Raw genomic sequence first — 53,585 nt, 5'->3', positions numbered from 1 at the left:
ACGCCCTGGCCTTCGCGGAACAGATCCGGCAGGTCGCCCTGGAACGTCACCGGGGCGGTGTCGGTCTTGTCGGAGATGACGAACTCGACCCGCCCGTCGGGATGCTTGACCACGCTGCCGGGCAGCACCAGGCCGCCGAGCTGCACGGCCCGGCCGGGCGCGACGTTGGCCGCCCGGGCCTGGGACGGGGTGTAGAACAGCGAGATCGAGTCCCGCAGGCCCCACAGCGTCAGGCCGGCGGCCAGGGCCAGCACCGGCGCCACGGCCAGCACGATGGTCAGCCGCCGCCGCGCGGTGCGGGATTTCGGCCAGAAGCTCATTGGGCGGCCTCGTCGAGCGCTTTGAGAATGTCGGGTTGGGTCTTGTAGAGGGCGCGCGCCCTCGCCAGGGCGGCGTCGCGGCGCTGGGTCTCGCCCAGCACGGACCAGGCGCGCACCAGCCGGACCCAGCCCTGCGGATCGTCGGCGTCGTCGCCGAGCCGCTTCTCCAGCCCCTCGACCATGCCGCGGATCTGCGCCGCGTCGGGCCGGGCGGGCGCGGCCTGGCGGGTCTCGGGCAGGCCGCCGGCCCTGGTGACGGCGGCGATCTCGCCGGCCAGGGCGGCGCGCGAGGGGTCATCGGCGGGCAGGCTGGCCAGCAGCGCGCGCCAGCCAGCGAGGCCCTGCTCGACCTTGCCGTCGGCGATGTCGGCCCGGGCCAGGAAATAGCGGGCGCTCAGCGAGCCCGGATCGATCTTCAGCGCCTCGTTGAAGGCGGCGCGCGCGTCGACGCCGACCTGGCCGTCGGCCTCGGCCATGAAGGTCTCGCCCAGCGCGGCCCACAGGTCGGCGCGGCGGGGGGCGATGGCCACGGCGCGACGCAGGGCGGTCGACGCGGCCATGGCGTCGCCGGACGCCAGTTCGGCCAGGGCCAGGTTCTTGAAGGCTTCGGGATCGGTCGGCCGCTCGACGACGATGGTCCGCATCAGCGCGGCCATGCGCGGGGGATCAAGCGTCGAGGGATCGCTGCGACGCCACTCGGCGAGCCGCTTGTGGAACGGCTGGTCGGCCGCGCCCGGGGCGCCGGTGACCCAGTACAGCCCGACGGCGATCAGCGGCAGGATCGCGGCCAGCACGACCACCAGCCGGCGGCCCGCGGCGGGATTGCCCACGGCGGGCTGGGCGTCAGCGGCGGCCAGAAGCCGGCGTCCGGCCTCGGCGCGGGCGGTGCGGACCTCGCCTTCGGGCAGCAGGCCGCGCGCGGCCAGATCATCGATCTCGGCCAGCTGGCGCCGATGCACGGCCAGGGCGGGGTCTTCGCCGACGGCGCGGAGCGATGCGACGCGCGCGCCGCGAAGCATCAGCCAGCCGACTGCTGCTGAAAGGGCCGCTGCGGCGATCCAGAATGCGAACATGAGGCGGGTGTTAGCGGATCGCGCGCCCCGGCGCGAGGGGCTGGATCAAAGCGCGATGTCTCAGGCTGCGGCAGCCCGCCGCCGGACGATGGCGGCGCTCCTGTCGTCACGCGCCAGCTGCAGGAGGTTGGCGGCCACGCCGAGGAACTCCCGCGCCCGCTCGTCGTCCTCGATGTCGCCCAGACGCAGCTGTTCGAGAACGTCCTCGACATATTGGTCGATGCGTTTGCCGAGCGTTTCCAGCACCTTGGCGCGCACGGACCCGAAGCCGCCGTCGGGCGCGCAGGGCCGCACCGCGTCGGCGAACGTCAGCAGGCCCATGGCCCAGGTCACGGACGGCTCGTCCGGCGGTTCGCTGAACGACGGCGCCGTGCGCGTCAGGCGCGCGCTGTAGCGCAGCTTCTGCGTCGGCAGCGCATGGGCCGCGGCCTCGTCGATTTCGCGCAGCCGCGCCTCGACCGTGGAGGCGACGCCCTGCTTGAGCTTCGTCAGGCGCTGTCCCCAGGCGGCGTCGCGCGACAGCTGGACCGATTCTTCCAGTTCGCCGGCCGCGTCGATGGCCCGCTGCACGGCCGCGCCGGCCTCCCGGCCGGCCTGTACGCCGGCGGCCGGCTTCATGGCGCGCAGACGATTCAGCTCGGCCTCGATCTCGTCCAGGGTGCGCTCGCCGAAGCGCGCCAGCTCGGACCCGGCCATGTACCGCTCGGTGGGATGATCCATCACGGCGGATATGATCCGCAGGATCATCGACGGCTGCTTCATGTGTGCGGCGAGCATCTCGAACATCAGCGGCCCCGCTCCGTCCGCCAGGGCGGTGGCGTCGCGATAGGCCAGCCGCGCGGTGGCCCGCCGCTCGCTGGTCATCCGCTGGATCCAGTCGCCCAGGCGCACGGCGATCGGCCGCACGATGGGCGCCATGTGCAGGCACAGCGCCGCCTCGGCGGCCCCGCCCGGCGTGACGCTGTCGCACAGCGACGCCGCCAGGGCGTACTCGGGCGTGTCGCGCGCCTCCAGCCCCTTCGCGGCCTGCAGGCACAGGACGTCGAACACCTCCGGCTGGGGATCATCGGGTTCGAGATAGTGAAGCGCGTCGGCGGCGTCCCGCACCAGCGCGGGCGACTCGGCGACGAGCGCCGCCCACAGCGCCTTGAGGGCCGCCCGCGGCCAGGCCGGCGCGCCCGGCGGTCCGGCGGAGCGGAACAACGGCGCGACCGGAATCAGCACGGCGAACCGCAGCGCCCGTTCGGCGGCCTCGGCCTCGACCATGGCGCCGATGGCGGCCAGCGGGCCGTTCACGCCGTCGAGGCTGATCGCGTGTTCGAGCGTGCGAACGAGCTCGTCCGGCGACGCCGACACGAGCGATTTGAGCATCGCGATCTTCTGTGGGGAGAGTTCGGGCATGAGCCTCTGCCGCCGAGGGCGGCTGAGCCCCCGCATCAGACTGGCCGAATTGGGTTAACGGTTCCCGAAATGCGTGTTTCAGGTTTCGGCGCGCGGAAGGCCCAGCTCGACCTTCAGGCCGCCCATCGCCGAGTCGCCCAGCACCAGCGATCCGCCATAGGCCCGCGCCAGCTCGTCGACGATCGCCAGCCCCAGGCCCGAGCCCGGCGCGCTCTCGTCCAGCCGCGCCCCGCGCTTGAGCACTTCCTCGCGCCGGTCGGCCGGCAGGCCGGGGCCGTCGTCCTCGACGGTGATGACGAGCCGCTCGGGCGAAACGGCCGAGGCGGTCACACGCACCCTCCCCTTCGACCAGATGCCGGCGTTTTCCATGATGTTGCCGGCCATCTCCTGCAGGTCCTGGCGCTCGCCGCGGAAGCAGAGGTCCTCCGGACAGCGCCAGTCGATCTCGACGCCCTTGTCCTGGAAGATCCGCTCCAGCGTCACCGCCAGCTCGTCGACCACAGGCTCCACAAGGCTTCGCTCGCCATGGCTCTGGCTGCGCGCGGCGGCGCGGGCGCGTCTCAGATGATGTTCGACATGGCCGCGCATGGCCTCGGCCTGCCGCGACACCACGTCCGCCAGCTGTCCGGGTTGCTGCACGGCCTCGGTCAGCATGACCGAGATCGGGGTCTTCAGGGCATGCGCCAGATTGCCGACATGGGTGCGCTGGCGCTCGACCACGTCCTGGTTATGGGCGACCAGCGCGTTCAGTTCGGTGGCCAGCGGCTCGAGCTCGGTCGGGTACTCGCCGACGATCCGCTCGATCTTGCCCTTGCGCACGTCGGCGACCTCGCCCCGCAGCCGGAACAGCGGCTGCAGCCCGACCCGCACCTGGATGAATACGGCCGCCAGGATGCCGGCCCCCATGATCACCAGCGCCCCGGCGGTCAGTGCGGCGAACCGTCGCGCCTCCCGGTCGACAGGCGACCTGTCTTCGGCGGCCATCAGGATCACCGGCGTCTTCCGGCCGGCCAGCTCGACCTGCATGGCGGTCGCCCGCAGCGGCTGGTCGAGCGGTCCCTCGGCCCCGTAGAACACCTGCACGGCCGGCCTGGCGGCGATCTCGGCCACCACGGTCGCCGGAATCTTCAGGTCCTGGTCGAACAGCGAGCGCGACTGGACGATGATCCTGATGCTGTTGTTCGGGCCTGGCTCGGCGATCTGCCAGTAACGGCCGGAATAGACCCTCAGGGCGCGGGTGTCGGTCAGGGCGGGGGCGACGACCCTGCCGTCCTCGACGCTGACCCCGGCGTTCAGGCCCTGGATCAGGTCGACCAGCCCCAGGTCGAACCGGCTCAGCGCCGCCTGCTGGAAGAAGGCCGTCAGCGACAGCCCCGTGACGATGAGCACCGCCAGGCTCCAGCCGGTGGCCAGCAGCACCAGCCGGCCGACCAGCGACCGGCGGCCCATCGCGGGAAGCTTCACTCGGTCGTCTCTCCGGGCAGCGGCGTCAGCCGGTAGCCCAGACCGCGGACGGTCTCGATGCGGTCGGGTCCGATCTTCTTGCGCACCCGGCCGATGAACACCTCGATGGTGTTGGAGTCGCGGTCGAAATCCTGGTCGTACAGGTGCTCGACCAGCTCGGTCCGGCTGATCACCCGGCCCTGGTGCATGATCATGTAGTGCAGCAGCCGGTATTCCAGCGACGTCAGGCGCAGCGGCTCGCCGTTGACGCTGGCGCGCGCCGACCGCGGGTCGAGCCGCAGCCCGCCGCAGGCCAGGTTCGGCGTGGCCACCCCGGCCGAGCGGCGCAGCAGCGCCCGCAACCGCGCCAGCAGCTCCTCGGTGTGGAACGGCTTGGTCAGATAGTCGTCGGCCCCGGCGTCGAACCCGGCGACCTTCTGGCTCCAGTTGTCGCGCGCGGTCAGGATCAGCACGGGCATGGCGATGTTGTCGCGACGCCAGCGCTCGAGCACGGACACGCCGTCGATCTTGGGCAGGCCCAGGTCGAGGATCACCGCGTCATACGGCTCGCCCTCGCCCAGATAGTGGGCTTCCTCGCCGTCGGCGGCGTGGTCGACGGCGTAGCCGGCGTCGCCGAGGGCCAGCTTCAGCTGGCGCGACAGGTCGGGATCATCCTCGACAAGCAGGATGCGCATACGGAGCCTCAGTTTCTGCCGATGATCGCGCCCGACCGGGCGTCGACGATGAAGTCGATTCGTTGTCCGTTCGCCGCCTGCCACCGCACGCGGTAGATCGGCCGGCCGCCCTGGTCTTCCAGGCCGGCGTCGAGCAGCCGTCCCGGCGTCGAGCGGGCGATGTTGCGGATCACGCTTTCCAGCGGCACCAGCCGGCCGCCGCGAACGCCTTCGCGGGCGTCGTCCTCGCGGGGGGCCCAGCCGTCGCCGAGCGAGTTGCCGCGTCCGCCGCCGGGATACCGATCACGGTCGCCCCCGCCCTGCCCGCCGATCTGGCGCGCCTCGCGGCAGGCCTTTCCGATCGGACCCTTGGTGCACTCCTGCGCCTGCGCCGCCGCCGGGAGGGCGGTGGACAGCATCAGGGCTGCGAGAAGGACGGTCAGGCGCTTCATGTCGTCGGGTCTAACGGGTCTCCGCTGAACGCGGGCTGAATGAGCACGTTATCCGGCCCACGCGGCGGAATGTCACGCCTAACGCCGTTTGGGCGAGTACGGCCGCTCCTTGCGCCAGGTCTGCGCGAAGGCTTCCAGCGCCGGGTCGACGGTCTCGGGCAGGGTCACCACCAGCCGCGCCAGCAGGTCGCCGCGCTGCCCCTTGGCGTTGACGAAGCCGCGTCCCTTGAGCCGCAGCTGCGCGCCGCTGTTGGAGCCCTTGGGCACGGTCAGCGTCACCGGCCCGTCCGGCGTCGGCGCGTCGACCTTGCCGCCCAGCACCGCATCGGGCACCGACACCGGCAGGTCCATGTGCAGCACCTCGCCCTCGCGGCGGTACAGCGGGTGCGGCTTGATGCCGATCTCGATCAGGGCGTCGCCGGGGCCGGCGCGGCCGGGCGAACCCTGGCCCTTGAGCCGCAGGGTCTGGCCCTCCAGCGCGCCCTTGGGGATGTTCACGTCGAGGGTGCGGCCGTCGGAGAAGGCGATGCGCTTCTTGCCGCCGCGGATGGCTTCCTCGATGTCGATATCGAGATGCGCCCGCAGGTCGGCGCCCTTGCCGCCGTTGCCGAAACCGAAGCCGGCGCGGCTGCCGCCGCCCGGACCACGCTGGCCGAACATGTCGCCGAGAATGTCGTTGATGTCGACGCCCTCGAACCCGGGGCTGCCCGGGCCGGCCCGATAGCGGCCGCCGGACGCGCCGCCGGGACCGAACGGACTGCCGCCGCCGAAGCCCGGATGCTGCTCGCGGCCATCGGCGTCGATCTCGCCCCGGTCGAACTTCCTGCGCTTGTCCTCGTCGCCCAGGATGTCGAAGGCCGACGAGACGCGCTTGAACTTCTCCTCGGCGGTCGGGTCGTTCTGGTTGGCGTCCGGATGGAACTGCTTGGCCAGCTTGCGGAAGGCCTTGCGGATCTCATCGGCGGACGCGCTGCGCGGTACGCCAAGTTCAAGATACGGATCGCGCGCCAAGGGCCCCTCGCCGGTGAAAGTCGTCGGCCCTCAGATAGAGCGTCTCGCCGCTCAGCGCCACAGGCTCCGCTGCGTCCAGGCGCCCCAGCCGAACACGGCCGAGCCCTGGGCCACGCGAACGGTCAGTGGATCGGGCGCGCCGCCCGGAAAATCGGCGGCCTGCTGGGCGCAGCTCCAGACAAACGCCGGCCCGTCGACCTCGGCCGTCCGAACGACGACATCGCCGTCGAGAATCTCGACCCGGTAGACCTCCCGCTCCTCCGACAGCGGCGGTTCGACCGCCCAGCCGTCGCCGCCCAGGCGCGCGCGCCGGATCCAGCGGACCACGAGATCGCCGCCCGCCCCGGCCTCCAGCGTCAGGTGCGCCGGGCTCCAGGGCCGGTCGGCCAGTCCGCGCCAGGTGAAGGCCGCCTCGGTCATCGCGGCGCCCCCGGCCGGTCCGCCCGCGGGCGCCGCGCGCCAGACCAGCGGCAGCCCCCGCTCGCCCAGCGCGACCTCGGCCCGCGCCAGCCCCTCGCCCAGCAGCACCACGTCCGCGCCCGCCGGGGTCAGGACGGCCATGGCCGGCTCGCTGCCCAGCTGCCCGCGCAACAGGCCCGACAGGGTCCAGCAGTCCGGGCCGATCAGTTCGGCGTCGAGGAACTGCACGATCTCCCAGTCCCCGCCGGCGCCGCGCACGGCCAGGGCGTTGGCTCCCGCCAGCACGGCGGCCAGCGGCCGGCTCTCCAGCGTGGCGCCCTCCAGCCGCACCCCCAGGCGACCGGCCTCGTGAAGCCGGTGCAGAGGTCCCGCCGGCAGGTCGGTCAGGGTCTCGCCGACGCCGGCCGGCTGGGTCAGCCGCGCCCGCGCGGTCAGGGCCTCGCCGGACACGCCGGCGTGCACGTCGAGGTCGCGCCAGGGCTCCAGCCCGGCGGCGACCAGCGGCCGGGCGTCCATCTCCGCCCCGGGCAGCGGCGGCAGGTCGAGCAGATACAGCCGCGGCGGCCCGGCGGGCACGGTCGGCGGCGGCGGCGTCCAGTCCGGCGACCCGCCGGCCGCAACCTCGGCCGGTTCGGCCGCCTCCAGCGCGACCCGCGGCCGCTCGTCGAGATCGAGGCCGGTCACGCGCCAGGTCCGGTCGTCCCCGGCCAGCGCCAGCCGGTCCCCGGCCTCGACCCGCAGGGCGGCCAGCGGCGACAGATGCGCGATCAGCCCGTCGCGGGCGGCCAGGTCACGCGCCAGCGCCCGCCGCCCGACCTGCTCGGCCAGGGCGGCGGCGCCGACGATCGGCAGGTCGATGACCCGCACGCCGCCGCCGTCCGCCGGATCGCGGCGCACGGTCAGCCCGCCAATGCGGTAGTCTGCGGTCTCGTCGATGAACCGCAGCCGCGCCGCGTCGGGCGGCGTTTCGAGCGTCCGGATCTGCGAACAGGCCTCCCGCGCCTCAGGCAGGGCCAGGTCGTCGTCGGTGAGCATCACCGCCGCCGGCCCGTCCCGCCGCACCAGCGTCGCGACCCCGTTCCGCTCGGCGGCGTCGAAGGCGAACGCCAGCGCCAGCGGCTCAAGCGCGTCGCGCAGCCGCATCGGCGCCTCGACGACGTAGCCGCTGACCACGCCGGTCACATCGCCCGCGTCCAGCGTCACGCCGGCGCGCCCGGCCAGCGCCCGCGCGAGATCGCCCAGCGGCGCGGCCCCGGCCCGGCCGTTCAGCCAGTGGCCGGTCGCCCAGTTGACCCCGTCGCGCCAGACACTCGTCCGACCGGGAAAATCGGGAAACGGCCGGGCGTCCCAGCACCAGGCGCTCATCGCCGTCACCATCGGCCCGCCGTAGACCGGCGAGACGGGGTTGTTCGCCGCCTCGGCGAAGTGGCCCAGCACCGCCTCCAGCGTCCGCCGCTGGCCCTCGTCGTCGCGCGCGCCGGTCGAGAACGGCGGCAGGGCGCTCTCGCTGCTCTTGGCGTCGAGGAACATGTTCGGCGTGTTGGCCCCCTTGTCGACGGCCGCGCAGCCGAACTCGATCAGCCGGATCGGCTTGGACCGTGGAATCCAGGCCGTCGGCGTCGCCGACCGCGCCCCGCCGGGCCGGTCATGGTGGGCGTTAGACCACCAGCCGATCAGGTCCTTGGGCCGGAACACCCATGGCTCGTCGCCGGCGCCGTCGGTGATCGGCGTGCGCACCCGCGCGGCGCGATCGGCGCCGGACGCGTAGAACCAGTCGAACCCCTCGCCGGACGCCACATCCCAGACGTCCTGCGCCTCGCCGTCCCGCCAGTCGGCGAGCGGCGGATAGAAGTCGACGCCGACGAAGTCGATCGCCTCGTCAGCCCACAGCGGATCGAGATGGAAGAACACATCGCCCGAGCCGTCGGCCGGCTGAACCCCGAAGTATTCGCTCCAGTCGGCGGCGTAGCCGATGGCCGTTCCGTCCCCGAGCATCGCCCGGCAGTCGGCCGCCAGCGCGCGCAGGGCCGTCACGGCCGGAAAACTGTCGCCGTCGCGGATGGTCGTGATCCCGCGCAGCTCCGAGCCGATCAGGAACCCGTCCACGCCCCCGGCCATCTGCGCCAGCATCGCGAGGTGCAGCACCATCCGCCGCAGCCCCCACCCGGCGGGCCCGGCATAGGACGCCGTCTGGCCGTCCGCGACGAAGTCCTCAGGCGAGGCGGCGCCGAAGAATGTTTCAATATCAGCGGCTTCGCCGGATATCCTGCCGCGCCACGGATAGCCCTCGCAGTCCATCAGGATGAACGGACAGAGGGTCACCGCCAGCCCGCGCGCCTTCAGCTCGGCGATGGCCTGCAGCACGGCCCGGTCGGCGGGCGTGCCGCCATAGACGGGGCCGCCGTCATGACGGGAGATCACGTGCGCGCCGGCCCGTCCGACCCCGCCGGCCCGCCAGGCCCAGGGCAGCGTGCCCTTGGCCGCCTGCTCGACGCCCGGCCGGATCTGGCAGGTCCCGGCGTCCAGGCTGGTCCCGAACCAGGCGACCACCAGCGTCACCCCGGTCAGGTTCGGCAGCTGCGCCTGCAGCTGGTCCAGCGACACCAGCAGGTCCGGCCGCCCGTCGCCGGTGTTGACGTTCTCGGCCGTCAGCCGGGTCAGGCCGTCGCGCCGGTGGATCACCTCGGTGGCCAGCACGAACTCCCCGGCTCCGGGGATCAGGCAGACGCTCGTCAGCCGGTCCTCCAGCCCCGCGCCGGAAGCCGGCCGGCGGAACACCTCGAACGACAGCTGCGGCGGCCGGTTGCCATAGGCCGCCAGCGGCAGGTCCTCGAACACCACATAGGCGCAGTCGCGATAGGCGGGGGCCGCGCCCTCGATCGCCTCGATCAGCGGGTCGGGCGTCTGGTCCGCGGTCCCGCGATGCAGCCGCATCGTCACGCCGGACAGATCCATCGGCTTGCCGTCGGCCCAGGCCCGCCCGATCCCGTCGATCGGTCCCTCACAGAGCGCCACCGCGAACGACAGGCTGTAGCGGTACTCGACCACCGTCGGCCCGCCCTTGCCGCCGCCGGCCTGGCGCTCGACGCGCTTCTCGCGCAGCCGCGCGGCCCAGATCACCTGCCCGGCCACCCGCGCGCGGCCGAACACGGCGGCCATCGGCGCGCCCTCGGCGGCGCTCATCAGCTGCAGCTCGCGCAGCCGCGGCCCCGCCTGCCGGGCGGGTTGCAGGCTGGCCAGCGCCGCCCGGTCGATTGCGTTGCCGACGGCGTTGCCGATCGCCTGCCCGACCGGACCGCCCAGCATCTGGCCGATGCTGCTGAGGATCACCTGGGCCATGTCAGTCGCTCACGTCGGGAAAGGAAAAGGCGTGCGCCAGTCGTCGGCGCCACCACGGGCCCAGCCAGCTCTCGACCACGGCCCGGCCCCAGTAGGCGTGGAGGATCCGCGGCTCCGGATCGCCGGGCCGGCCGTCGGCGACGATGGCGCAATGCTTCAGGCAGGCCTGCGGGCTGATCCGGAACAGCAGCACGTCGCCCGGCCGGAACGCCCCGACCGGGACCTCGACCAGATGTCGCCGCGCCGCCTCCAGCAGGGTCTCGCGCCCGCCGGTCTCGGCCCAGTCGGCGCGGTAGGCGGGCGGGATCTCCGGCTCTGCGCCGTACAGCGCGCGCCACACGCCGCGCACCAGCCCCAGGCAGTCGCACCCGGCGCCCTTGCACGACGCCTGGTGCCGATAGGGCGTGCCGATCCACGACCGCGCCTCGGCGACGATGGCCGCCCTACGCACGGCGAGACGTCCCGTCGTGACGCTCCCCTTTCGCCGGATAGACGGTCAGGAAGTCCTCGCCGGGGATGGTCGGAAAGCCTCGGAAGTTCAGCAGATTGGAGAATTTTCCGGAACAGGTGGACGAGCGCTTGTCGCAGCCGTCGCCAAAGACCGGGTGATCGCCCGGAACGCCGCAGCGCCCGTCGCCCAGGTTGGCGTCGCACAGCCGGCCGAAGGTCCGTCCGGCCACGCGGTCGAGCGCGGCCAGCGGCCCCTCGATCTCGGCGACGAACGCCGCGCCGTCCCGCTTCAGCCGCGTGATGGTCCCGGTCCACAGGCCGGCGAACAGGTCCGGCTCGGCCCAGTCGACGCGCCGGCAGTCGACCGCGCAACCGTCGTACACCCCGGCGACGATGTCCGCCTCGGCCAGCGCTTCACTGTCCAGGCCGCCGGCGGCCGAGGCCCCGCCGGGCGCGAACCCCAGCCGGCTGTCGGCGGCCCCGGCGGTCCAGCCGCTGTCGGCGCGGCACGTCACGCCGTCATGCGTCAGGTCCAGGTCATGGTCGGTGAAGCCCAGCCGCGTCCCGTCCCGCCGCGTCAACAGCCAGACATGCGCCAGCGTCGCCGCCCCGGACTCGATCCGGGCGGCCAGGGCCGAAGGGATGGCTTTCATGATTCAGATCCGCAGTTCGATCAGCGGCGCGGCGACCACCCGTCCGGCGTCGAAACTCTCCAGCGTCACGTCGATCCGGTCGGTGTCGAACCGCACGGGGGTGTCGAACTCGAACCCGGCGGTCAGCACCGCGCCGGACCCGGGCGCCGTCGCCAGCGTCACCAGTCCGGTCGTCAGGTCGACGGTGAAGTCGCCTGTCTCGGCCCCGTCCACGGCGACCCGCACGGTCCCGGCGACAGGCTTGGCGATCGGCCGGGCCAGGTCGGCATAGGCCTTGGTCAGGGCGAACACCGTCGCCGCGCCGTCCCCGACGCCCAGCGGCTGATCCGTCGGGCTCACGGCCCCGGACGGCGCGCAGGACTTGAAGTCGGCGAAGTCGCGAAAGCGGAATCCGTGCAGCCGTCCCCGTCGCCCCTCGAAGAACGCCACCAGCGCGGCGGCGTCGTCGAGCGAGCGCACACCCGCCCCGATCAGATAGCGCCGCCGGCCGTGCGCCCAGGGCGTCGACCGCCGCTCGAACCCGGACGCCAGGGTGACCACCTCGGTGCGCCGCTCGACGCCGCCGGTCGAGCCGAACGCCAGCCGCGCGGGCAGGCGGACCTCGTGAAAGGACATGACGAAATCCTCATGGAAGCGGACCTGTTCCTTGGCGGAACACCGGTCTACGGTTGACCGGAAACGGGGAGTCGGGAGCGATTCACATGGACTGGAAGACGCTGTTCTTTTCGCCGGACGGCCGCATCGGCCGGCAATCCTTCTGGATCGGCTGGCTGGTGCTGCTCGGCGTCAACGTCGTGCTGGGCTGGATCCCGCTGATCGGCTGGGCCCTGAGCCTGGTGACGATCTACTGCAACGTCTGCATCACGGCCAAACGCCTGCACGACATGGGCAAGAGCGGCTTCCTGCAGGTCATCCCGCTGGTCGCCTGTCCCACCCTGATCATCGGCGCGATTGTCGCGGTCGCCGGGCCGGCCATCATGGCCGGCGTCGCGGACGCCAACGAATCCCAGGTCACGGCCGCGGTCCTGGCCGGCGTCGGCGGCATGATGCTGTTCTTCCTCGCCGCCTTCGCGATCGGCCTGGGCTTCCTCATCTGGATCGGGGTGTCGAATACCGAGCCCGGCGAGAACCGCTACGGCCCCGAGCCGACGCTCAACGCGATCGCCTAGCTGTTGTGCGCCGCCACGCCGATGGCGGCCGCGAACAGCAGGATATAGACGGCCGTGATGACCAGCGAGACGCCGGCGCAGACCACGCCGCCGATCGCCAGGCCGCGGCCGTCCGGCCGCCTCAGCGCCAGAAGGCCCAGCACCAGGCCAATCAGCGCCATGAGGGTTCCGAGGATCCCCACGACCGGGATCCAGACGATCAGGACCGACACGATCCCGAGCACGAGCGAGGCGATGGCCATGCCGTTGGCGGACGCGGGCGCGCCTCTGTCGAAATCCGTCATGCTGTTCCCCGATGTGTCGCAGGGCACGCTAGAGACGCGGCGGGCCTTGTCAACGCGCGGTAACCCTACAGGCGGCGCGCGCCGAGCCCCACGGCCCGGGCCAGCGCCTGGGCGATCTGGGCGTCGGACCGCGCCAGGCCCTCGGCCCCGCCGCCCTGGACGGTGACCTGGATGGTCATCCCGCCGCCGCCGGCGGGATCGACGGTCCCGGCTCCGGCGGGCCGGAACACCTCCGGCCCGCGCTCGCCGACGAGGTAGGCGCCGCCCGCCGTCACCGGCCCGCCGCCGGCCCTCGCGCCGGAGAAGCCGCCCTTGAGCACGGCCGAGACCACGTCCGCCAGGCCGCCGCCGCCCTGCCCGGCCGCGGCGTTGACCGCCGCCAGCACGGCCTGCGCCAGTTCGGCCAGGCTGATCTTGCCGTCCGCCGCCGCCCGCGCCAGCGACCGGCTCAGGCTCTCGCCCGCCCGGGCGAACGCCGCGTCGATGCTGTCGGCCGCCCGTTGCGCGGGCTCGCGCAGCGCCTCCAGCGCGGCCCCGGCCTCGGCGGCCCTCCGCGGCAGGGCCTCGAGCCCGCCAGGATCGAAGTCGGTCATGGCAAATTCCCCCAATCGTCATGGCCCGGATAAGCCGGGCCATGACGGCGCTTTCTGGACTCAGTCCGGATGCTCACGGCGCAAGGCATCAAACCCCTTCCGCGTCAGCACCCCGACGCCGCCCTCCCCCGTCAGCGCCCGCCACTCCTTCAGCGACAGGCGCCAGAAGGCCTCGGGCGGGATGTTCAGCGTCACGGCCAGCCGCAGCATCGCCGGCCAGGGCGGGGTCATGATCCGGCCGCGGTGAAGGCCGCCGCGATGGCCCGCGCGGCCTCGTCCAGCGCCACGCCGGTGAGATCGCCCGGGTCCTCGCCGCCACCGCGCAGCAGGGCCGCCAGCACGGTGGTCAGGTGCTTCGCCGACAGTCCGCGCAGCCGCCCGGCCAGGTCCTCCCAGCCGTCCGCCGCGAACGCCGTCTCCAGCTCGGCCAGCGCCCCGAGCGTCAGGCACAGCCGGCGCGGCCGGCCGGCCAGCACCGCCTCGACCTCGCCGCGCGCGCCGTTGGCCGCCATGTCAAAGCGCCTCGAAGGCGATTTCCCCGGCCGAGGCCAGGGTGATCGCCCAGGTGGCCTCGCCGTCGTGCTCGCCGGCGTATTCCAGCGCCGCCACGAGGAACGGCCCCTCCAGCACGCCGAAGTCCGGCACGACCAGCCGCCAGGCCCGCGCCGCCTGGCTGAAGAACACCTCGCGGATCAGCGCGTCGGACGCAGCGTCGCGAAACACCCCGGCGCCGGAGACGCTGGCCTGCTTCACGCCGGCCCCGGCCAGCAGCTCGCGCCAGCGCCCGGCGCTGTCGCCATCGGTGGCGTCGATGGTCCGGGCGTTCAGCGAGATGGTCCGCGCCCGCAGCCCGGCGACGGTGACGAACGTCGGCGGCGCTTCGCCATCGCCGATCTTCAGCAGGATGTCCTTGCCGCGTTGCGCAGCCATGGCGGTCTCCGATGTCAGAAGGGAAGGGTCAGAGGCTCTCGGTCACGGCCCGCAGCCGCAGCACGCCGTGGATCGTCCGGCCGTCAGCGGCGCGGAACACGTCGCCGTAGGTCACGCGCAGATTGACCAGCCGCCAGCCGTCCAGCGTCAGGTCGGCGTTGTGCAGCCGCGCCCGCAGCGCCGCGACGATGGCTCTGGCCTCCTCGGCCCCGTCGAACCGCGACAGGCAGGTCAGGCTCAGGGCGTGTTCCAGCCCCTCGCCCTCCAGTCCGCCCCACGGCCGGGTTTCGGCCCGCCCGAACAGCACCATCGGCCAGACGGGCGTCGCCGGCGGCTGGTCATGCACGCGCGGCGGATCGCCGATCAGCGCGGCCAGGTCGGCGTCGGCCTTCAGATGGTCCAGCAAGGCCTTGTGCAGCGCCAGGTCCGGGCTCATGGCCAGCGCCTTTCGAGGCTCAGCACCATGCGGCCCCGCGCCGTCCGCGACGGCGTCACGGCGACCACGCGCCAGGCCTCGCCGCCGGCCTTCAGCCGCTGGCCGCGCGCGGCGGCCGCATGGGTCCGCGCCTCGGCCTCGGCCCGTTCGACCAGGCCGGGCTGCGTCCCGCCGTCGCCGGCCTCGCGATGCCCGAGCGGCTTCAGATCGACCCACAGGGCCGCGATCTGGCTCCAGGTCCGGTTCCGCCCGCCAAACACCGTCTCGGCCTCGGACAAGCCCTCGAGCACCGCGAGCGTGCGCAGAGACGCGATACTCACAGCCGCACCAGACGGTACGGCGCCAACCAGGGCTCGATCAGTCCGACCGGCGCCTCGCCGGCCTCGCGATGCTCGAAGCCGTGCGCCACCAGCATCAGCAGGCACAGCCGCAGCGGCGCCGGAGACGTGTCACTCAGGGTCAAACCGGTCGCCGCCGCGACCCGCCCCACGGCGGCGTCGATCAGCAGCTGGACGAGGCCGTCCTCCGCGTCGTCGCCGACACGCAGAAACGTCTTCGCCTCGGCGAGGGTGATGGGGGGCATGGGGGGATGTCCTTCTCGTCAGTCCTCCCCGCTTGCGGGGAGGGGGACCACGCGGAGCGTGGTGGAGGGGCCGGCGCCGGGCCGGCCGGAACGACCTGAATTCAGGACGGACCACTCGCCTACGCGCCGCCCCCTCCACCGCCTCCGGCGGTCCCCCTCCCCAGCTTTGCTGGGGAGGAGCGAAGCGGCGCCCTAGGAAGCCGCGAACTTCATCAGCTTGATCGCGTCGAAGTTCTGCACCCCGCCGCCGACCCGCTTGGTCGTGTAGAACAGCACATAGGGCTTGGCCGAATAGGGGTCGCGCAGCACCCGCACCCCGGCCCGGTCGACGATCAGGTAGCCCTTGGCGAAATCGCCGAACGCCAGGGCGAAGCTGTTAGCGGCCACGTCCGGCATGGTCTCGATCTCGGTCACCGGATAGCCCAGCAGCGTCGCGGGCGCGCCCGGCGCCGTGGCCGGCGACCAGATGTAGTTGCCGTCGGCGTCCTTGAACTTGCGGATCCTGGCCGCCGTGCGGCGGTTCAGCACGAACCGTCCGTGCGCGCGGTACTGGGCCTTCGGCGCATAGATCAGGTCGATGATCCGGTCGACGGGGTCGACGTCATCGAAGTCCCCCGCCGCGCCGGACGCCACATAGCCGATGTCGCCCCAGGCGTGGCTCGCGTCAGCCACCTTGCTGTAGCTGAGGAAGCCCTTGGGCTTGTTGACCCCGTCGCCGGTGACGAACGCCTGCGTCTCCTGGCCGGCGAACGCGTCCTCGCACTCGGCGGCCAGCCATTCGTCGAGATTGACGAAGGCGTCGTCGAGCAGGGCCTGGGTCGCGGCCGGGCTGGCGTAGAGATCGGCCGCCGGGAATTCCAGCAGCGCCAGCACGGGCGGATCGGTCTCCGGCCGCGCGTCGGTCTCGGCGACCCAGCCGCTCTCGATGCCGGCGGTGCTGACGGGCTTGCGGAACACCCCCGCCCCGATGGTCCGCACGGTGGCGATGTCGCGCATCGGCGAGGACATCTGCAGCCGGCGCTCGATCAGCCGCTCGGTCTCGGGCGGCGCCACATAGCCGCCGGCCGTCGGCACGCCCTCGCTGAGGCCCTTGGCCTCGAGCATCAGCAGCGAGGAGGAACCGGTCTTCAGATAGCCGTCCCAGGCCGCCTTGCGCTCGTCGGGCACGATGACCCGGCCCTCGCCGCCGGCCAGCGCCGGACGCCGCCCGTCGGCCAGGGCCCGGTCGAGCCGCCCCTGCGCCGCCTGCAGCGAGGCGTCGATGCGCGCGACCTTCTCCTCCAGCAGGGCGTCGGCGCGCTTGCTCTCCAGCGCCCCCAGCCGCTCGTCGTTGGCGGCCTTGAACGCCTCGAAGGCGGCCATGACCTCATGCATGGCGGCCCGCGCTGCGGGCTCCGCCGCCGCGTGTTTGGTCTCTTTCATGTGGGTAGGTCTCCAGTTGAATTCCTCCCTCCCCCTTGTGGGGAGGGACAGGCCGCGAAGCGGCCAGGGTGGGGAAGCGATGGGCCGTGCCGAACGCATGGGATTGGCGTCCTGCTTCCCCACCCGTCCGGGCTTCGCCCGGCCACCCTCCCCATGAAGGGGAGGGAAACGCGTCACGCGGCCTGCGCCGTCGTCCTGACCGTCTCGATCCGCGCCCCGGGCAGCATCGGGAACGTCACGACCGACACCTCCCACAGCTCGACCTCGGTCAGCACCCGCAACCGTCCGGTCCCGTCCGGCCGCGCCTTTGCCGCGCGAAAGCCGATCGACAGTCCGTCCATCGCCCCGGCCCGCACCAGGGCCGCGCACAGCCGGCCCTGCGGCGTCGCCTCAATTATCCGCCCACGGACGAACAGGCCTCGCCCGTCCTCGACGATCTCGTCCCAGACCCCGACGGGATGATCCCCGTCATGCTGGCACAGCATCCGCACGCCCTTCGCGCCGGTCCGCGCCAGCGATGTCCCGAACGCCCCGGCCGCGGCCACGTCGTCCTTGAGATCCCGCGTCCAGAACAGCGAGGCGTAGCCGCTGATTTCGGTGTCTCCGGCCATCACAGCTCCCCCGTCTCCAGCCGCCGTTCCAGCCGCTCCAGCGTGATCCGCGTGGCGGCGACCTGTTCCTCCAGCCGCGCCAGCCGCTCGGCGGTCTCGCCCTGGGCGTCGACGCGCCGTTGCAGGTCATCGATCCGCGCCGACGCCCGGCCGGCCCAGATCAGCCCTCCACCGGCCTGGATGGCCACGGTGACGATCACGGCCAGCGTCACCTGCCGGTCGATGCGAAAACGGGTGGGGGTCATTTGTGCAAACTTGGAAGAATGCTGACGTTCGTTACGATCAATTCTCTTGCGAGCTTGGCGCCCCCTTGAAGACCGTAAGTTGTCGTGACCGATCTCTGCGCGAAACCTTTGAACAAGCCCCGTGTCTCGGGGATGTCGTTGATCGACAGGACAAAGTGACCTTTGAGGCTATCGAGCACCGCACGTAAGCGGGCAAAATCGTTCCGCGAAAATAGCTCCGCGCCATAGTCGTCTTCACAACCCCAATAGGGTGGGTCGAAATACATCAGGGTGTCGGAACTATCGTAGATCGCCACGAACCGATCGAATGGCAGACACTCAATCACCACCCCGGCAAGTCGGTCGTGAAAGTCTTGCAGCAGACCTGCAAGACGCAAAAGGTTGAATCTGGCAGGTCGATGCAGACCCGTTCCGAATGTTCGACCTACAGCCTTGCCGCCATAGGCAGTCGTCTGACGGTAGAGAAATCGGGCCGCCCTTTCGAGATCGGTGAGACTGTCGGGATTGAGGGCATTGAGGCGCTCAAATTCGGCGCGGCAAGTTAACTGGTAGCGCAGAAGGTCGACGAAGGCAGCGTAGTGGCGCTGCATCACTCGATAGAAGGTCGCGACATCGCGCCCCAGATCGTTAATCACCTCCGCCTGCGGCTTCGAGCAGCGGCGGAGAAAAACGCCACCCATCCCGACAAAGGGTTCGGCATAGGTCCGGTGGGGTATCGCGTCGATCATCGCGACCAGCCGTCCCGCCAGGTTACGCTTGCCACCTCTGTAGGGCGCGACAGGGCGCGCAGGAGCGATCCTCAACATCTACCCCTCCAGCCCCGCCAGCCGCCGCCGCTCATCCGCCGTCAGGAAGCTCGCCGCCTCCAGCCGCGCCCACAGCGCGTCGCGCTCGGCCGACAGCGCCGGCACCGCGTCCAGGTCACAGGCGATCCGCGCGCCGGGGTGTTTCGCCCCCAGCCAGCCGGTCAGCGCCCGCGCGGCCCGCTCGGCCAGGGGCACGACGGTGTGCCGCCAGAACGCCCCGTTGGCCTCGCGGAAATTGGCGTACGTGTTGTCGCCGGGGATCCCCAGCAGCTGCGGCGGCACGCCGAACGCCAGGGCGATCTCCCGCGCCGCGGCGTGCTTGCCGGCGATGAAGTCCATGTCGTGCGGCGACAGCGACATCGGCCGCCAGTCCAGCCCGCCCTCCAGCAACAGCGGCCGCCCGGCCGCCGCCGGCCCTGTCCGCGCCGCCAGCTCGGCCTTCAGCGTCTCGAACTGCGCCTCGCTCAGCCGGTCGCCGGCCTCGGGATTGGCGTAGACCAGCGCCCCGCTCGGCCGCGCCGAGTTGTCCAGGAGCGCCTTGTTCCAGGCCCCCGACGCGTTGTGCACATCGATGGCGAAGGCCGCCGCTTCCAGCGGGCTGGCCCCGTAATAGTCGTCGGCCGGATTGAACAGCTTCAGATGCAGCACCGGCAGCCAGCCCTCGGCGTCGCGCCCGATCCGCACGCTGCGCCCGGCCACGCCGTACTCATAGGCCTGCGGCCAGCCCTGCCGCCCCGGCACGACCTTCATCCGATCGGGCCGCAGGGCGTACAGCTCTCCCGGCCCCTCGCCCGCCGCCTCCAGGTACCCGTTGCCGCTGACCTGCAGCGTGCCGAAGAACGCCTCCAGCAGGTCCGGCCCGCCCTGTTCGGGGTTCGGATGATCGAGCAACCGCCGCAGCGGATGGTCGTCCGCCCGCTTGCCGCCGGCGAACACCGCCAGCGGCACGGACGCCGCCGCCTCGGCGATCATCCGCACGCAGCGATAGGCCACCGGGTTCTTCGCGAACCCCTCCCGCGCCAGGCTCTCATAGTCCCGCGGCGTCCACACCGGCCGCCCGGCCGTGGTGACGGCGATGAGGCCGGCAGCCCGGGAGTCCTTGGTTTCAGGCGCGGCCGGTCGCCGCCGCGGGCGGGGAAAGAGGGGCATGACAATCCTTTCTCCTCTCCCGCGAGGGAGAGGGGGACCATGCGGAGCATGGTGGAGAGGGAAGCGCGGTGGTCGTCCGAGAAGCTCTGGGATCATCGTGGCGGACCGCGCCCTGATGTCTTGAAGGCCAGTTTGCTCCGGCGGGCGCCCTGCTCAAGGACCGCTTCGCGGCCGCGCAGCGGCGACCCCGAAGGGGTCGTCCTTGACCAGGGTGACCGCCCTGAGCGCATCATTCCATCAAGGCCAAAGGGCCCGTCTACATCCGGAGAGGCGCGGAAAAATCCAAGGGATCACAACACCCGCACCCGCGGCCGCCTCACCGCCCGCCCGAGCATCAGATCGGTCAACGCCCAGACCAGCGCATCGGCCCGGTCCGGGCTCGCTCCGCCCTCGTCGCAGCCGAGCGCCATCAGCTCCTCCTCCAGCGCCGGGAAGGCGCCGCAGTGGACCACCAGGCCGCGTTCGTAGAGGGCCGCCACGGGCTCGGCCCGCACCCGCTTGCTGAAGCGGGCGTGGACCAGCCGCACCGGGCACGGCGCCTCGGCCTGCGCGAGCAGCCCGCGAACCATCTCGCCGCCCTGGTTGGCCTCGGCGACGATCGCGGCCGCGCCATGATCGCGCGCCGTCTCGACTGCCCGCCGGGCCCAGCCCATCGGCGACAGCCCCTTCATCGTCCGGTCGGCCAGCACGAAGGCGCGCTCGCCCCGCCGTCCAGCCACGACGATGCCGCAGGCGTCGCCGGTCGCCGTCGCTGGCGGGTCGACGGCCACGACCACGCGGTCCAGGTCCGGCGGCCGCGCGCCCCGGCAGCGCGCCAGGTCCTCGGCCCGCCACAGGGCGCCCTCGCCCTCGACGATCAGGCCCTCCAGCTCCTGCGCCGCCAGCCGCGTGCCGCCATAGATGGCGTTCAGACTGTCGAGAAAGGCCGGCGCCAGGTTGTGCGCATTGGTCGCCGTCGGCAGCACGGTGTCGACCGTCGAGGCCTCCCCCCGCAGCATCCGCAACGCCCGGATCGGCCGGGGCGTGGTGGTCACCAGCAGCCGGGGATCCTCGCCCAGCCGCAGCCCGAACCGCAGCATGGCCAGCCCCTCGCCGGGCCGCCGCCAGGCGCAGAACTCGTCGGCCCAGGCCCCGTGAAACTGCGGCCCGCGCAGGCTGTCGGGGTCCTCGGCGGAAAAGATGTGCGCCTCGGCCCCGGTGTTCCACACCACCCGCCGACGCGACTTCTCATGGCGGAAACGCAGCGCCCTCGGGCTCTGCGCCCGCAGGCCCGACGGCCCCTCGATCATCACCTCCTGCACATCGTGCAGGCTCGGTCCGACCAGGGCGAACCGCCCACCCCGCCAGGCCTGTTCAACCAGCCAGCCGGCGCCCACCCAGGTCTTCCCCGAGCCCCGGCCGCCCAGCAGCAGCCAGGTGCGCCATGGATCCTCGGGAGGCAGCTGGATCTCGTTCGCCCGACGGCGCCAGTTGGCCAGCACGATGTCCTGATCCGCCGGCGGCACCGACGCCCGGAGCTGTTCCGGGGACAGGTCGACCAGCGAGTCGATCGACGAAGTTCTGAAGTTCCACATACTTCCGCTCGATGGCGTCGGCGTCGTCGGGTTGGTCATCCATGTCGGCCTCGTCCTGTTCGGAGGCGCCGGACCGGCGATCCTCCTGGTCCTGCAGTTTGTGGAGCCCCACGGCGGTGCGGGCGATCGCGGCCCGCACGCGGATGCGCTGGGCGAGCGTGACGTAGGTCTCGGGTCTCGGAATGTCGGTGATCATGGCGGCGTCCTCCAGCAACCCGCGGGCCTGCGCTTCGGCGAGGCCGGCGAGCAGCGCCGCCGCTCCGGTGGGTTCTCGGGTCATGCCCCAAAGGTACGGGACCAGCGGGCAAGGCCGGGAATTCAGGACGGGAAAGTCGCAAGCGGCTGACGCGGCTCGGGAAATTCCCGATACACCCGCGGGCTCGGACGGCTGAACACCCGCATTTTGCTCGCGGCGCGCCCCCCCCACCGTTGATCCCCGCGAAGGCGGGCAGCAACGAAGCGTGCGGGCGCGCTAGTAGGGAATCGGCTCGCCGCTCGGCAGCTGCGGCCGGGCCGGCTCGGCGGGAACGTCCGGCGCCTCCGGCTCGGGCGGCGGCTCCAGCGACTCCGCGACCCGGCCGAACTCGCTCGCCAGGTCGCTGTAGAACGGGTTGCGCGGGTCGGCCTCTTCCTCGGGGATCGGGTCGGGCATCAGCCAGTCGAAGTCCCGCGCGGGCAGGCCTTCATGGGCGATGATCATGAACCGCCGCCAGATCCCGGCCGGCAGGGTGCCGCCGGCGACGTGGTTCATCGGCTTGTCGTTGTCGTTGCCGATCCAGACGCCGGCGGTCATGTCCGGGGTGAAGCCGACGAACCAGGCGTCGCGCCAGTTCTGGCTGGTGCCGGTCTTGCCGGCGGCCGGACGACCGAAGGCGGCGCGGGTGCCGGTGCCGTGCTCGATGACGCCCTTCATCATGTTGACCATCATCGAGGCCTTGGCGATGTCATAGACGGGCGTTCCGGTCGCGCTCGGGGCGTGGTTGTACAGCGGCTCCCCGGCCACGGTGGTGATGCTCTCGATGATGTAGGGCGTGCGCTTCTGGCCGCCCTGCTGGAACACCTGGAAGGCGCTGACCAGCTGCAGCAGGCTGACCTCGTAGGAGCCCAGCGCCACCGACAGGTCGGGATTGGGCGGAATGGTGGTCAGGCCGAACCGGCGGGCCAGTTCGCCCATGGCGCCGCCGCCGACCTCCTGGCCCAGCTTGGCGGCCACGGTGTTGATCGACTTGGCCAGGGCGGTCGCCACGGTCACCGGACCGGAATAGCCGCCGCCGTAGTTCTCGGGCGCCCAGTCTCCGAACTTGACCGGCCCGTCGACCCGCTGGTCGGTCGGCAGCACCCCGTGCTCCAGCGCGGCGGCGTAGACGAACGGCTTGAACGTCGAACCGGGCTGGCGGCGCGCCTGGACGGCGCGGTTAAACGGCGAGGAGTCGAAGTCGGTGCCGCCGACCATGGCCCGGATGGCCCCGTCGTTGGCGATGGCGACCATGGCCGCCTGGGTCGCCCCGGCCTTGGCCCCGTCGGTGCGCATCACCTCGCGGACGATCTTGCCGGCCGCGGCCTGCAGCTTGGAATCGATGGTCAGCCGCACGACCAGGTCCGGCGCGGTCGCCCCGGCGATCTTGACCGCCTCGACGGTGGCGTAGTCCAGCACATAGCCGAGGTCGCCCTCGTCCTGCACGGCGCCCGCGGCCAGCCGCGGCGTGTCCAGCAGCGCCGCCTCGTACTGGGCGTCGGTGATCCACCGCTCCTTGCGCATGTTGGCCAGGATCAGCCGCTGGCGCTTCAGCGCCCCGGCCATGTTGCGGGTCAGCGCCAGGCGCGACGGCGCCTTGGGCAGGCTGGCCAGCAGCGCCGCCTCGGAGATGCTCATCTGCGCCGCCGGCTTGCCGAAATAGGCCCGCGAGGCGCCGTCGATGCCGTAGGTGTTGGCCCCGAAGAAGATGCGGTTCAGGTACAGCTCGAGGATCTCGTCGCGGCTAAGCACCTTGAACAGGCGGCGGGCCATGACCGCCTCCTGCAGCTTGCGCTTGGCGGTCTGGTCGGGCGTCAGGAACAGGCCCTTGGAGATCTGCTGGGTGATGGTCGAGCCGCCCTGCACGATCCGTCCGGCCCGCCAGTTGATCCAGGCGGCGCGGCCGATGCCCTGCAGGTCGAGCGCCCCGTGCTTGTAGAAGCGGCGGTCCTCGGCGGCGAGGAAGGCCCTGGGCACATAGTCGGGCAGCTGGTCCAGCGTGATCCGCTCGCCATAGCGCGGCCCGCGCACGGCGATCTGGGTCCCGCTGGCGTCCTGGAAGCGGATGCCCGGCGCCCGGTTGACGGCGAACAGCGCCTCGCGCGCGGGCAACGGCGGCACGTCGGTCAGGTACTTCTGCCAGATGTAGACCCCGATCCCCCCGGCGGCGATCGCCCCGGTAAGGAACAGCGTCAGCAGGGTGATCCACACCCAGCGCAGGCCTGGCGAGGCCAGCCAGTCAAAAATCGACGACAGGCTGAACCCGGCCCCGGACGACACCAGCGACCGCTTCGGCTTCGGCGCCCTGGGACGCTTCGCGGGGCGGGAAGGCTTTGACGCCTTTGGCTTTTTCGGTTTCGGCGGGGCGGCGGGCTCGGGTTCGGGCTCCGGACGCGGCTCGGGCGGCGGGTCAAAACTGTACGGCGGAATGGACCAGTCGTCGCTCAAGGGTGTGCCGTCGCGCTTGGGTTACTGCGTAGAGGGGTTTAGGACGCAAGCATTATGCCGCGCAAACCCTTCTGGGAGATCAAGTCTCTCGCCGAGATGAGTCCCGCCGAGTGGGAGAGCCTATGCGACGGCTGCGGACTTTGCTGCCTTGTTCGCTTCGAAGATGAAGACAGCGGCGAGGTGGTCCCGACACGGGTGCACTGCCGGCTGTTCGATTCCGAGCGCTGCACCTGCACCGACTACGAGAACCGCAAGCAGCACGTGCCGGACTGCATCAAGCTGACGCCGGCCAATATCGAGCAGCTGGCCTGGATGCCGGCCAGCTGCGCCTACCGCCGGCTGGACGAAGGCAAGCCCCTGCCCCGCTGGCATCCGCTGATCACCGGCGACCCGGAAAGCGTACACAAGGCGGGCGTCTCGATCCGCAACCAGACCCTCAACGAAGACCTGCTCAACGACCCCGAGGACGCCCTCGACTACGCCGCCTGGGACCTCAATCTCGACAAGAGCGACGAGCCCTACGAGGGCTAGGGCTTTCGCCCAGTCACCAGCCAGACGTCGGTGTGGATCTCGCTGCCGCCGTCGGCGTAGGTCGCCGCGTCGTAGCTGAACAGCTTGGTCGACTCGACGCTGATCTGGCCGTCGGCGAAGCCCTGGGCCAGCAGGACGCCGCGTGCCTGGGCGGCCTTGGCGGCGTTGGCGCAGACGTAGGACACGGTGGCGGTGGTCATGGCTGGGCTCCGGACCTCACGGCGTCGCAAGGGCGGCGTCGAGCCGCTTCACGACATCCAGGTTGTACTGCAGGCGCGCCTCGAGATCGGCGCGGGTGTGGGCGGCGCGCAGCACCCCGGCCATCTGGGGCGTGATCGCCGGCTGGGCCCGGGCGATCAGCCCGTCCAGCACGACCGGGTCCACGGTTCCGCCCGGCGCGGCGCGGTCGAGGATGCGGCCCAGCGCCTGCGAGGCGGTCGTGGCGTCGACCTGCCCGGCCGCGGTGGCGTCGGCGATCTGCTGCTCGGTCAGGGCCGAGGCCAGCGCGCCCCGGGCCGTGGCCTTGAACACCGCGGCGATGCGCGGGTCGGTCGCCAGCGCCTCGGCCGCCTGGCCGGTGGCGAAGTACTGCTCGCTGGTCAGGCCCGAATTGCCGCCGTTGCCGCCGGCGGTGCTGGTTGTGTCGATCGAGGCCAGCACCGAGGGATAGACGGCGGTGGCGTCGCCCTCCCCGCCGTCCCCGGCCACGCCCGGCGCCAGCGGGATGTAGGAGAACTCCTTGCGCTTGAAGCCGAAGGAGAAGGTCTCGGGTCCCTCGGCGCCGAAGCCGATCTTGAACCCCAGGTTGGTCGTCGTGCCGAAGAAGGCCTGCTTGCGCTCGGCCGCGTCGCCCGACAGCGTCGCCGGGCCGTCGGCGGCGTCGGGGTCGACGGTCTTCAGCGCCGCCGCGCCGGTGGCGTAGAGCTGCCGCACACGCGGGTTGAACAGGCCGTTGCCGGTCTTCAGCGACGCCACCACCTCGGGCATGCCGCCGTTGGCCGAGCGCGGCCCCGAATAGCCCTCGGTCCGGTCGTAGCCGACGCTGGCCGTGGGCGGCTTGCTGTCGACGTTGATTCCGATCGACGAGCTGGTCACGAAGACCACGGTGTCCTTGCTGGCGCAGCCGGTGACGACGACGGAGGCCGCGAGCAGGGCGAGGCCGGCGGAATGCTTCACGGGGCATCTCCTTGATGAGGGGTCTGGCCGGCGGCGGCGCAGACGCCGGGCCGGTTGAGATCGATGCAGCCGCCTTCGGGAACGGTGACCCGGGTGTCCTTGCTGTAGCCGAGGGCCACGCCGGGATTGCCGCCGCCGCTGCGGATGGCGAGGCCGAGCCCGGTGGTCGTCAGCGCGGTCGCCCTCGCCGGCGCCCCGGCCGGGGTTCCGTGGTCGACGACGATCACCACCAGGCCCACGACAGGCCGTCCGCCCGCGGCGTCCGCGTAGGTGACACAGCCGCCCAGCGGCAGGCTCGCCGCCAGCGCCGCCGCCACAACGCCCGTTCGTCTCAGCGCCGAACCCATGCCTGAACGCTCCCGCGCGTCCCGAACCGGGAGTCAGTCCCGGCCGCTCGCCCCGGTTGAACCATCGGCCCGAACCCTTCATGGGTCAAGGTCGCCGGCGCGGGCCGGCCCTGCCCACGGTCCCAAAGACCTTGCCCCCGGCCGCCGTTGGGGGGATAGACGCGCTCCGCCGAAACAGCCGTCCGAAACAGCCCCATGGCCGCCCCGATCCTCGCTCTCAAAGACGTGCGTCTCGCCGATGGCGCGACCATGCTGTTCGACGGCGTGGATCTGGCGCTCGAGCCGGGCGTCCGCGCCTCGCTGGTCGGGCGCAACGGGGCGGGCAAGTCGACCCTGCTGCGGATGCTGGCCGGCCAGATCCAGCCGGACGCCGGCGACCGCTTCGCCAGCCCCGGCGCGCGCATGGTGTTCGTGCCGCAGGAGCCGGTGATCACCGGCGAGACCCTGCTGGACTACGCCACCGCCGGCGGCGCGGCGCAGCATGAAGCCGAGGCCGAGCTGATGGCCTTCGGCCTCGACCCGGCCAAGGGGACGCAGGGCCTGTCGGGCGGCGAGATCCGCCGCGCGGCCCTCGCCCGGGGCTTCGCCGAGCAGCCCGACGTGCTGCTGCTCGACGAGCCGACCAATCACATGGACATCTTCGCCATCCAGACGCTGGAAGACCGGCTGTCCTCCATGCGTTGCGCGGCCCTGATCATCAGCCACGACCGCGCCTTCCTCGGCCGCGTCACCCGCCGCTGCTTCTGGCTGGAAAGCCGCAAGGTCCGCCGCCTCGACAAGGGCTTCGCGGCCTTCGACGAATGGTCCGAGCAGATCCTTCAGACCGAGGCCGACGAGTTCCGCCGCCTCAACAAGGCGCTGGAGCGCGAGCAACACTGGCTCGAGCGCGGCGTCACCGGCCGGCGCGCCCGCAACGAGGGCCGCCGCCGCCGCCTGATGGACATGCGCCAGCAGAAGGCCACCATCCTGCGGGAATCCCGCGGCCAGATGACCATGGGCCTCGCCGCCGGCGACACCTCCGGCAAGCGGGTGGCCGAGGCCAAGGGCCTGAGCAAGGCGTTCGGCGACCGGATCATCGTCAAGGACTTCTCGACCCGCATCCAGCGCGGCGACCGCGTGGCCATCGTCGGCCCCAACGGCGCGGGCAAGACCACCCTCGTCAAGCTGCTGCTCGGCGACCTGCCGGCCGACGCCGGCGAGATCAAGCTCGGGACCGGGCTGCAGATCGCCTACATCGACCAGGCGCGCGGCGAGCTGAAGGAGGGCCAGGCCCTCTGGGACGTGCTGACCGACGGCGGCGGCGACCAGATCCTGGTCCGCGGCGTTCCCCGTCACGTCGCCGGCTACGCCAAGGAATTCCTGTTCCAGGACAAGCAGCTGCGCCAGCCGGTCTCCAGCCTGTCGGGCGGCGAGCGCAACCGCCTGCTGCTGGCCAAGGCGCTGGCCAGGCCGGCCAACCTGCTGGTGCTCGACGAGCCGACCAACGACCTGGACATGGAGACGCTGGACCTGCTCGAGGACCTGCTGGCCGACTTCGACGGCACCCTGATCCTGGTCAGCCACGACCGCGACTTCATCGACCGCCTGGCCACCTCGACCATCGCCCTCAACGGCCGCGGCGAGGTCGTCGAGACGCCCGGCGGCTGGACCGATTTCCTCGAACAGAACCCCGGCTTCTTCGACAGCAAGGCGCTGTCGGCGGCGCCCAAGGGTCCGTCGGCCCGGGCCGAGGCCCGCAAGCCGGCGGCCAAGCTGTCCTACAAGGACCAGCGCCGGCTCGAGGAACTGAACGCCCTGATCCAGAAGCTGCCGGCCGAGATCGCGAAGCTGGAGGCCCAGCTGGCCGATCCGGACCTCTACAGCCGCGATCCGGCCGGCTTCGACCGCATCATGAAGGCCGGCCAGAAGGCCCGCGCCGACCTGGCCGCGGCCGAGGACGAATGGCTGCACCTCGAGGAAAAGCGCGAAGCGCTGGCAGGCTGAGTCAGCCCCCGGCGGCCTGGTTCAGCCAGACCGCGCAGACGACGACCAGCGCCGCGACGACCAGGGCGCTCCAGCGGCGTCGCAGCCCCCACAGGACCCAGCCCGCGACCGGCCCGACCGCCATCGCCGCGTAGAGCAGCAGGAAGGTCGTGGCCGACCGGCCGGCCGCCGTCACGCCGCCGACCACGGCCAGCGCCGTCGGCAGGAAGGTGTAGAGCATCGCGCCGGCCACCATCGTCATGGCGAACAGCACGGCCCCGCTCCAGTGCCCCCGATAGGCGGGCGTCGCGTACAGCGAATGGGCCGCGTACATCACACGCCGATGGGCTTCCTCGGCTTCCGGATTCGTCTGCATTGTGGCCCCCGCTATGCGGGCAGCGCACACTGAACTCGCCGTCAGCGCAAGGGGAACTTGCCCGCCGCGCGCCGTCTCAGCGCGAGCGCGGCGTCTTCGCCGGCTTCGGCGGGCCCGGCGGCCGCGTGCGCGGCACCAGCAGGCCGCCAATCAGGCCAAAGGACAGCATGGCGCGGTCCATCTTCGAAATCGTCATGTCGGCGTCTCCTTGAGCCGTGAGCCAAAAGAGACGCGGAGCGGCCTTCAGGGTGGGTCTTTGCGGGATGCCCTCGTGGTCGTCAGCGCGTCGACGATCAGGCTGCGCCCTTCGACTCGCGTGACGCAAGAGGATTAATCCGGGTTCGGAGCAATTCCGTGGACTGACGATCCTCTGTTATGGTGGTTTTACAACGGGATGTGCCGGAATATTTTCTTCACTGCTTTACGACTTTTGGCCCGATCAGCCACCAGATTCCCAGGGCCAGCAGCCAGACCTGCCAGCCGATGAAGGCGATCGGCGTCGCCTCCAGCACCGGGAAGCCCGGAATGACGGTCGCCAGCAGCTCGCCCTGTCCGAGGATCCACAGCGGAGCCAGCGCCAGGCCGGTCCAGCCGAACAGCGCCGGGGCCAGCCGGCCGCGCAGCAGCGCCACGGCCAGGGCGAAGGTCCAGGCCGCCAGCAGCGTCTGGCCCAGATGCTCGCCCAAGGCCACGCCGGCGAACTGGTTCAGCGTCTGGAACACCACCACCGCCGCGGCCCGGGCGGCGGGATCGCCGGCTGGATCCAGCGCCGTCGCCGCCAGGCCGGGCACGGCGAACGACCAGCGCAACAGGCCGATGGCCTGGACCAGCGCTGAGCCGGCGCCCGCCAGCGTCGCCCACAACGGCCAGCGGCCGCCCTGGGCCCTCACCGCCTCGGCCGTCCAGCCGGCCACCCACAGGAAGCCGGCCGCGCAGAGGGCGAAGGCCAGCCAGATCAGCACCAGGTCCGGCCCGCCCGCCTGGAAGGCCCTGAGCACCACCAGCGGCGGTTCGCGCAGGATGTCGTCGTAGCCGAACCGGTCGATCAGCAGGACGTAGGGAACCGTCGCCGCCAGCGGGAAGACGGCCATGGCGGCGCCGGCGAGGCGGCGGGCGGAAGTGGCGTTGATCGTGCTCATGGCGCTATGTCCCAGTTGTGTGACACCGCGATATGTCTCATGCGTGGGACATTGTCAAACCCCGTGAGTCGCGCATGAGCCGCCCGGAAGGATCCCCCGCCCCGCGCGACCGCGCCGCGACCGAGCGGGCCATTGTCGAGGCCGCCGCGCGGCTGCTGGCGGACAGGGGCTTCGCGGCGCTCAATGTGCTCAGCGTGGCCGAGGCGGCCGGCGTCGACCGCAAGCTGGTCTATCGCTACTTCGGCGGGGTCGAGGGCCTGGTCGAGCGGCTCGGCGCCGAGGTCCGCTGGACGCTCGGCGACGCCGCCCCGCCCGCTTCCGGCGACAGCTACGGCGCGGCCATCGCCCAGCTGGCCCGCGCCTATGGCGAAGCCCTGGCCGGGGACGCCGCCCTGCGCGGCCTGATCACCTGGGAGCTGGCCGAGGACTCGCCGCTGCTGCAACAGCTTGAGGCCGCCCGCTCGGCCGCCATGCAGGCCTGGATGGCGCAACGGATGGCGGGGCTGTCACGGCCCGAAGGGGTCGACGCCCCGGCTATCAACGCCGTCCTGATCGCCGCCATCCAGCATCTCGCCCTGCGGCGGGGTCAGGGGCGCCCGTTCGCGGGCCTGCCGCTCGACGACGCCGGCTGGACGCGGGTCGAGGCGGCGATCACGACGATCGCGGACGCCGTCTACAGCGCCTGAGCCAGATCCCGGGCGGCGTCGCGGTCGGTCAGCGACCCGGCGTTCCGCGTCCACAGGGCGACCTTGGCGACCAGGTCGGCCAGGTCGATCGGCTTGGCGATGTGGTCGTTCATGCCGGCCGCGCGGCAGGCGGCCAGCTGGTCGGCTAGCACGTTGGCGCTGAAGGCGACGATCGGGGTGTGCTGGTTGATCTCGGCCGTGGCGCGGATCGCGCGGGTCGCGGCGAGGCCGTCCATACCCGGCATCTGCACGTCCATCAGGATCAGGTCGAAGGCCGTGTGGTGCGCCGCCTCAATGGCCTCGAGGCCGCTGCCGGCCTCGGTGATCTCGTGGCCGAAGGACCCCAGGATCGTGCGCACCAGCTGGCGGTTGATCGCCACGTCATCGACCAGCAGCAGCCGCGCCGCCGGCATCATGGCCACGTCGGCCTCCTCCAGCGGCGCCTGAAGCGGCGCCTCGGCGGGCGGCGCGGCGATGGTGAACCAGAAGGTCGAGCCCTCGCCCTCGATGCTCTCGACGCCGACGTCGCCGCCCATCAGCTCCGCCAGCCCCAGGCAGATGGCCAGGCCAAGGCCCGACCCGCCGTGTTGGCGACTGATCGACCCGTCGACCTGGGAGAAGCGCTGGAACAGCCGGTCGAGCCGGTCAGCCGGAACGCCCGGCCCGGTATCGGCCACCGCGATCCGCAGCCGCCCGCCGGCATGGCCGACACTGACGTGCACGCCGCCGCTCCGGGTGAACTTCAGGGCGTTGCCGAGCAGGTTGAGCAGAATCTGGCGCAGGCGGCCGCTGTCGGCCGTGACGGTCGGCGGCAGGCCGGCCTCGACCTCCACGTCCAGGCGCAGGTTCTTGGCGGCGGCCTGGTCGGCCACCAGGTCGGCGGTCTCGCGGACGACCATGGCCGGGTCGAACGGCTGCGGATCCAGCTCCAGCTGCCCGGCCTCGAGCCGGGAGAAGTCCAGCACGTCGTTGACCACCGCCAGCAGGGCGTCGCCCGCCGTCGTGATCCGCTGCAGATGCCGGCGTGCTTCCTCGGGCAGGCCCTCCATCCGGCCCATCAGGCCCGAGAAGCCGAGGATCGCCGTCAGCGGCGTGCGGATCTCGTGGCTCATGTTGGCGAGGAAGTTCGACTTGGCCTCGGTGGCCGCCTCCGCCTCTCGCGTGCGTTCCCGCAGCTCGGCCTCGAGCGCCTTGCGGTCGGTGACGTCGCGGGCGACGTCCAGAGTCCCGGTCGGCTCGCCCGTCCGCGGATCGCGCAGCAGGCTGGTGCGGGTCTCGAACCACAGCCAGCGGCCGTCCTTGTGACGGGCGCGGTATTCGACGCGCGGCGCGTCGCCGACGATCTCTCCGGCGTACAGAAGGTCGCCGACGGCCTTCATGGCCGGCCAGTCTTCGGGATGGACGACATCGCGGATCAGGCGCCCGACGATGACCTCGGGGAGATAGCCGGTGACCCGCGCGACGGACGGCGAAATGTAGGTGATCTGGCCGTCCGCATCGCTGAGCATGATCAGGTCGGTGGCGTTGTCGGCGAACAGCCGGTGGCGGGCCTCGCTGGCGGCGAGCTGGGCCTCCGACTGCTTGCGCTCGATGGCGATGGCCGCCAGATGCGCCGCCGCCTCGATCGACCGGAAGTCGTCGTCGTCGGGCACGCTGATCTCGCGCTGGTACATGGCGAAGGTGCCGAGCACCCGGCCATCGCGGCCGCGGATCGGCTCCGACCAGCAGGCCGCCAGCCCGGCTTCCGCCGCCAGGCCCTTGAAGTCGCGCCACAGCGGGTCGGTCTGGATGTCCGAGACGATGGTGCTGCGGTTGTGCCACGCGGCCGTGCCGCAGGAGCCGACGTCGGGGCCGATCTCGATGCCGTCGATCGCTTCGCTGTAGAAGGCCGGCAGGCTCGGCCCGGCGCCGGAGACCAGGCGGCGGCCTGACTCATCCAGCAGAAGGATGCTGCACAGGATTCCTGGTTGCTCGGCCTCGATGCAGCGGGCGATGGCGTCGAGGATCACCGGCAGCGATCCGCCGCTGGCGATCAGGGTCATCGTGCCCGTCAGCGTCGTTGTGCGCGGCTCGCGTGGCGCGGTGGAATTCGGCGCCATTTCGGCAGGCTGATTGACCATCTGGACACGAAACCGCCGCGCCCCCGGAGTTTGGCGCGTGGTCATCTGATCGAACAGCGATTGCGGATTGGTGAATGGCCGACCCGTTTTCTGACGCCGGCGCCAAAACAGCGAAAAGGGCGGGCGTCTCGCGACACCCGCCCTTCCGTTGGTCAGCCGGGGCTGAAGCGGCCTAGGCCGCCTTGCCGAAGCTCAGGGTCTCGTAGCGGCGCAGGTGATGGTCGACCGAGCCGTACAGGCCCTCGATCATCGTCGCGCGCTTGAAGTAGTGGCCGATGGCCAGTTCATCGGTCATGCCCATGCCGCCGTGGATCTGGATGGCGTTCTGGCCGACGAACTTGCAGGCCTTGCCGATCTGCACCTTGGCGGCGCTGACGGCCTTGGCCCGCTCGGCGTCGTCGCTGAGCTTGATGGTGGCCATGTAGGTCATCGACACCGACTGCTCGACGTTCATGAACATGTCGACCATGCGGTGCTGCAGCACCTGGAAGCTGGCGATCGGCACGCCGAACTGCTTGCGCTGGCGGGCATACTCGAGGGTGCCCGTGTGCAGCTGGCGCATGGCGCCGACGGCTTCGGCGCAGCTGGCGGCGGTGGCCTCGTCGAGCACCTTGTTGACCAGCGGCAGGCCCGCGCCCTCGACGCCGATCAGGGCGTCGGCGCCGACCGAGACGTTCTCGAAGAACACTTCCGAGGCGCGCTGGCCGTCGACCGTGGGATAGTCACGGGTGACCACGCCCTTGGCGTTCTTGTCGACGATGAACACCGAGACGCCGGCTTCGTCGCGCTGGCCGCCGGCGGTGCGGGCGGTGACGATCAGATGGGTGGCCCAGGGCGCGCCGATGACGACCGCCTTGTGGCCGTTCAGCACGTAGCCGGAGCCGTCCTTCTTGGCCGTGGTCTTCAGGTCCGACCAGGTGTAGCGGCCCTGCGGCTCGGCGTAGGCGAAGGCGATGATCACCTTGCCCTCGATGATGCCGCCGATCAGGTCCGAGGCGCCGGCGTAGGCCGAGTGCTTCAGGAAGCCGCCGCCGATCACCACGGTGCCGAGGTAGGGCTCGACCACCAGGGCTTTGCCGAACTCTTCCATGACGATCATGTTCTCGATGGCGCCGCCGCCGAGGCCGCCCAGCTCTTCCGAGAACGGCGCGCCGAGGATGCCCAGCTCGTTGGCGAAGGCCTCCCAGATCGCGGGGTCACGGCCGGCTTCCGAGGCGACCATCTTGCGGCGCTTGTCGAAGTCGTACTTGTCCTGGAGGAAGCTGGCGACCGTGTCGCGCAGCATGGACTGTTCTTCGGTGAAATTGAAATCCATGGGGCGTCCCTGACGTGTTCTGATTGGGGGCGAGGCCTAGAGGCCCAGCACCATCTTGGCGATGATGTTGCGCTGGATCTCGTTGGATCCACCGTAGATCGAGGTCTTCCGGGTGTTGAAATAGGCGCCGGCGCGACCGACGGCGTAGTCGGGGCCGATCTTGCTGTTGCCGCCCAGGTCCCGCAGGTTCGGCGCGCCGTAGTGGCCGGAGGCCTCCAGGGCGAGCTCGGTCAGGCGCTGCTGGATTTCGGTGCCCTTGATCTTGAGCAGCGAGGATTCCGGTCCGGGGCCCTTGCCGGCGCTTTCGCTGGCCAGGGTGCGCAGTTCGGTGAACTCCAGCGCCGTCAGGTCGATCTCCAGTTCGGCCACCTTGCGCTTGAAGTCGGCGTCCTGGATCAGCGGCTTGCCGTCGTCGCCCAGTTCGGCCGAGGCCATCTCGCGGATCTTCTCGACGCCGCGCTTGGAGCGCGCCACGCCGGCGATGCCGGAGCGTTCATGGGCCAGCAGGAACTTGGCGCAGGTCCAGCCCTTGTTCTCTTCGTAGACGCGGTTCTCGACCGGAACCTTGACGTTTTCGAGCCAGACTTCGTTGACCTCGTGACCGCCTTCCAGTGTCGTGATGCGGCGCACCTCGATGCCGGGGGACTTCATATCGATCAGCAGGAAGCTGATGCCCGACTGGATCTTGGCCGTCGGGTCGGTGCGGACCAGGAAGAAGCCCCAGTCGGCGTGCTGGGCCAGGGTGGTCCAGGTCTTCTGGCCGTTGACCAGGTAGTATTCCTTGCCGTCGTCGCCGGTGATGCGCTCGGCCTTGGTCTTCAGCGAGGCCAGGTCGGAGCCCGCGCCGGGCTCGCTGTAGCCCTGGCACCACCATTCCTCGCCGTTGTAGATCTTCGGCAGGAAGCGTTCCTTCTGGGCCTGGGTGCCGAAGGTGTAGATCACCGGGGCGACCATCGCGACGCCGAACGGCAGGATGGCGATGGCGTCGGCCCGGGCGGTTTCCTCGGAGAAGATGTACTTCTGGGTCGAGGTCCAGTCGGTGCCGCCCCACTCCTTCGGCCACGACGGCGCGACCCAGCCCTTCTTGGCCAGCACCTTGTGCCAGGCGAGGAAGTCCTCCTTGGACAGCTCGTCCCCTTCGTCCTGCTTGCCGCGCAGACTCTCGGGATAGTTCTGCTCGATGAAGGTGCGGACCTCGTCACGGAAGGCGAGGTCTTCGGGGGAGAATTCGAGGTTCATAGGCGGCTCCGGAATCGGCCTCTCAAGGGGCCGTTGCGCGTCGCCCGTGGTTATAGGGCTCGAACACTTGTTTGGAAAGATGACGCTGGCGTCAACGTAAAGCAGTCGACGAAAAGAACGCCCCGTCCGCGAGGACGGGGCGTCAAGGCAATCCAGGGTGCTCGACTGGACGTCGGGATGTACCGCGGGGGGACGCGGCTCTCTTTGGAGGGAAGCGGGCGTCCCGCCGGGGGAGGCGGGACGCCCTCACGGGTGCTGACGCCCTGGGGCTTGCGGCGTCAGACCCCGAACCGGGAACAGTCGGACGACAGGGCCGCCTGGGCCGCGGCGGCGTCGGCGCGCGCCAGGCGCGCGGCGTCGGTGCGGGCGTCATAGGCCTTGTCGACGACGAAGTCGGCGCGGCCGCGCTTCTGGACCTTCAGCGCGGTGTCGAGCTTCGCGGCCAGGTCGCCCGAGGCCAGGCCCCGGCAGCGCGACAACTGGATGTACTGGCTGTCGCTCAGACGCGCGTCGGCGGCGAAGGCGCTGGCCGAACCGGCGGCGGTGGCGATCGCCACGGCGACGATGGTGAGAATACGCATGGGTCGCTCCGTCTCCCTGATTGGATACAGGCGAATGATGCTGCGACTCCTGTGTATTCGCAAATTAAATACACGACACATTCAGACCATTACATAACATTCATGAATTGCAGATCTGTAATCTATGTGGCCAAAACATGACAACTTCATGTCGGATATCGCCGCTTGAATCCGGAGACCGCGACGGCGATGCTTGGGCGATGATCCAGGAACCCGTTACCGGCAAGGCGCAGCTGCGTCTGGACGCCGCGGCGTTGAACGCCTTTCTCCAGCGCGCCTTCCCCGAGGCCGATCCCGAGCAGATGGCGCGGGTGACGTCCGTGGCCCCGGGCCGGGTCATGCTGACCCTGTCCACGGCCAGCCGGAACCTGCGCCCGGGCGGCGTGGTGTCGGGCCCCACCCTGATGAGCCTGGCGGACACGGCGGCCTACGCCCTGGTGCTGGCGCACATCGGCGAGGTGGCCATGGCGGTGACGACGTCCCTGACCATCCACTTCCTGCGGCCGTGCAAGCCGGGGGTGCTCTATGCCGAGGCCGACCTGTTGCGGCTCGGCCGGCGCATCGCCACCTGCGACGTCTCCCTGTGGACCGAAGGCCGCGACAGGCTCGCGGCCAGGGCCACGGTCGCCTACGCCCTCCCGGAGTCCACCGCCGCATGAGCCAGCCCGACGCGCCGCCCAGGGCCATCGCCACGCCGTGTGTGAAGGTCTGCATCGTCGATCCCGAGAGCAACCTCTGCCTCGGCTGCCATCGCACCCTGATGGAGATCGCCGGCTGGGCGCGGCTGGATGACGAGGCGCGTGACAGGCTGATGGTCGAGCTGCCCGGCCGCCGGTCGCTGATCCGGCCGGAGAAGCTGGGGCTGGCCTAGGGAGTAGGGCGTACTTCGACCGGCGCAAGCTGCCGGCGCCGCGCCAATCCCCTTGCTACTCCCGACGCCCACGCCCTACACCCTAACCCCTCCCCGCCTTCACGGATTGCAAACCCCCGCGCCGTAAGACTGCGCCAAGAAGGGGCGAGAACCGCCCCCGATCGAGCCATTATGGCGGGGTGTGTTTGATGATCAGGTTCGTCGCGATCGCCGCGATCGGCGCGCTGTCCGCGGTCGGCGCCGCGCGCGCCGTCGTCAGCATGGATCCCGCGCAGTTCAGCGCCGCCGCCCGCGCCGACCAGGCCGTGCAGACCTCCGTCGCCGCCGCCCCGGCCGGACAACCCGCCTCGATCCGCAAGTCCGCCGACGGCCACTACTGGGCCGAGGCGAAGGTCGACGGCAAGGCCGTGCGGTTCCTCGTCGACACCGGCGCCACGGCCGTGTCCCTGACGCTGGAGGACGCCCGGCGGCTGGGCATCGACACCGGCCGGCTGGACTATGCCTATGACGTGATCACCGCCGACGGAAAGACCCGCGCCGCCTCGGTCAGGCTGGCCGCCATCTCGATCGCCGGCGCCCGCGTCGAGAACGTCGACGCCCTGGTCATCGAGAAAGGCCTGAACGCCTCCCTGCTCGGCATGAGCTATCTCGGCCGCCTGAGCTCGTTCGAGGCCACCCAGACCGCGCTGATCCTCAAGCCGTAGGCGGGGACACGTACCTTCGGTACATGTCCCCTAGGCGGCTTTCCGCTCGATCGCCTCGCGCACCGCCGCCAGCGCCGCGTCGACGGCCCCGAGGCCCGCCCCGGCTTTCGAGCCCTCGACCGTCAGGATGCGGCGCCAGGCCCGGGCCCCAGGCATGCCGTGGAACAGGCCCAGCATGTGCCGCGTCATGCCGGCCAGGGGATAGCCCCGGGCCAGCCGCGCGGCGATGTAGGGCCGGTAGCGTTCAACGGCCTCGAACGGATCGACCGCCCCGCCCTCGCCGAAGATCCGCGCGTCCGCCGCGCCGAGGATGCCCGGCTCGTGATAGGCCGCGCGGCCGAGCATCACCCCGTCGACGTGCTCCAGATGCGCCACGGCCTCGTCCAGCGAGCCGATCCCGCCGTTGATGACGATGGTCAGGTCCGGCCGCGCCTGCTTGAGGCGGTAGACCAGCGGATAGTCGAGCGGCGGGATGTCGCGGTTCTCTTTCGGCGACAGCCCCTTGAGCCAGGCCTTGCGGGCATGGACCACGAAGGTCTCCACCCCGGCCTGCACCGACAGGTCGACGAGGCGGAACAGGGCCTCCTCCGGGTCCTGTTCATCGACGCCGATGCGGCACTTTACGGTCACCGGCACGGACACCGCAGCCTTCATCGCCGCCATGCAGTCGGCCACCAGCTCCGGCTCGCGCATCAGGCAGGCGCCGAAGCGGCCGCTCTGCACCCGGTCGGACGGGCAGCCGACATTGAGATTGATCTCGTCGTAGCCGAGGTCCTCGCCGATGCGGGCCGAGGCCGCCAGATCAACCGGATCGGACCCGCCCAGCTGCAGCGCCACCGGATGCTCGACCGGGTCGTAGCCCAGCAGCCGGTCGCGATCGCCGTGCAGCACCGCGCCGGTGGTGACCATCTCCGTATAGAGCAGGGTCCGGCGCGTCAGCGCGCGATGGAACGCCCGGCAGTTGCGGTCGGTCCAGTCCATCATCGGCGCGACGGAGAGGCGGTGGGCGGGGTGTTGGTTCACCCGGGCCTTCTAGCCCGGAACCGCCCGGTTTTCCAAAGGCCGGGTTTCACAGAGGGACGTCGCGGTCAGGCCGGCGGGGGCGGCGTCAGGGGGCCATCGCCGATCACCGCCAGATTGCCCGCGCCCGGGATGAACACCGCCTCGATGCGGATGCCGTCGGGATCCTCGAACAGCACTGAATAATAGCCCGGCGCCCAGGGCCCCTTCTCCGGCGCGCGGACGATGACCGCCTTCATGTCCAGCAGCACGTCGTGCAGGGTGTCGATATCGGCCTCGCTCCGCAGGCGGAAGCAGAAGTGGTGCAGCCCGACGCGCCACTGGTCGAAGGCGGTGTCGGCATGCTCCGGCGCGACCGGCCGGATGACGATCCCGGTGCGCCCGCCGATGCAGTAGAACACCTGTCCGGGCACGTCGTACTGGATCGTCATGCCGAACGTCTCATGCAGCAGGCGATGATAGAACGGCCGGCTGCGCGCGACGTCCCGCACCGACAGCTGGATATGGGCTATCCCGTTCGGATCGATCATCCCATCCCCTCCCCGCGGGGTCGGCGTCACCGCCGCGCGACCGGCGAAGAATACGGCTATAGGCGGACTCAACAAGACGGGGAGGACAGCATGCAGGATCTCGACGGACGGGTGGCGCTGGTCACCGGCGGGGCGCGCGGCATCGGCGCGGCGACGGCGAAGGCGCTGGCGGCGGCCGGGGCGAAGGTGGTCGTCAGCGACGTCAATGACGGGGCGGACACGGCCGGGGCCGTCCGCGGGGCCTATGTGAAGCATGACGTGACCGTCGAGGCCGACCGGGTCGCCGCCGTGGCCTTCGCCCGCGAGACCTTCGGGGGCCTGGACATCCTGGTGAACAACGCCGGGATCTTCTGGATGAAGCCGATCGTCGACACGGCGCTCGAGGACTTCCGCCGCATGCAGCAGGTCAATGTCGAGGGCGTATTCCTCGGCCTCAAGCACGCCATCCCGGCCATCGCCGAACGGGCGCAGCAGTGGGACGGCGGCGGCGCGATCATCAACCTGTCGTCAGTGGCGGGGCTGGTCGGCCAGGCCGGTGGCCTCGCGTACAACGCGTCCAAGGGCGCGGTGCGGCTGATGACCAAGGCGGCGGCGCTGGAATGCGCCCGGGGCGGCCTCAAGATCCGCGTCAACTCGGTGCATCCCGGGATCATCGACACGCCGATGATGGCCGGGGCGGCCGCGGCGATCGCCGCGCGGACCGGCGAGGGCTCCAACAGCATGATGGAGCGGTTCGCCCAGAGCCACCCGCTGGGCCGGCTGGGTCGCGACATCGACATCGCCAACGCCATCGTCTTCCTCGCGTCCGACGGGGCGGCCTTCATGACCGGCTCCGAGGTGGTGGTCGACGGCGGCATGACGGCGAACTGACGCCGACCATCAGATCCACCCTCAACCGGAACCGGCGACGCCGGCGGACCGGTTCCGTCACAGCTTCGGTGGCGGTCTATAAAGTCGTTCGCGAAACCCTTTCTGTTGAGTGGAACTAAAGACGCTTCCTGCGTCTTTAATTCCCACATCACGGAGAGCAATCATGAACAAATTTACTGCTGTCGTAGCCATCAGCGCGGCGACGGCCCTCCTCGTCGCCTGCGGCAAACCCGACGCCGATCACACCGACGGCCCGGCCGTCTCGACCGCGGAAGCGCCGGTCAACGCCGCCGTCGACGCCACCCCGACCACCGGTGAAACCACCCAGACCGCCGGCGCCAACTCGTTCACCGAAGCCCAGGCTCGCGGCGCGATCGAGAAGGCCGGTTACACCGCTGTCGGGCCGCTGACCCAGAACGAACAAGGCATCTGGACCGGCAAGGGCATGAAGGACGGCGTCGAGACGACCGTCTCGGTGGACTACAAGGGCGCCGTAAACCCGCAATAGTTCGCCCGCATCAGTATTCACGGAGTTTATATCATGACGAAGACCGTTACCCGACTGTTCGACAGCCACACCGAAGCCCTCGCCGCCGTTCGCGACCTGAAGGCCGCCGGCATCGACGAGGATCGCATCAGCCTGATCGCGAGCAACACCGACAACTGGCATGACCGCGCCGATGGCGACGGCGACGGCGAGAACGACACGGCCGAAGGCGCCGGCAAGGGCGCCGCCACCGGCGGCATGCTCGGCGCCGGCGCGGGCCTGCTGGCCGGCCTCGGCATGCTGGCCATCCCGGGCCTCGGCCCCGTGGTCGCGGCCGGCTGGCTCGCCTCCACCGCCGTGGGCGCCGCGATCGGCGCGGTCGCCGGCGGCGCGACGGGCGGACTGCTCGGCGCCCTCAAGGACGCCGGCCATACGGACGAGGAAGCCCACGTCTACGCCGAAGGCGTGCGTCGCGGCGGCTCGCTGGTCAGCGTGAAGGCCGACGACGCCGTCGCCCCTCGCATCGAAGCCCTGCTGCAGTCGCGCCGCGGCGTCGACGCGGCCTCGCGCGGCCAGGCCTATCGTCAGGCCGGCTGGCAGGCGTTCAACCAGGACGCCGCGCCGTACAGCCCGTCCGAAGCCGCCCGCGAGCGGTCCCTCTATGGCGAGGACCGGTCGTTCGCCGGCCACACCGGCGCGGAGCCGGCCACCGATGACGACGGTCGCCCCGCCGACATGGGCGGCGTTCGCGCCCCCGATCTGCGCCGCGACTACTGATACCCGGCTTCCAGGCCGCTCGGCCCCGGTCCGCGAGGACCGGGGCCGCTTCGCGTCGGCCCGGCGCCGCATTTAATCCATTGTCGCATTTAATCTGGCGCCGTAGGTATCGCGCATGACGCGAACTCCGGTCAGCCGCAAAGGCATTCCCAAGGGCGACAAGCGACAGAGGACCCGGGCGACCCTCGTCGAGGCCGCCGCGTCGGTGATCGCCGAGCGGGGCTTCGACCGCACCTCGATCGAGGCGGTCTGCAGCCGGGCCGGTCTCTCGCGCGGCTCGTTCTACGGCAACTTCAAGAGTCGCGAAGACCTGTTCCTCGCCGTGATGGACAGTCAGTGGACGCCGATCGAGGCCGACTTCCGCCCCGGCGCGCCGCTGAAGACGCAGCTGCGCATCCTCGGCGAGGCCGTGGCGACCGCCTCCCGCGCCCGCGCCCCGATGGCGGCCGGTGCGGCGGCCTTCCAGCTGTACATCCTGACCCACCCGCACATGCGCGCGCGGATGACCGAGCGGAACGCCGAGACCTATCGCGCCATGGCCGCCGGCTTCCTCAAGATAGCCCCGGCAGGGTCGCTGCCCATGCCCGCCGAGCGGTTCGCCCGGGTGATCGACGCCCTGATCACCGGGCTGGTGTTCACCCGCTTCCAGACCCCCGACCTGATCGGCGACGAGGACATCGTGGCGGCGTTCGAGGCGCTGGCCGGCGCCGAGGCGCCCGCCCCCAGTCCCTGGCCGATGGGCCGCCCGATGACACCGGGCCGCGGCTTCACGACGCGCTGATCGCAAGGACAGGCAGCCCTCTACTCAAATCGGGCACAACCCGTCGCAATCCGGGTAAATACTCCTGCGAGTAGAAAGGCCGCTATACTGTCGGCAACACCCTCTTAACCACGAAATCGTCCGTCCTGTTTCATAACTGTTAGGGCGTGTCGGATATCCAGGTCTTGCGATCAAACGACCGCGGACCCGTTCGACGATGCACCGAAAGATTCTCAAGGCCGACTTCTTCTGGCCGATCGCCGGGCTGGCGACCCTCAGCATCGTGCTGCTGGTCAGCGGCCTGCTCAGCCTGACCCGCCACTTCGACACCGTGGCCCGCGCGCGCGAGCAGGCTATCGTCGACAACGGGCTGGACGGCGTCACCGGAGAGGTGGCCCGGCGGGCCGTGCCGCAGGTTGTCTGGGATGAGGCGGTCGTGCACCTCGGCAACCGGTTCGACGCGGCCTGGGCCGGCGAGAACATCGGCCAGTATCTGCACCAGACCGGCGGCATCGACGTGGCCTTCGTGCTGGACGCGGCCAACCGCCCCGAGTTCGCCGCCCGCCGCGGCGAGGTCGCTCCGCTCGACCGCTTCGCCGCCTTTGCCCGTTCGGTGTCTCCCCTCGTCGCCGGCGTTCGCCAGACGGAGGCGGACCGCAACCGCCTCCTGCCGGCCGGCCGCGCCCGGGGCGGCGCCCTGGAGCCTGTCCAGGCGAGCAGCTTCGCCCTGATCGACGGGCAGGTCTTCATTCTCACCGCGACCCTGGTGCAGCCCGACTTCGGCCACGCGGTCCTGACCGGCCCCCGGGCGCCGATCGTGATCACCGGCGTGCCGCTGGAGGACTCGTTCATCGCCATGTTCGGCAAGCGGTTCCTGCTGCGCGACCTGCACCTGCACCCGCTCGATTCGCGGGCCGAGCCCGACGAGGCGCACGTCCCGCTGGTGTCGACGACCGGCGAATATCTGGCGACGCTGGACTGGAAGCCCCAGACGCCGGGGGCCGCGATGCTGAACAAGGTCGGCATTCCCGCCGTGGCCATCGTCTGCCTGCTCAGCCTGGCCGCGCTGTTCCTGTTGCGGCGCGGGACGCGAATGGCCCAGGGGCTGATCGCCAGCGAGGCGCGCGCGACCCACCTAGCCTATTTCGACCCCCTGACCGGCCTGCCGAACCGGACGCGCTTCCTCGAGAAGCTCGACGGGGCGCTGGATCGCCTGCGGCGCGCGCCCGACGCCCTCGTGGCGATCCACTGCATCAGCCTGGACAAGTTTCGCGAGGTCAACGACCTGCACGGCCACCAGGCTGGCGACGAGTTGATCCAGCTGGCCGCGCGCCGCCTCGCCGCCCAGTGCCGCTCGACCGACGTGTTCGCGCGCTTCTCGACCGACCAGTTCGCCATCGTCCACGCCGCCGATCACGCCGGCCAGGCCGCCAACCTGGCCGCCCGGCTGATCGAGGTGATGGCCGAGCCGTTCAGCCTGTCGTTCGGCCGTGTGTTCGTCAGCGCCGCCGTCGGCATCGCCCTGGTCCGCGACGGCGAGATGGACCCGGGCGAGGCCGTGCGCCAGGCCGACCTGGCCCTCAATCGCGCCGCCGAGGACGGACGCAACCGGTTCAGCTTCTTCGAGATCGAGATGGACGCGGCGGTGAAGAGCCGCCGGGCGATGGAGGCCGACCTGCGCGAGGCCCTCGAGCGGGGCGACCTGGGCATGGCCTACCAGCCGCAGGTGAACCGCCGCGGGGTGATCACCGGCGTCGAGGCGCTGGTCCGCTGGAGCCATCCCGTCCGCGGCGAGGTCTCCCCCGCCTTCTTCGTGCCGGTCGCCGAGGAGTGCGGCCTGATCGGCGCCCTGGGCCTGTTCACCCTGCGCCGGGCCTTCGAGGACAGCGCTCGCTGGTCCGGCCTGAAGGTCGGCGTCAATGTTTCGGCCATGCAGCTTCGCGCGCCCGGCTTCGTCCAGGATGTCGCGCGGCTGGCGCGCGAGACCGGCGTCGACGCGCGCCGGTTCGAGCTGGAGATCACCGAGGGCGTGCTGGTCGGCGACGACCCCGGCACCCACGACACCCTGCACCAGTTGCGCGACCTAGGCTTCAGCCTGGCGCTGGACGACTTCGGCACCGGCTATTCCAGCCTCAGCTACCTGCAGCGCTATCCGATCGACAAGATCAAGATCGACCGCTCGTTCATCACCAACCTGGGCGTCGATCCCGACGCCGACGAGGTGGTCACCGCGATCATCAAGCTGGCGCGGGCGCTGAACCTCGGGGTCATCGCCGAGGGCGTCGAGACCAAGGCGCAGCGCGACTGCCTGAACGCCGCGGGCTGCAGCGACATCCAGGGCTACCTGTTCAGCCGCCCACTGACGGCCGACGGCATCGGCGACCTGCTCGAGGCCGCGGCCCCGGCCCGGCGCCGGCGCGCGGCCTGATCCGTCGGCGACGCGCGGCAGATTCCCACGATCGGCAGGCCGGCGTCCGGCCGGGTCCCCGGCGATGAACGGGAGATGACCAGCGCCGTTCAGACTGGGCTCAAGCGCCCTGCCCCATAACGCGTCTCAACAACGGCCGCCGCCGGATCCTCCCAAGGCCCCGCCGTCAAGGAGACTGCCATGAAGAAGATCCTGACCGCCGCGATCGCCCTGTCGGTCCTGGCCTCGGCCGGCGCCGCCAGCGCCCAGTCGTACGGCGGCTACCAGAACCGCGACGGCTCCTACCAGAGCCAGGGCGGCTACGACCACGATCGCCGCGACGAGCGTCGGGACGACCGACGCGACGAACGCCGGGACGAGCGCCGCGATGACCGCCGCGACACCCGCGGCTACGACCATCGCGACGACCGTTACGACAGCCGCTACGAGCGCCGCGCCGACCGTCGCTACAACGCCGGCCGCTACCACCAGCCCTACGGCTACCAGCAGCGCCAGTGGCGCCGCGGCGACCGTCTGCCGTCGCAGTACCGCGGCCGGGCCTACGCCGTGGACTACCGCTACTACCGTCTGCCCCCGCCCCCGCGCGGCTACCAGTACAGCCGGGTCGACAACGACGTCGTCCTGACCGCGATCGCCTCGGGCGTCATCGCCTCGGTGCTGATCGGCATGTTCCAGTAGGTCTTTCCCCCGGGGACCCGCTGTGACGACGCCCCCGGAGAGCAATCTCCGGGGGCGTTTTCGTGCCGGGGACATGTACCGAAGGTACGTGTCCCCTAAACCCGCGCCCCCTCCATTGGGGGACACGTACCTGCGGTACATGTCCCCTAGTCCTCCAGGCTCAGCAGGGTCGCGTTGCCGCCGGCCGAGGTGGTGTCGGTGGAGACGGTGCGCTCCACGGCGAAGCGGGCCAGGTAGTGCGGGCCGCCCGCCTTGGGGCCGGTGCCGGAGAGGCCCTCGCCGCCGAACGGCTGGACGCCGACCACCGCGCCGATCATCGAGCGGTTCACATACAGGTTGCCGACCTTCGCCGCCGCGCGGACGCGGTCGGCCGTTTCGCCGATGCGGCTGTGCAGGCCCATGGTCAGGCCGTAGCCCGAGGCGTTGATGCGGGCCAGCAGGTCGTCCAGGCCGCCGGCCTTCCAGGTCACCACATGCAGCACCGGGCCGAACACCTCGCGGGTCAGGTCCTCGACGCGGTCCAGCCGGATCACGGTCGGCGGCACGAAGGTCCCGCCCACCGTGGCGGGCGGCAGCGGCAGCTGGTGGATCACATGCGGCCGCTGGGCCTCGATCCAGGCCAGCAGGCCGTCGCGCGCCTGGGCGTCGATCACCGGGCCGATGTCGGTGTCCGGCCGGCCGGGGTCGCCGAGCGTCAGCAGGCCCATGGCCCCTTTCAGCATCTCCAGCACCTTGTCGGCCACGTCCTCCTGGACGCAGAGCAGGCGCAGCGCCGAGCAGCGCTGGCCGGCGCTCTGGAAGGCCGAGACGATGACGTCGGCGACCACCTGTTCGGGCAGGGCCGTGGAGTCGACGATCATCGCGTTGAGGCCGCCGGTCTCGGCGATCAGCGGCACGAGCGGGCGACGCTCGTCCTCCAGCAGGGTGCGGGCGATGCGCCGGGCCGTCGCTGTCGAGCCGGTGAAGCAGACGCCCATCACGCGCGGGTCGGCGGTCAGGGCCTGGCCGACCTCGGGGCCGCCGGGGACCAGGGCGATGACGTCGGCCGGCACGCCGGCTTCCAGCAGCAGCTTCACCGCCGCATGGGCGATCAGCGGCGTCTGCGGCGCGGGCTTGGCGACCACGGCGTTGCCGGCGACCAGCGCGGCCGTGACCTGGCCAAGGAAGATGGCCAGCGGGAAGTTCCACGGGCTGACGCAGGCGAACACGCCCCGACCGCTGAGGGTCAGCTCGTTCTTCTCGCCGGTCGGGCCCGGCAGCGCCACGGGCAGGAAGGTCTCGCGAGCCCGGGCGGCGTAGTAGCGGCAGAAGTCGACCGCCTCGCGCACCTCGCCCAGGGCGTCGGGGATGGTCTTGCCGGCCTCGCGCACCGCCAGGGCCATCAGCCGGACGTGGTCGCGCTCCATCAGGTCGGCCATGCGGTCGAGGCAGGCGGCGCGGTCGGCGACGGGCGTGGCGGCCCAGGCGCCCTGGGCGGCGACCGCGCGGTCGATGGCGCGGGCCACGTCGGCCGGCGAAGCCTCGACCACGGTCCCGACGACGCGGCCCGTGTCGGCGGGATCGGTCACCGGTCGGCCCGCGCCCGTCACGGCCTGGCCGCCGATCATCGGGGCGGCGGTCTGCGGGACGGCCCAGGTCTCGCCCATGCCGGCCACGAGGGCGTCGAGCACGGCGCGGTCGGTCAGGTCGAGGCCGGCGCTGTTGCGGCGTTCGGGGGCGTAGAGGTCCATGGGATTGGCGATCCGGCTGTGGGGTTGCAGGCCGGCGGCCTGAACAATGGAAACGGGGTCGGCGAGCAGCTCCTCGTCGGAAATGCTCTCGTCGGCGATCTGGTGCACGAAGCTTGTGTTGGCCCCGTTCTCCAGCAGGCGGCGCACGAGGTAGGCCAGCAGGTCGCGGTAGCCGCCGACCGGGGCGTAGACCCGCGCGGCGACGCCCTCGTCGCGCATCAGCCGCTCGTAGAGGCCGCCGCCCATGCCGTGCAGGCGCTGGAACTCGAAGTCCCGCCGCGTCCCGGCCCAGCCGAGGATGGTCGCCACGGTCAGGGCGTTGTGGGTGGCGAAGGCCGGGTAGATGCCCGGCGCGTCGAGCATCGCCCGGGCGCAGGCGAGGTAGGAGACGTCGGTCGCCGCCTTGCGGGTGAACACCGGATAGTCCGGCAGCCCCCGCTCCTGGCCGCGCTTGATCTCGCTGTCCCAGTAGGCGCCCTTGACCAGCCGCACGGTCAGCCGCCGGCCGGTCTCGCGGCCGAGCGCGTCGGCCCAGGCGATGACCGCCGGGGCGCGGCGCTGGTAGGCCTGCACCGCCATGCCGAGACCGTCCCAGCCGGCCAGCGACGGCGCGCGGGCGACCGCCTCGATGATGTCGAGGCTCATCTCCAGCCGCTCGGCCTCCTCGGCGTCGATGGTCAGGCCGATGCCGGCCTCCAGCGCCGCCTCGGCCAGGGCGACCGTGCGGGCGACCAGTTCGGGCACGCAGGACCCGTCCTGGCCCGTCTCGTAGCGCGGGTGGATGGCCGACAGCTTGACCGAGACGCTGTCGCGGGCGTGCATCTCGCCCTCGAAGCCGCAGGCCGCCCCGACCGCCTCGATGGCGTCGAAATAGGCGGCCAGGTAGCGGTCGGCGTCGGCCATGGTGCGGGCCGCCTCGCCCAGCATGTCGAAGCTGTGCCGGAACGCGGCCGAGCCGCCGCGATCGGCGCGCTTCAGCGCCTCCTGGATGGTCCGGCCGAGCACGAAGGCCTCGCCCATCATCTGCATCGCCGCGGCCACGGCCTTGAGGATGGCGGGCTCGCCCAGCCGGCCGACCAGCCGCGTCAGCGCCCCGGCCTCATCGTTCATCAGCCCGCGGGCGAGGATGAGACCGAGGGTGGCCGAGTTTACTAATACTGAGCCCGACTGCCCCGCGTGCGCCGACCAGTCGGCCCGGCCCAGCTTGTCGCGCACCAGCTCGGCGGCGGTCAGCACGTCGGGCACCCGCAGATAGGCCTCGGCCAGCGACAGCAGGGCCACGCCCTCGTCGGTGGTCAGACTGTATTCCTGCAGGAAGCGCTCGACCCAGCCTTCGGAGCCGGCCTTGCGCAGGTCGGCCAGCATGACCCGGGCGCGGGCCTCGACCGACGATCGTTCGGTGGTTGTGAGGGTCGCGGCGGGGACCAGGGCGGCCAGCCGCTCTGGCTCCGGCGCGCGGTAGAGGGGCGCGATGGCGGCGCGGGCGGCCGTGAGGGTCGGACGGTCGGACATGGCGTTACCGGTTGGCGAAGGATGTTCTGTCATACCCCGGAACGCGTCGAAGGTGCTTGGCTTGTGCGGACACGCGCCGTAGACTTTCGGCGATATCGCGACATTCGCCGAAGGATCACCGCCATGCTGGACGAGCTCGACCGCAAGATCCTGCGCGTGCTGCAGAGCGACGGCCGGATCACCAACCAGGACCTGGCCGCCCGCGTCGGCCTGTCGCCGGCCGCCTGCCACGACCGCTTCCGCCGCCTGCGCGAGCGCGGCTTCATCACCGGCTTCGTCGCCCTGCTCGACCCGGAGAAGATGGACCGCGCCCTGATGATCTTCGTCGAGATCCAGCTCGACCGCACCACCGGCGAAACCTTCGACCAGTTCGCCGCGACGGTGCGGCGCACGCCGGAGATCCTCGAATGCCACATGGTGGCCGGCGGCTTCGACTACCTGATCAAGGCGCGCGTCGAGGACATGGCGGCCTACCGGGCGTTCCTGGGCGAGACGCTGGTCAACCTGCCGGGCGTGCGCGAGACGCGGACCTATGCGGTGCTGGAAGAGGTGAAGAACACGGTGGCGCTGCCGGTTTAGGAGGGGGGACATCATGACCATGGGACTTGCCCTTGATCCTGTCGGCGAACCCTTGAAGTGTCGCCCTAGATTGATCCGCGCTTGCCTTACCCGGTCGAATAGCTGTTGTTGGTCGCCGCCTCGCTGAACACGCACTGGTAGAGACGAAATTCGAATGTACGGCCCAGATATCCTTGTCAGAACCCTGAGCAAGCCGACGAGGGTCGACCGGTACGGCAATCATTGGCAGTACCATTCGCGAAGCGATCATCATTCGAAGGTCGCATGTTGGGGCATCATCTTCGATCTTCTGCGCGTTACGCCGCTGCTGCGCCGCCACGTCGAGAGCGGGACCGTGCGATTCGGCATCAATCACGAAATGCGCGACTTCGTGCATGATCGGAAGAAGAACCTCGACGTTGTGCTCTGCACCGGATCGGGAGCCATTTCGTCCCCGGAACAGACGCTTGAGACACTCGCCCGGGACTATGACATCGAGCTCCTTCCCGACGAGGCCGCCGAGCTGGCCAAACTTCCCAGGCTGGTTCGCGCTCCAGTGGGGGCGGTTCTCATGGCCCTTGAGGCGAAGGCCTGCATGACGGCGCACCAACGCGCCCTTCCCCGCCTCTACGACGAGCTGAACTCGTCACACCTGACCGTGCATGGAGCGACTGATCAGGCGATCGCCGCCGGCTTCGCCATGGTCAACGTGGCGGAGCGCTATCTGAGCCCGGACCTGAACAAGAAGAACTTCGCCGCCGCCCCCGAGTGGAGCCTGCACAAACAGCCCCGCGATGCGACGTTGGCGGTGGACAAGATTCGCCAACTTCCCAAGCGGTCGAAGCTCGGCGCCACCGGATACGACGCCCTGGCGATCGTTGTCATCGACTGCCCTAATGACGGATCGCCGGTCCGGCTTGTGGACCGTCCGCCGGCCCCACAACGCGGCGAAATCTATGCCTATGCTTCAATGATAGACCGCCTGTCGCACATCTATACGACCCGGTTCGGGGACCTCTAGACTGGCGGCTGGTCGGGATTTCCCGGGACCTTCGGGGCTGAGGCCCTATTCCGCGGCCATCGGCGTGTAGGCGTCACCTTGCGCCGCCGACACAGCGACGAGGTGAGCCCGGATGCGGTCCTGAAAACCCGGAACAAATCGCAGGGAACTTCGCTCCGTGCGTTCAAGAAACCCCTTGGTCGCCCGAATGGACAACGGCTTTCCTGGATAGCGAAGAAAATCCGTCAGGGCGGGCCGGTCATTCCAAACCGGAAATGCGCCGATCTCGACCGCGCGTCGCGCCTGACCGTCAAACCTTGCAGCCGATGGCCATGAGCCAGAAGCCCGCAGCGGTCTATCGCGCGCTGGATCATACTTGCCCGGCTTGGCGAGCTTCTCCCCAAGCCAGCGAGCGACGGGGGTCGAGACCGCGTTACCCACCAAAGACCAGCGAATGGAGGGCCGAAAACCTTCGACAGAGGGCAAGGTCCAGTCTTCTTCGAACCCCTGAAGCCGCTCGGCATCGCGGATATCCGGCGTTACGACCTGTCCATCGGGAAGCAGGATCGCGGGCGGAGACGGAATCCCGATCGTCGAACCGTTCTTGAGCGTGGGAATGGCGTCCTGCGCCCATCCGAGGCCACGAATACCTTCAGTCCAGTAGAAGCCGTGCGCGCAGCTATCGAGTGGCTGCGCGCCTGATTGGGGCGCCGCTTCGTCTATCAGGACGACATCAGCAGGGTCCGCGTCGGTGCAGGTAGCCACAAACAGCACCCGGTTGCGGCGCTGCGGCAGGAACGCCTGCGTGTTGACCACACGATAGGCCCACCGATACCCGCGAGATTCGAACGCATCGACGAGCGTGTGCATCGCGCGGCCCTGATCAAGGGCCAACATAAACGACACGTTTTCCAGAACGACCCATTGAACCCGACGATCGTCCAGCAACCGGAAAATCTGATCGACCAGCCCTGAACGCTCGCCGCCGATGCCTGCCGTTCTCCCGGCCTGACTCAGGTCCTGGCAAGGGAAGCCGCCGACCAGCAGCTCGACCTCGTCTGGAAGCGACTTGAGAGCCCGGACATCCGCCTCGCATGGCACATCGGGAAACTTCGCGGCGAGCACAGCACGAGCCGGCTGCCAGATTTCGCAGAGCATCAAGGCCTCGTGACCGGATGCGGCCAAGCCTACTTCCAGCCCCCCAATTCCCGCGAACAGACCGGCGACCTTCAAGCGTTCAGCTCCAATCCATACGCAGCGCGAATCTCTTGAGCAGGATCGCCGACTTCCGGACTCGGGAGAAGCGAAACCGCCCGATCGTTCTTACTATGTTCTTCCGGTTGCGCCAACTACATTCTCCACCCTGACGCACTGAGCTCGTTGAGTTCGCTCTCAAGCACACCCACCCCGCCCTTCATCTCATGAAGAGATTCTCGCCGGGCGGGTCAGGTTGCTCAAGGGCGCTTCGCGTCGCGGAGCGATGGGCCCGCAGGGCCCACCCTTGACCAACCTGGCCCGTCCGGCACGCTGACCTGCATGAGATGAAGGGACCGCTCCCTTCCCTGATGGGAAGGAACGCGCGGGTCCCTCCCCCTCTCCGCTCATCCCGGCGAAGGCCGGGACCCAGGGGTTTTCAGGGCCTCGGCCCATGGGTCAGGCACGCACCGCGCGCCAGTCGGACGGGCGCGTTGAGATTTCAAAAAAGCCTGGGTCCCGGCCTTCGCCGGGATGAGCGGAGTTTAGTGGGGTTCTTGGGGACCCCTCTCGGCCTCAGAACCCCCTGATCACCGCCACCTCGTCCAGCGGGGCCCGTTCGGCCCTGACCGCGTTGACCGGGTCGTCCGGGTCGGCGTGGCCGAGGGCTACGGCGCAGAACATGATCAGGTCCTCGGGCATGTCCAGGTACGCGCGCGTCGTGCGGTGCCAGAGGGACCAAGACTCGAGGGCGGCGGACTGCAGGCCCATGGCCGTGGCGGCCAGCAGGACCGACTGGATGTACATGCCGAGGTCCGACCACTGGGCCTGGCCCATCGTGCGGTCGATGGCGAAGAACAGGCCGACCGGGGCGCCGAACAGTTCGAAGTTGCGGCGGAACTGCAGCATGCGGCCGGCGGCGTCGTCGCGGGCGATGTTCATCGCGCCGTAGAGCTGTTCGCCGTTGCGGAACTGGCGGGTGAGGTAGGGCTCCTTCAGGCTGGGCGGATAGATCAGGTACTCGTAGTCGCCGTCGATCATCTGGCCGCCGTCGATCTTCGAGAGGACCGTGGCGCGCAGGCCGTCGAGCGGCGCGCCCGCCAGGGCCCAGACCCGCCAGGGCTGCAGGTTGCCGCCCGAGGGCGCGCGGCCGGCGGCGGTCAGGATGGTCTCGACCGCCTCGCGCGGCACGGGCGTCGGCAGGAAGGCGCGGCAGGTGCGCCGCGTGGCGAGGGCTTCGAGGACGTCCATGGCGCGCTCCGGTTCGCCGCGCAGGGTGCGGGCGGTGGGCGGCGGGGGCGTTGACGGAGGTCAAAGGGCGGGGCTTCCGCGAGACCGGTGTTTTGCCTAAGCTCGGCCCACCAACGGGGGCGGGCATCATGACCAGGGGAATGATCAGGCTGGGGGCCGTCTGCGCGGCCGTCGCCGCGCTGGCGGGGCCGGCGGCCTGGGCGCGGCCGGCGCTGACCGTCGAGCTCGAGAAGGACAGCTGCGCCGGGCCGGTGGCCGCCGTGGCCGCGGGCGCCGGCGGGACCGTGGTATTCCACCATCTGGACGCCGGCCGCTATGTCATCAGCCTGCCCGCCGAGGCCGGCGGCGTGCGTCTGGCCGTGGCCGAGGGCGACCGCTGGATCGCCGGCCGGCTGTCGGCCGTGTCGAACGGCCGCCGCTACGCCCTCGGCGAGGACGGCCAGCGCATCGTCGTGGCCGTGGGCGGGGATGGGGAGATTCATATCCAGCTGGACGGGCTGTAGGGGCCAGGGATTAGGGGCTAGGGGCTAGGGGCTAGTTGGGTCCGGTGGCGGCGGACGCAGCGCTCACTAATCCCTAGCCCCTAATCCCTAGCCCCTAATCCCTAGCCCCTCTTGCTTCCCCCTAGCCCCCGCCCCCCTCCGCGCCATATCCTCACCGGAAAAACCGGCTGGGGAAACGCCATCATGAACCGCTCCGCAAAGTTCGCCGCCCTGTCGGCCGCGCTGCTCGCGCTCGCCGCCTGCGGCAAGGGCAGCGACCTGCCCGCCTCGGCGACCTATGGCGCGAACGTCAAGCTGACCGCGCCGGACCCGAACGGGCCGATCCCGCTGCTCAACCCGGCCAAAGCCGTCGGCTGGCCGGCGGGCGGGGCGCCGGTCGCCCCGGCCGGGTTCACCGTGACGCGGTTCGCCGACGGGCTGAACCATCCGCGCTGGCTGTATGTGCTGCCCAACGGCGACGTGCTGGTGGTCGAGAGCAACTCCCCGCCGCGGCCGAAGAAGGGGATCACCGACCTCGTCGCCGGCTGGATGATGAAGCGCGGCGGCGCGGGCGTGGCCAGCCCCAACACCATCCTGCTGCTGCGCGACGCCAACGGCGACGGCGTTCCCGAGGTGAAGTCGACCTTCCTGACCGGGCTGAACTCGCCGTTCGGCGTCTCGCTGGTGGGCGACACCCTCTATGTGGCCAATACCGACAGCATCATGGCCTTCCCCTACACGGCCGGCGCGACGGCGATCACGGCCAGGGGCGGCAAGGTGGTCGACCTTCCGGCCAACGCGCCGAACATGCACTGGGCGCGCAACATCCTGGCCACGCCGGACGGGACCAAGCTGTATGTGACGGTCGGCTCGGACTCCAACATCGCCGAGGGCGGCATGGCGGCCGAGACCAACCGGGCCAACATCCTCGAGCTGACCCTGGCGACCAAGGCGCTGCGGGTGTTCGCCTCGGGCACGCGCAACCCCAACGGCCTGGCGTTCGAACCGGCGACCGGGGCGCTGTGGACCACGGTCAACGAGCGCGACATGCTCGGCAACGACCTGGTGCCCGACTACATGACCAGCGTGAAGGACGGCGGCCACTACGGCTGGCCGTGGAGCTACTACGGCCAGCATGTCGACGCGCGGGTGCAGCCGCAGCGGCCGGACATGGTGGCGAAGGCGATCGTCCCCGACTACGCCCTGGGGGCGCACACCGCCTCGCTGGGGCTGGCCTTCTATGCGGCGGGCCCCTTCCCCGCGGCCTACCAGGGCGGCGCCTTCATCGGCCAGCACGGCTCGTGGAACCGCAAGCCGGTCAGCGGCTACAAGGTGGTGTTCGTGCCGTTCGCCGGCGGAAGGCCCAACGGCGCGGCGCAGGACTTCCTGACCGGCTTCCTCGACGCCAAGGGCCAGGCCATGGGCCGCCCCGCCGGCGTCGCCGTCGACCACGCCGGCGCGCTGCTGGTGGCCGACGATGTTGGGAACGTGGTGTGGCGGGTGAGTGCTGAAAAATAACGCACAACTACAACAGCTTCGT

Annotated in this window: 58 protein-coding genes (1 of these 58 running past the window's edge); 17 read left to right on the top strand and 41 right to left on the bottom strand. The window is 70.8% G+C overall.

The annotated features are described in order from the left end of the window. The 11 genes from ccmE to AC1RN0_RS03730 form a co-directional block, all read right to left on the bottom strand. Positions 1-320, bottom strand: partial view of a cytochrome c maturation protein CcmE gene (gene ccmE, locus AC1RN0_RS03780; protein WP_492786093.1) — the 5' portion only. Its footprint begins 160 nt before the window's first position; 320 of the gene's 480 nt are visible here — the first part of the coding sequence; the start codon lies at positions 318-320; its stop codon lies off the left edge, out of view. Then, positions 317-1,393: a c-type cytochrome biogenesis protein CcmI gene (gene ccmI, locus AC1RN0_RS03775; RefSeq protein ID WP_492786092.1), complete on the bottom strand. Its 1,077-nt coding sequence runs from the start codon at positions 1,391-1,393 to the stop codon at positions 317-319. The genes ccmE and ccmI overlap by 4 nt, the downstream gene beginning before the upstream one ends. Before the next feature lie 60 nt (positions 1,394-1,453). Next, positions 1,454-2,764: a hypothetical protein gene (locus AC1RN0_RS03770; protein ID WP_492786091.1), complete on the bottom strand. Its 1,311-nt coding sequence runs from the start codon at positions 2,762-2,764 to the stop codon at positions 1,454-1,456. 108 nt (positions 2,765-2,872) lie between these two features. Then, the gene (locus AC1RN0_RS03765; protein WP_492786090.1) at positions 2,873-4,258 is read right to left on the bottom strand and encodes a sensor histidine kinase; all 1,386 of its coding nucleotides are present in this window, start codon (positions 4,256-4,258) and stop codon (positions 2,873-2,875) included. After that, on the bottom strand, positions 4,255-4,932 hold the full coding sequence (locus tag AC1RN0_RS03760; protein WP_492786089.1) for a response regulator transcription factor: 678 nt from the start codon (positions 4,930-4,932) through the stop codon (positions 4,255-4,257). The genes AC1RN0_RS03765 and AC1RN0_RS03760 overlap by 4 nt, the downstream gene beginning before the upstream one ends. 8 nt (positions 4,933-4,940) lie before the next feature. After that, a complete protein-coding gene (locus AC1RN0_RS03755; RefSeq protein ID WP_492786088.1) occupies positions 4,941-5,363 on the bottom strand; it encodes a PepSY domain-containing protein in 423 nt (140 codons plus the stop codon). A 78-nt stretch (positions 5,364-5,441) separates the two neighbouring features. After that, positions 5,442-6,374 (bottom strand): DnaJ C-terminal domain-containing protein, encoded by a 933-nt coding sequence (locus AC1RN0_RS03750; RefSeq protein WP_492786087.1) that lies wholly within the window; start codon positions 6,372-6,374, stop codon positions 5,442-5,444. 51 nt (positions 6,375-6,425) lie between these two features. Then, complete coding sequence (locus AC1RN0_RS03745) at positions 6,426-10,133, bottom strand: baseplate multidomain protein megatron (RefSeq protein ID WP_492786086.1); 3,708 nt, start codon at positions 10,131-10,133, stop codon at positions 6,426-6,428. 1 nt (position 10,134) lies between these two features. Then, complete coding sequence (locus AC1RN0_RS03740) at positions 10,135-10,584, bottom strand: C40 family peptidase (protein WP_492786085.1); 450 nt, start codon at positions 10,582-10,584, stop codon at positions 10,135-10,137. Beyond that, complete coding sequence (locus AC1RN0_RS03735) at positions 10,577-11,236, bottom strand: phage/gene transfer agent baseplate hub protein (protein ID WP_492786084.1); 660 nt, start codon at positions 11,234-11,236, stop codon at positions 10,577-10,579. The genes AC1RN0_RS03740 and AC1RN0_RS03735 overlap by 8 nt, the downstream gene beginning before the upstream one ends. A gap of 3 nt (positions 11,237-11,239) precedes the next feature. Next, entirely contained in the window at positions 11,240-11,851 is a 612-nt protein-coding gene (locus AC1RN0_RS03730; RefSeq protein ID WP_492786083.1) for a phage distal tail protein, Rcc01695 family, read from the bottom strand. A gap of 86 nt (positions 11,852-11,937) precedes the next feature. On the opposite strand from AC1RN0_RS03730, the gene AC1RN0_RS03725 reads away from it, so the two are divergent. Then, positions 11,938-12,405: a DUF805 domain-containing protein gene (locus tag AC1RN0_RS03725; RefSeq protein WP_492786082.1), complete on the top strand. Its 468-nt coding sequence runs from the start codon at positions 11,938-11,940 to the stop codon at positions 12,403-12,405. Here AC1RN0_RS03725 and AC1RN0_RS03720 read toward each other — a convergent pair. The 16 genes from AC1RN0_RS03720 to pbpC all read right to left on the bottom strand — a co-directional run bounded on the left by AC1RN0_RS03720 (position 12,402) and on the right by pbpC (position 23,721). Continuing rightward, positions 12,402-12,689, bottom strand: coding sequence for a hypothetical protein (locus AC1RN0_RS03720; RefSeq protein ID WP_492786081.1), 288 nt, complete (start codon positions 12,687-12,689; stop codon positions 12,402-12,404). The genes AC1RN0_RS03725 and AC1RN0_RS03720 overlap by 4 nt on opposite strands. Positions 12,690-12,754: 65 nt before the next feature. Next, a complete protein-coding gene (locus tag AC1RN0_RS03715) occupies positions 12,755-13,282 on the bottom strand; it encodes a phage tail tape measure C-terminal domain-containing protein (protein WP_492786080.1) in 528 nt (175 codons plus the stop codon). Positions 13,283-13,342: 60 nt separating this feature from the next. Beyond that, positions 13,343-13,513, bottom strand: coding sequence for a phage tail assembly chaperone (locus tag AC1RN0_RS03710; protein ID WP_492786079.1), 171 nt, complete (start codon positions 13,511-13,513; stop codon positions 13,343-13,345). Then, positions 13,510-13,794, bottom strand: coding sequence for a GTA-gp10 family protein (locus AC1RN0_RS03705; protein ID WP_492786078.1), 285 nt, complete (start codon positions 13,792-13,794; stop codon positions 13,510-13,512). Before AC1RN0_RS03705 ends, AC1RN0_RS03710 begins: the two co-directional genes overlap by 4 nt. 1 nt (position 13,795) lies before the next feature. Continuing rightward, positions 13,796-14,212 carry a phage major tail protein, TP901-1 family gene (locus tag AC1RN0_RS03700; RefSeq protein ID WP_492786077.1) on the bottom strand — a complete coding sequence of 139 codons (417 nt, stop codon included), beginning with the start codon at positions 14,210-14,212 and terminating at the stop codon, positions 13,796-13,798. A gap of 28 nt (positions 14,213-14,240) precedes the next feature. Further along, positions 14,241-14,648: a DUF3168 domain-containing protein gene (locus tag AC1RN0_RS03695; RefSeq protein WP_492786076.1), complete on the bottom strand. Its 408-nt coding sequence runs from the start codon at positions 14,646-14,648 to the stop codon at positions 14,241-14,243. Next, complete coding sequence (locus tag AC1RN0_RS03690; RefSeq protein WP_492786075.1) at positions 14,645-14,968, bottom strand: head-tail adaptor protein; 324 nt, start codon at positions 14,966-14,968, stop codon at positions 14,645-14,647. The genes AC1RN0_RS03695 and AC1RN0_RS03690 overlap by 4 nt, the downstream gene beginning before the upstream one ends. Beyond that, a complete protein-coding gene (locus tag AC1RN0_RS03685; RefSeq protein WP_492786074.1) occupies positions 14,965-15,231 on the bottom strand; it encodes a head-tail connector protein in 267 nt (88 codons plus the stop codon). Before AC1RN0_RS03685 ends, AC1RN0_RS03690 begins: the two co-directional genes overlap by 4 nt. A gap of 192 nt (positions 15,232-15,423) precedes the next feature. Next, positions 15,424-16,653 carry a phage major capsid protein gene (locus tag AC1RN0_RS03680; protein ID WP_492786073.1) on the bottom strand — a complete coding sequence of 410 codons (1,230 nt, stop codon included), beginning with the start codon at positions 16,651-16,653 and terminating at the stop codon, positions 15,424-15,426. Positions 16,654-16,826: 173 nt separating this feature from the next. Further along, positions 16,827-17,264: an HK97 family phage prohead protease gene (locus tag AC1RN0_RS03675; protein WP_492786072.1), complete on the bottom strand. Its 438-nt coding sequence runs from the start codon at positions 17,262-17,264 to the stop codon at positions 16,827-16,829. Continuing rightward, positions 17,264-17,509 carry a hypothetical protein gene (locus tag AC1RN0_RS03670; RefSeq protein WP_492786071.1) on the bottom strand — a complete coding sequence of 82 codons (246 nt, stop codon included), beginning with the start codon at positions 17,507-17,509 and terminating at the stop codon, positions 17,264-17,266. The genes AC1RN0_RS03675 and AC1RN0_RS03670 overlap by 1 nt, the downstream gene beginning before the upstream one ends. Further along, a complete protein-coding gene (locus AC1RN0_RS03665) occupies positions 17,506-18,315 on the bottom strand; it encodes a DNA adenine methylase (protein WP_492786070.1) in 810 nt (269 codons plus the stop codon). The genes AC1RN0_RS03670 and AC1RN0_RS03665 overlap by 4 nt, the downstream gene beginning before the upstream one ends. After that, complete coding sequence (locus tag AC1RN0_RS03660) at positions 18,316-19,464, bottom strand: phage portal protein (protein WP_492786069.1); 1,149 nt, start codon at positions 19,462-19,464, stop codon at positions 18,316-18,318. Positions 19,465-19,754: 290 nt separating this feature from the next. Continuing rightward, positions 19,755-20,873 carry a DNA-packaging protein gene (locus AC1RN0_RS03655; protein WP_492786415.1) on the bottom strand — a complete coding sequence of 373 codons (1,119 nt, stop codon included), beginning with the start codon at positions 20,871-20,873 and terminating at the stop codon, positions 19,755-19,757. After that, on the bottom strand, positions 20,818-21,318 hold the full coding sequence (locus tag AC1RN0_RS03650) for a hypothetical protein (protein ID WP_492786068.1): 501 nt from the start codon (positions 21,316-21,318) through the stop codon (positions 20,818-20,820). The genes AC1RN0_RS03655 and AC1RN0_RS03650 overlap by 56 nt, the downstream gene beginning before the upstream one ends. A 192-nt stretch (positions 21,319-21,510) precedes the next feature. After that, the gene (gene pbpC, locus AC1RN0_RS03645) at positions 21,511-23,721 is read right to left on the bottom strand and encodes a multimodular transpeptidase-transglycosylase PbpC (protein ID WP_492786067.1); all 2,211 of its coding nucleotides are present in this window, start codon (positions 23,719-23,721) and stop codon (positions 21,511-21,513) included. Between the two features lie 51 nt (positions 23,722-23,772). Between pbpC and AC1RN0_RS03640 the strand changes: the two genes are divergently transcribed. Next, positions 23,773-24,252, top strand: coding sequence for a YcgN family cysteine cluster protein (locus tag AC1RN0_RS03640; RefSeq protein ID WP_492786414.1), 480 nt, complete (start codon positions 23,773-23,775; stop codon positions 24,250-24,252). Here the strand turns inward: AC1RN0_RS03640 and AC1RN0_RS03635 are convergent. The 3 genes from AC1RN0_RS03635 to AC1RN0_RS03625 are packed head-to-tail and all read right to left on the bottom strand — an operon-like array spanning position 24,249 to position 25,775. Further along, the gene (locus AC1RN0_RS03635) at positions 24,249-24,452 is read right to left on the bottom strand and encodes a hypothetical protein (RefSeq protein WP_492786066.1); all 204 of its coding nucleotides are present in this window, start codon (positions 24,450-24,452) and stop codon (positions 24,249-24,251) included. The two genes, AC1RN0_RS03640 and AC1RN0_RS03635, sit on opposite strands and share 4 nt — an antisense overlap. 16 nt (positions 24,453-24,468) lie before the next feature. Beyond that, positions 24,469-25,428: a hypothetical protein gene (locus AC1RN0_RS03630; protein ID WP_492786065.1), complete on the bottom strand. Its 960-nt coding sequence runs from the start codon at positions 25,426-25,428 to the stop codon at positions 24,469-24,471. Beyond that, positions 25,425-25,775: a hypothetical protein gene (locus tag AC1RN0_RS03625; protein ID WP_492786064.1), complete on the bottom strand. Its 351-nt coding sequence runs from the start codon at positions 25,773-25,775 to the stop codon at positions 25,425-25,427. The genes AC1RN0_RS03630 and AC1RN0_RS03625 overlap by 4 nt, the downstream gene beginning before the upstream one ends. A gap of 195 nt (positions 25,776-25,970) precedes the next feature. Here AC1RN0_RS03625 and AC1RN0_RS03620 point away from each other — a divergent pair, with 195 nt between their 5' ends. Continuing rightward, the gene (locus AC1RN0_RS03620; protein WP_492786063.1) at positions 25,971-27,758 is read left to right on the top strand and encodes an ABC-F family ATP-binding cassette domain-containing protein; all 1,788 of its coding nucleotides are present in this window, start codon (positions 25,971-25,973) and stop codon (positions 27,756-27,758) included. Between the two features lies 1 nt (position 27,759). Here AC1RN0_RS03620 and AC1RN0_RS03615 read toward each other — a convergent pair whose 3' ends face one another. Both AC1RN0_RS03615 and AC1RN0_RS03610 read right to left on the bottom strand, forming a co-directional pair. Beyond that, on the bottom strand, positions 27,760-28,113 hold the full coding sequence (locus tag AC1RN0_RS03615; RefSeq protein WP_492786062.1) for a hypothetical protein: 354 nt from the start codon (positions 28,111-28,113) through the stop codon (positions 27,760-27,762). A 413-nt stretch (positions 28,114-28,526) separates the two neighbouring features. Further along, positions 28,527-29,252 carry a DUF4386 domain-containing protein gene (locus AC1RN0_RS03610; RefSeq protein WP_492786061.1) on the bottom strand — a complete coding sequence of 242 codons (726 nt, stop codon included), beginning with the start codon at positions 29,250-29,252 and terminating at the stop codon, positions 28,527-28,529. A gap of 74 nt (positions 29,253-29,326) precedes the next feature. On the opposite strand from AC1RN0_RS03610, the gene AC1RN0_RS03605 reads away from it, so the two are divergent. After that, entirely contained in the window at positions 29,327-29,938 is a 612-nt protein-coding gene (locus tag AC1RN0_RS03605; RefSeq protein ID WP_492786060.1) for a TetR/AcrR family transcriptional regulator, read from the top strand. Here the strand turns inward: AC1RN0_RS03605 and AC1RN0_RS03600 are convergent. From AC1RN0_RS03600 to AC1RN0_RS03585, 4 genes are all read right to left on the bottom strand, one after another. Continuing rightward, positions 29,926-32,037, bottom strand: coding sequence for an ATP-binding protein (locus tag AC1RN0_RS03600; RefSeq protein ID WP_492786059.1), 2,112 nt, complete (start codon positions 32,035-32,037; stop codon positions 29,926-29,928). The genes AC1RN0_RS03605 and AC1RN0_RS03600 overlap by 13 nt on opposite strands. 193 nt (positions 32,038-32,230) lie before the next feature. Beyond that, positions 32,231-33,373: an acyl-CoA dehydrogenase family protein gene (locus AC1RN0_RS03595; RefSeq protein ID WP_492786058.1), complete on the bottom strand. Its 1,143-nt coding sequence runs from the start codon at positions 33,371-33,373 to the stop codon at positions 32,231-32,233. Positions 33,374-33,409: 36 nt separating this feature from the next. After that, positions 33,410-34,612 carry an acyl-CoA dehydrogenase family protein gene (locus AC1RN0_RS03590; RefSeq protein WP_492786057.1) on the bottom strand — a complete coding sequence of 401 codons (1,203 nt, stop codon included), beginning with the start codon at positions 34,610-34,612 and terminating at the stop codon, positions 33,410-33,412. A 278-nt stretch (positions 34,613-34,890) separates the two neighbouring features. After that, on the bottom strand, positions 34,891-35,193 hold the full coding sequence (locus AC1RN0_RS03585; protein WP_492786056.1) for a hypothetical protein: 303 nt from the start codon (positions 35,191-35,193) through the stop codon (positions 34,891-34,893). A gap of 200 nt (positions 35,194-35,393) precedes the next feature. On the opposite strand from AC1RN0_RS03585, the gene AC1RN0_RS03580 reads away from it, so the two are divergent. The 3 genes from AC1RN0_RS03580 (at position 35,394) to AC1RN0_RS03570 (ending at position 36,768) form a co-directional block, all read left to right on the top strand. Further along, positions 35,394-35,852, top strand: coding sequence for a PaaI family thioesterase (locus tag AC1RN0_RS03580; RefSeq protein WP_492786055.1), 459 nt, complete (start codon positions 35,394-35,396; stop codon positions 35,850-35,852). After that, entirely contained in the window at positions 35,849-36,064 is a 216-nt protein-coding gene (locus AC1RN0_RS03575) for a DUF1289 domain-containing protein (protein ID WP_492786054.1), read from the top strand. The genes AC1RN0_RS03580 and AC1RN0_RS03575 overlap by 4 nt, the downstream gene beginning before the upstream one ends. Before the next feature lie 188 nt (positions 36,065-36,252). Beyond that, positions 36,253-36,768, top strand: coding sequence for a TIGR02281 family clan AA aspartic protease (locus tag AC1RN0_RS03570; RefSeq protein WP_492786053.1), 516 nt, complete (start codon positions 36,253-36,255; stop codon positions 36,766-36,768). Positions 36,769-36,798: 30 nt separating this feature from the next. On the opposite strand, the gene dusA is transcribed toward AC1RN0_RS03570, so the two are convergent. After that, a complete protein-coding gene (dusA, locus tag AC1RN0_RS03565) occupies positions 36,799-37,791 on the bottom strand; it encodes a tRNA dihydrouridine(20/20a) synthase DusA (RefSeq protein WP_492786052.1) in 993 nt (330 codons plus the stop codon). 65 nt (positions 37,792-37,856) lie between these two features. Next, positions 37,857-38,318 carry a VOC family protein gene (locus AC1RN0_RS03560; RefSeq protein WP_492786051.1) on the bottom strand — a complete coding sequence of 154 codons (462 nt, stop codon included), beginning with the start codon at positions 38,316-38,318 and terminating at the stop codon, positions 37,857-37,859. Positions 38,319-38,408: 90 nt separating this feature from the next. Between AC1RN0_RS03560 and AC1RN0_RS03555 the strand changes: the two genes are divergently transcribed. From AC1RN0_RS03555 to AC1RN0_RS03530, 6 genes are all read left to right on the top strand, one after another. Next, the gene (locus tag AC1RN0_RS03555; protein ID WP_492786050.1) at positions 38,409-39,188 is read left to right on the top strand and encodes a glucose 1-dehydrogenase; all 780 of its coding nucleotides are present in this window, start codon (positions 38,409-38,411) and stop codon (positions 39,186-39,188) included. Positions 39,189-39,351: 163 nt separating this feature from the next. Beyond that, positions 39,352-39,696: a hypothetical protein gene (locus AC1RN0_RS03550; protein WP_492786049.1), complete on the top strand. Its 345-nt coding sequence runs from the start codon at positions 39,352-39,354 to the stop codon at positions 39,694-39,696. Between the two features lie 33 nt (positions 39,697-39,729). Continuing rightward, complete coding sequence (locus AC1RN0_RS03545; RefSeq protein ID WP_492786048.1) at positions 39,730-40,452, top strand: general stress protein; 723 nt, start codon at positions 39,730-39,732, stop codon at positions 40,450-40,452. Between the two features lie 115 nt (positions 40,453-40,567). Next, the gene (locus AC1RN0_RS03540; RefSeq protein ID WP_492786047.1) at positions 40,568-41,233 is read left to right on the top strand and encodes a TetR/AcrR family transcriptional regulator; all 666 of its coding nucleotides are present in this window, start codon (positions 40,568-40,570) and stop codon (positions 41,231-41,233) included. A 196-nt stretch (positions 41,234-41,429) separates the two neighbouring features. Next, complete coding sequence (locus AC1RN0_RS03535; RefSeq protein ID WP_492786046.1) at positions 41,430-43,640, top strand: putative bifunctional diguanylate cyclase/phosphodiesterase; 2,211 nt, start codon at positions 41,430-41,432, stop codon at positions 43,638-43,640. A gap of 180 nt (positions 43,641-43,820) precedes the next feature. Next, positions 43,821-44,318 (top strand): RcnB family protein, encoded by a 498-nt coding sequence (locus tag AC1RN0_RS03530; RefSeq protein WP_492786045.1) that lies wholly within the window; start codon positions 43,821-43,823, stop codon positions 44,316-44,318. Positions 44,319-44,464: 146 nt separating this feature from the next. Here AC1RN0_RS03530 and putA read toward each other — a convergent pair whose 3' ends face one another. After that, positions 44,465-47,560 (bottom strand): bifunctional proline dehydrogenase/L-glutamate gamma-semialdehyde dehydrogenase PutA, encoded by a 3,096-nt coding sequence (gene putA, locus AC1RN0_RS03525; RefSeq protein WP_492786044.1) that lies wholly within the window; start codon positions 47,558-47,560, stop codon positions 44,465-44,467. Positions 47,561-47,683: 123 nt separating this feature from the next. On the opposite strand from putA, the gene AC1RN0_RS03520 reads away from it, so the two are divergent. After that, positions 47,684-48,139 carry an Lrp/AsnC ligand binding domain-containing protein gene (locus tag AC1RN0_RS03520; RefSeq protein WP_492786043.1) on the top strand — a complete coding sequence of 152 codons (456 nt, stop codon included), beginning with the start codon at positions 47,684-47,686 and terminating at the stop codon, positions 48,137-48,139. 154 nt (positions 48,140-48,293) lie between these two features. After that, positions 48,294-49,139, top strand: a complete 846-nt coding sequence (locus AC1RN0_RS03515; RefSeq protein ID WP_492786042.1) for a hypothetical protein — start codon at positions 48,294-48,296, stop codon at positions 49,137-49,139. Positions 49,140-49,184: 45 nt separating this feature from the next. Here the strand turns inward: AC1RN0_RS03515 and AC1RN0_RS03510 are convergent, their stop codons facing one another. Together AC1RN0_RS03510 and AC1RN0_RS03505 are read right to left on the bottom strand one after the other, a co-directional pair. Beyond that, the gene (locus AC1RN0_RS03510) at positions 49,185-50,351 is read right to left on the bottom strand and encodes a DNA cytosine methyltransferase (RefSeq protein ID WP_492786041.1); all 1,167 of its coding nucleotides are present in this window, start codon (positions 50,349-50,351) and stop codon (positions 49,185-49,187) included. 537 nt (positions 50,352-50,888) lie between these two features. Beyond that, a complete protein-coding gene (locus AC1RN0_RS03505; protein ID WP_492786040.1) occupies positions 50,889-51,563 on the bottom strand; it encodes a nitroreductase in 675 nt (224 codons plus the stop codon). A 128-nt stretch (positions 51,564-51,691) separates the two neighbouring features. On the opposite strand from AC1RN0_RS03505, the gene AC1RN0_RS03500 reads away from it, so the two are divergent. Both AC1RN0_RS03500 and AC1RN0_RS03495 read left to right on the top strand, forming a co-directional pair. Beyond that, a complete protein-coding gene (locus tag AC1RN0_RS03500) occupies positions 51,692-52,066 on the top strand; it encodes a hypothetical protein (protein ID WP_492786039.1) in 375 nt (124 codons plus the stop codon). Between the two features lie 183 nt (positions 52,067-52,249). Continuing rightward, entirely contained in the window at positions 52,250-53,563 is a 1,314-nt protein-coding gene (locus AC1RN0_RS03495) for a PQQ-dependent sugar dehydrogenase (protein ID WP_492786038.1), read from the top strand. The last annotated feature ends 22 nt before the right edge of the window (positions 53,564-53,585 follow it).

The organism is Caulobacter sp. GW821-FHT12F03, from assembly GCF_058806855.1.
The sequence above is the reverse complement of the archived record's forward strand: the minus strand, read 5'-3'. Positions and strand labels throughout refer to the sequence as shown.

Excerpts from the sequence above, each read along its gene's own strand:
- AC1RN0_RS03575 (WP_492786054.1), top strand. The coding sequence starts at position 35,849 with ATGAGCCAGCCCGACGCGCCGCCCAGGGCCATCGCCACGCCGTGTGTG.
- AC1RN0_RS03620 (WP_492786063.1), top strand. The coding sequence starts at position 25,971 with ATGGCCGCCCCGATCCTCGCTCTCAAAGACGTGCGTCTCGCCGATGGC.
- AC1RN0_RS03615 (WP_492786062.1), bottom strand. The coding sequence starts at position 28,113 with ATGCAGACGAATCCGGAAGCCGAGGAAGCCCATCGGCGTGTGATGTAC.
- AC1RN0_RS03760 (WP_492786089.1), bottom strand. The coding sequence starts at position 4,932 with ATGCGCATCCTGCTTGTCGAGGATGATCCCGACCTGTCGCGCCAGCTG.
- AC1RN0_RS03605 (WP_492786060.1), top strand. The coding sequence starts at position 29,327 with ATGAGCCGCCCGGAAGGATCCCCCGCCCCGCGCGACCGCGCCGCGACC.
- AC1RN0_RS03570 (WP_492786053.1), top strand. The coding sequence starts at position 36,253 with ATGATCAGGTTCGTCGCGATCGCCGCGATCGGCGCGCTGTCCGCGGTC.
- AC1RN0_RS03685 (WP_492786074.1), bottom strand. The coding sequence starts at position 15,231 with ATGCCCCCCATCACCCTCGCCGAGGCGAAGACGTTTCTGCGTGTCGGC.
- ccmI (WP_492786092.1), bottom strand. The coding sequence starts at position 1,393 with ATGTTCGCATTCTGGATCGCCGCAGCGGCCCTTTCAGCAGCAGTCGGC.
- AC1RN0_RS03720 (WP_492786081.1), bottom strand. The coding sequence starts at position 12,689 with ATGACGGATTTCGACAGAGGCGCGCCCGCGTCCGCCAACGGCATGGCC.
- AC1RN0_RS03660 (WP_492786069.1), bottom strand. The coding sequence starts at position 19,464 with ATGCCCCTCTTTCCCCGCCCGCGGCGGCGACCGGCCGCGCCTGAAACC.
- AC1RN0_RS03600 (WP_492786059.1), bottom strand. The coding sequence starts at position 32,037 with ATGGCGCCGAATTCCACCGCGCCACGCGAGCCGCGCACAACGACGCTG.
- AC1RN0_RS03550 (WP_492786049.1), top strand. The coding sequence starts at position 39,352 with ATGAACAAATTTACTGCTGTCGTAGCCATCAGCGCGGCGACGGCCCTC.
- AC1RN0_RS03695 (WP_492786076.1), bottom strand. The coding sequence starts at position 14,648 with ATGAGCCCGGACCTGGCGCTGCACAAGGCCTTGCTGGACCATCTGAAG.
- AC1RN0_RS03625 (WP_492786064.1), bottom strand. The coding sequence starts at position 25,775 with ATGGGTTCGGCGCTGAGACGAACGGGCGTTGTGGCGGCGGCGCTGGCG.
- AC1RN0_RS03590 (WP_492786057.1), bottom strand. The coding sequence starts at position 34,612 with ATGAACCTCGAATTCTCCCCCGAAGACCTCGCCTTCCGTGACGAGGTC.
- AC1RN0_RS03735 (WP_492786084.1), bottom strand. The coding sequence starts at position 11,236 with ATGAAAGCCATCCCTTCGGCCCTGGCCGCCCGGATCGAGTCCGGGGCG.
- AC1RN0_RS03555 (WP_492786050.1), top strand. The coding sequence starts at position 38,409 with ATGCAGGATCTCGACGGACGGGTGGCGCTGGTCACCGGCGGGGCGCGC.
- AC1RN0_RS03745 (WP_492786086.1), bottom strand. The coding sequence starts at position 10,133 with ATGGCCCAGGTGATCCTCAGCAGCATCGGCCAGATGCTGGGCGGTCCG.
- AC1RN0_RS03535 (WP_492786046.1), top strand. The coding sequence starts at position 41,430 with ATGCACCGAAAGATTCTCAAGGCCGACTTCTTCTGGCCGATCGCCGGG.
- AC1RN0_RS03680 (WP_492786073.1), bottom strand. The coding sequence starts at position 16,653 with ATGAAAGAGACCAAACACGCGGCGGCGGAGCCCGCAGCGCGGGCCGCC.
- AC1RN0_RS03665 (WP_492786070.1), bottom strand. The coding sequence starts at position 18,315 with ATGTTGAGGATCGCTCCTGCGCGCCCTGTCGCGCCCTACAGAGGTGGC.
- AC1RN0_RS03500 (WP_492786039.1), top strand. The coding sequence starts at position 51,692 with ATGACCAGGGGAATGATCAGGCTGGGGGCCGTCTGCGCGGCCGTCGCC.
- AC1RN0_RS03540 (WP_492786047.1), top strand. The coding sequence starts at position 40,568 with ATGACGCGAACTCCGGTCAGCCGCAAAGGCATTCCCAAGGGCGACAAG.
- AC1RN0_RS03730 (WP_492786083.1), bottom strand. The coding sequence starts at position 11,851 with ATGTCCTTTCACGAGGTCCGCCTGCCCGCGCGGCTGGCGTTCGGCTCG.
- AC1RN0_RS03585 (WP_492786056.1), bottom strand. The coding sequence starts at position 35,193 with ATGCGTATTCTCACCATCGTCGCCGTGGCGATCGCCACCGCCGCCGGT.
- putA (WP_492786044.1), bottom strand. The coding sequence starts at position 47,560 with ATGTCCGACCGTCCGACCCTCACGGCCGCCCGCGCCGCCATCGCGCCC.
- AC1RN0_RS03715 (WP_492786080.1), bottom strand. The coding sequence starts at position 13,282 with ATGACCGACTTCGATCCTGGCGGGCTCGAGGCCCTGCCGCGGAGGGCC.
- AC1RN0_RS03710 (WP_492786079.1), bottom strand. The coding sequence starts at position 13,513 with ATGACCCCGCCCTGGCCGGCGATGCTGCGGCTGGCCGTGACGCTGAAC.
- AC1RN0_RS03530 (WP_492786045.1), top strand. The coding sequence starts at position 43,821 with ATGAAGAAGATCCTGACCGCCGCGATCGCCCTGTCGGTCCTGGCCTCG.
- AC1RN0_RS03650 (WP_492786068.1), bottom strand. The coding sequence starts at position 21,318 with ATGACCCGAGAACCCACCGGAGCGGCGGCGCTGCTCGCCGGCCTCGCC.
- AC1RN0_RS03725 (WP_492786082.1), top strand. The coding sequence starts at position 11,938 with ATGGACTGGAAGACGCTGTTCTTTTCGCCGGACGGCCGCATCGGCCGG.
- AC1RN0_RS03755 (WP_492786088.1), bottom strand. The coding sequence starts at position 5,363 with ATGAAGCGCCTGACCGTCCTTCTCGCAGCCCTGATGCTGTCCACCGCC.
- AC1RN0_RS03560 (WP_492786051.1), bottom strand. The coding sequence starts at position 38,318 with ATGATCGATCCGAACGGGATAGCCCATATCCAGCTGTCGGTGCGGGAC.
- AC1RN0_RS03705 (WP_492786078.1), bottom strand. The coding sequence starts at position 13,794 with ATGGCGGCCAACGGCGCGCGCGGCGAGGTCGAGGCGGTGCTGGCCGGC.
- AC1RN0_RS03520 (WP_492786043.1), top strand. The coding sequence starts at position 47,684 with ATGCTGGACGAGCTCGACCGCAAGATCCTGCGCGTGCTGCAGAGCGAC.
- AC1RN0_RS03545 (WP_492786048.1), top strand. The coding sequence starts at position 39,730 with ATGACGAAGACCGTTACCCGACTGTTCGACAGCCACACCGAAGCCCTC.
- AC1RN0_RS03595 (WP_492786058.1), bottom strand. The coding sequence starts at position 33,373 with ATGGATTTCAATTTCACCGAAGAACAGTCCATGCTGCGCGACACGGTC.
- AC1RN0_RS03515 (WP_492786042.1), top strand. The coding sequence starts at position 48,294 with ATGTACGGCCCAGATATCCTTGTCAGAACCCTGAGCAAGCCGACGAGG.
- AC1RN0_RS03610 (WP_492786061.1), bottom strand. The coding sequence starts at position 29,252 with ATGAGCACGATCAACGCCACTTCCGCCCGCCGCCTCGCCGGCGCCGCC.
- AC1RN0_RS03770 (WP_492786091.1), bottom strand. The coding sequence starts at position 2,764 with ATGCTCAAATCGCTCGTGTCGGCGTCGCCGGACGAGCTCGTTCGCACG.
- AC1RN0_RS03505 (WP_492786040.1), bottom strand. The coding sequence starts at position 51,563 with ATGGACGTCCTCGAAGCCCTCGCCACGCGGCGCACCTGCCGCGCCTTC.
- AC1RN0_RS03635 (WP_492786066.1), bottom strand. The coding sequence starts at position 24,452 with ATGACCACCGCCACCGTGTCCTACGTCTGCGCCAACGCCGCCAAGGCC.
- AC1RN0_RS03580 (WP_492786055.1), top strand. The coding sequence starts at position 35,394 with ATGATCCAGGAACCCGTTACCGGCAAGGCGCAGCTGCGTCTGGACGCC.
- AC1RN0_RS03675 (WP_492786072.1), bottom strand. The coding sequence starts at position 17,264 with ATGGCCGGAGACACCGAAATCAGCGGCTACGCCTCGCTGTTCTGGACG.
- AC1RN0_RS03700 (WP_492786077.1), bottom strand. The coding sequence starts at position 14,212 with ATGGCTGCGCAACGCGGCAAGGACATCCTGCTGAAGATCGGCGATGGC.
- AC1RN0_RS03495 (WP_492786038.1), top strand. The coding sequence starts at position 52,250 with ATGAACCGCTCCGCAAAGTTCGCCGCCCTGTCGGCCGCGCTGCTCGCG.
- AC1RN0_RS03670 (WP_492786071.1), bottom strand. The coding sequence starts at position 17,509 with ATGACCCCCACCCGTTTTCGCATCGACCGGCAGGTGACGCTGGCCGTG.